The sequence below is a fragment of the Bacillus cereus genome, assembly GCF_025917685.1.
Classification (GTDB): Bacteria; Bacillota; Bacilli; order Bacillales; family Bacillaceae_G; genus Bacillus_A; species Bacillus_A cereus_AT.
In genome coordinates, this window is the sequence record NZ_CP089518.1 from 4607524 (window position 1) to 4665000 (window position 57477).

A 57477-nucleotide genomic window follows, 5' to 3' on the forward strand; every position below is an offset into this window, starting at 1 on the left:
TTACAAAATGTATGGGGACGTATTTATTCTGAATGGTTCCCCTCTTCAAACTACGAACTAGCGGAAGGACCGGAAATATTGTGGAATGAAAGTAAAGAGGTGTCCTCACCGAATTTCAGAAGCGAAATATGGATACCTGTTTTAAAAAGTAATATAAAGGTCTAAACTTTTTGAAAATAAAGAAGCTGCTCTTCCTCTTTAAAGGAAAAGCAGCTTTTTATTTTATCCCGCTATTTGCGGGCAGTAAAACTCCCACCTCAAAATTCAGATGGAGCAAAGAAGTTAGGTGGGAGTCGGGCTGATAATCAGTGGAGGATGAACCCCCCCACTGATTAAAGTTTCACTTTATACTTCTTCTCGACTCGTTCTTATACAAGAAAATAGTAATAATCGCAAGCACTATAATAACTCCCAAAGTAAATACTCTGTAGTTCGAGATAGTAGCAGTACCGATTAAAAAGGCAGGTATAACAGCCGTAATTAAGCCACCAAACATACCGACAAACGATCCTACACTTTGTTTTACTATTTGAGTTTCTGATACCCAATCATAATAACCAAATCGATTATTAATAAAAATCCCCCATACTGCCGAAAAGAATGAATATGTTATTGGTGTTAGTACGATTAAAAGAGAACTCCAAACATCTAGTTTTAACCCTATTATCAGTAATACAGCACTAATAAGTGATGCAGGTATACTTAATGAAAGATTCATAAGAATTTTACTGTCATAAATCATCTTTGGCGCTATAGGCAACGACTTAATAATCCATATATTTTTTCCTTCTAATGACAATGACACACTTGTTGTACACGTCATCGAAATCGCTGCTGCAATAACAAATGGCGCAAACTTTTGCAAAATCTCCTCAATTCCAGGATACGCTATCAATTGACTTGGCCCTACTACAACTATAGCCAGCGAGAAAGCTATCGCCATCACGACTCCCATTCCACTATTTATGACATACACTGTAGAAGAAAAGAAACGCTTCCTCTCTTTTTTATACAATGCAACCAATACACTTTCTTTTCTCATACTATTAATCTCATAATTTGAAAGCATGTGATAAGTGGAGATCCTTGTGTTTATTTGCTTATATTTTAGCGAAAGTATTTTTACAAAAAGATAATACCAAATAACTGATATCCCAACAAACAGGATAAAAGCTACAATATCAGCATGAACAATTGCCTTTTGAAACATGTTAGCTAATGGATACACTTTCGTTAATTGCTCTGAAACAATTGCACCAATCCCGTTCATATCATTAAGGCTATATTGAGCATTTCCGTTTTTTATCATAAAGAAACCGAATGTAATAATTACTATAAAACTTAAAATCGTAGTTATTTTATTCGCATTTTTAAATTTAGAAGCGATTGCTGTAATCGCCGCTCCAAAGATCGCTGCAATTGTTGTTGGAATTAAAGATGCTATAAACATACTGATGAACCACATAAAGTAAAAAAAAACTGATGGATTCCCATGTATGCCATACACAACTCCCATCGGTAGCATGATTATGATTGAAAAGATCGTATTCAGCAAGTATAAATACAAAAATCTACTTGCAATAACAGTACTTACACGAATCGGCAATGACATTAAAAAGTCGTACTCCTTAAAAGCAAAAATTTCTCCATTTGCCTTAAATATAGTGAAAACCAACGTTAATACACTACTAATAACTAGTGCATAAACGGGAATAATTTCACTCATTCCTAGTTTCACCAATCCATATGCCGAGGTTCCGCAATATAACATTAGCATGACACCAACTAGGGCAATAGATGCTGTCAGCAAAATCTTATTCTGCCTCTTTTTCTTATCTTTTTCGTATTTAAAAGTGTTTAAACCGAGCTGCGTTATCAAACGGATTTTCAAAAGCCCTAAACTATTAGTATTCATTAGCAAGCTCCTTCATAAAGAGCTCTTCCAATGAGCCTTCCTTTATTAAAGAATTCACTTCCCCTGAAAGTGCTAATTTCCCTCTATTAATCATCGCTATTTTATTACATAACTTCTCCGCTACATCTAAAACGTGCGTAGAAAAGAAAATCGCACTTCCCTTTTCACAAAGCTCTTTCATAATACCTTTCAATACTACGGCTGCCTTTGGATCAAGACCAACGAAAGGTTCATCTAAAACTAATAATTTCGGTTTATGTAAAACCGCCGATATAATCGCTACTTTTTGTTTCATACCGTGTGAATAAGAAGATATTAAGTCTCCTAAGTAAGGTGTAATCTCAAAGGCATCCCCATACTTCTGTATCTGTTCTTCCCGATCCTTCTCAGACACTTTAAACACATCCGCAACAAAATTCAAATATTGAATTCCTGTTAATTGCTCATATAAATCTGGATTATCAGGAATATACGCCATTACTTTTTTACATGCAATCGGATCCTTTTTTATTGAATGGCCATCAACAAAAATCTCCCCCTCTTCAAAATCTATAACTCCTACTAACGATTTAATTGTTGTACTTTTCCCAGCACCGTTATGTCCAATAAATCCAAAGATATCTCCTGCTTGAACAGTAATATTTAAATGATTTACTGCTTTCTTGCCACCTTTGTATGTCTTGCTGAAATTCACAATTTCTAACATGTGACTTCCCCCAAACCGTCTTTTTAACTGAATTTTCAGACTCAAAAACGAAAAATTTACTCAGGGAGCCTTTGTTATCTCCACTGAGTATTAAAATAATTTCTTAACATATAAAAACTAGAACTATAAAATTTGATTAGTGTAATTCAATCGCTTATTACTCACAATTGCATTTCTTTTTTATACAAAACGTAAGAATATAAATTCGTTATGATAACAGCGACTACTATAATCCCGAGCATCATATAAGGTCTCCAATCAGCTGGAGCAAAAACACTTATAATCATAATAATTCCTAGCGCCACAAATACTTTTCCGCTAAATCGATGTGTTTTCCGCCATACTTCTTCATTGCTTAACGTCCACGGATTACGCATCCCAACGAAAAAGTTAGGCTTACACTGTGGTAAATAATTACCCATCACTAAAAATAAAACACCAACTAATAATTCAGGAACCCGATTAATGAATAAGTTATATCCTAATCCACTTGTAATAATATCCATATTCCCTACAAATAGTAGCAATAGTATCCCATTATTCATCATCATAAAAGCTTTAGAAAATTTCTCATAATTTGCTTTCCTTGGATCAATCTTTGGTATCACATTTAGAAATACATATAACGCAATCATAATTCCAACCATAGAAATCATTCCGTAAAGTTTAGAAGAATAGCCATCTACCTTACCACCACTCCAATGTGTCGCAATTGTATCCGGCAAATGAGGCCAAGCAAATGCCCACGCTACACAAGTTGTAAAAATTAATATAATTGCAAAAAGATGCTTCTTCATCTTTCCTGCACTCCCCTGTTTTTAATTCACTCGTTCTATGCTAGTTCTTTGTTATAAATAACATATGCTTTTATTGCTGATATGAAGGTATATATTAATATCACTCCACCCACCATAAATTTTATATTTTTCTATTAAGCGCCTATCTCTTTCTTATAAGCAACATAAGAATACCCCATCGTTAGTCCTACTGCCCCAATAATAATTCCAATCACCAAGAAAGATTTCCATGCTGCCGGTGCAAAAATACTTAAAATCATAATACTCCCTAATACAACAAACACCTTTCCGCTAAAACGGTGCGTCTTTCTCCACACTTCTTCATTACTTAACGTCCACGGTGTTTTTATACCTACAAAGTAATTTGGTTTACATTGTGGTAAATAGTTGCCGATGACTATAAATAAAAGGCCAACAAGAATATACGGTGTACTATTCATCGGAATGTCATAACCTAATCCTACCCCAATTACGAGCATGTTTATTAAAAATAATACTACTAATACGCTATAATTCATTATCGTATAACTTCTAGAAAATTTATCGTAATTCTTTTTCTTAGGATCAATTTTAGGAGTAACTGTTAATAAAACATAGGTGAAAATCATAATCCCAAGTAGCAACAGCATTGCATTAAACTTGGAAGCAAAACCATTCGCACCTTCAGTCCCCCAATGAATTATCATAGTATCCGGTAAATTCGGCCATGCATATGCCCAAGCTAGACCAGTTATAAAAATTAAAATAATTGCGACAAGATGCTTCCTCATTTCCCCTCTCCTCCTTTATTCGTAAACGTAAACACCCAGGTCAATAAATCTTGAAAGACAGTTGTGTTTAAAGAGTACACAACAAATTGCCCTTTCTTTTCATCTTGAATAAGTTCAGCATTTTTAAGTGCATTTAAGTGATGTGAAATACTTGGCTTTGTCATATTGAAATGTTCAGCAATCTCCCCAGCGGTTAAATCGCCTTCTTTTAATAAATCTAAAATTTTTCGCCTTGTTGGATCTGCTAATGCTTTGAATGCTTGATTCAATGTCTTTCTTCCTTTCGATAATTAGACATTTAGATATTTATCTAAATGTTAAAATGATTTTAGTTAATTGTCAATTATATATGCAGCCCTTTTTACTTTTTCCACTTTTGACCTATACTGTTTACTAGCTTATATTTCAACATAATGAAAAGACTTGAAACACATGATACACTATAGCTACAATTGTTTTTTTAGGAGGAATATACATATGTATAAAATTTTAATCGTTGAAGACGATCCAAATATTTCATCATTACTGCAATCTCACATTCAAAAGTACGGTTACGACGCTGTTGTTACTGAAAACTTTGATGATATTATGGAATCGTTTAACGCAGTGAAACCACATCTTGTTTTACTTGATGTAAACTTACCGAAATTCGATGGTTTCTACTGGTGCCGCCAAATTCGTCATGAATCTACTTGTCCGATTATTTTCATTTCGGCACGTGCTGGTGAAATGGAACAAATTATGGCGATTGAAAGTGGCGCGGATGATTACATTACGAAACCGTTCCACTATGACGTTGTTATGGCGAAAATTAAAGGTCAATTACGCCGTATTTATGGTGATTATGCACCAAATATTTCTGAACGTATCGTTGAAGTAGAAGGGCTAAAATTATTCCCTGAGCGTCCAGAAATTCATTTTGGATCTGAGCAAGTTCTTTTAACAAAGAAAGAGGCAATTTTAGCGGAAATGTTATTATCTAAATTCCCTCGTACCGCAAGTCGTGAAGATTTACTAGCGGCTCTTTGGGACGATGAAAGCTTCGTTGAGGAAAATACATTAAACGTAAACATCACGCGTCTTCGTAAAAAGTTCAATGAGCTTGGTATTGAAAATGCTATTGAAACAGTACGTGGACTTGGGTATCGTTTTAACGCAACTTGGAGTGAATAAGCATGAAGCTATTTTTACGTGATCATTTTGCATTTTTTCTACTGTACATACTAAACTTCGGTATTATTTTCGTTCTCTATGATGCAGTAGATGGATTTCAAAATAATAAATTTTATTTCGTCGTTTTAAGCTTATACTTATTCATTTGTTTCCTCGCTTACCGTTACGTTCGTAACCGTAGAATGTATCATAGATTAAGTGAGCAACCAGAGAAAATGGAAGATGCGTTTATTGAAAGAGCGACCGCTCCGATGCCTCACGGTGTCAATGAACTCGTGCGTACGCAATACCGTCTCTTCCAAAAAGAACTACAATCATATGAAGTAAAACAACAGGAACATCAATTGTTCATTAATCACTGGGTGCATCAAATGAAAACACCCGTTTCTGTTATGCAACTTATGGTGCTGGAAATGGAAGATGAGCATTTAATTCCTAAGTTTAAAAAAGAATTAGAACGACTCAATCAAGGACTTGATATGGCTTTATACATGGCAAGATTAAATAACTTCCATGAAGATTTCCACGTTGAGACGATTTCATTAAAAGATACTGTAACAAAAAATATTAACGGATTAAAAGAACTATTCATTCGTAATGGTGTCTTCCCTGTTTTAGAAGTTCATTCTGATTTAAAAGTTGCTTCTGATGCAAAATGGCTAAAATTCATTATCTATCAGTTAATGACAAATGCTGTTCGTTATTCGGGTGAATGCGGAAAGAAAGTATTTCTATCAGCTTATCGAAACGGAAAAGATATTATTTTAGAAGTTCGTGATGAAGGCGTTGGTATTCCGCAAGAAGATGTTCGAAGAGTATTTGAACCGTTTTACACTGGAAAAAATGGTCGTATATTCGGAGAGTCTACTGGTATGGGACTTTATATTGTAAGTAAAATTTGTGATTATTTAGGTCACTCTGTCAAACTAGATTCTGAAGTTGGAAAAGGAACGACGATTAAAATCATCTTCCATAATGCTGCAAATAATCAAGCAGAAAATACGGAGAAGGTGACCGAAGCATGATCGTAACATATGCTAGCAGAATGTATGAGAACTTACTCTCATACATTTTTTGCAATAAAACTACATATTGGCCTTCTATCGGGAGGTACTTATTATGACATTTTGGCAATTCGCATTCAAAAATGTAACGCGCAACTCAAGGGCTTATTTTGCCTACTTTTTAAGCAGTGCCTTTTCAATTGCTGTTTTCTTTTCGTTTGCCGTTTATTTATTCCATCCGAAATTACAAAATTTCAGTATGATCTCTGAAATTTCAGGATTAATGATTTTTTCAGAAGTTGTCATTGTATTGTTCTCTTTCTTCTTTTTACTATATTCAATCGGATCATTTTTAAAAGTTCGAAAAAAACAATTTGGGATTTTAACCATTTTAGGTATATCGAAAAAGCAATTACATCGTCTCGTTTTTACAGAAAATATGTTAATTGGTATTTTATCTATCTTTTTCGGCATGCAGTTTGGATTTGTTTTTTCGCAATTTTTCTTATTAGTGACAGCGAAAATTTCGCACGTACCAGGGATATATTTATATATCCCTACGAATGCTTTCATTTTAACAACGATTGTGTTTCTTGGTCTCTTTATCGCTGTATCTGCATTCACACCAATGCTTATTCGAACAAAAAAAGCAGTGCACCTTTTAAATACAAACAATGTAAAACAAAAAGAAAGAAAACCATCCATATCCATTTCTCTATTTGGTGCTATCTGTTTATTAGGTGGTTATATTTTAGCTGCAAACCCTAAATATTTCTTCTCAATAAACCCGCAAGTAGGCGTTATATATATGGTTTCAAGTATTTTTGTGATTCCAGCACTTGTTACAATTGGGACATATTTTTTCTTTTCTCAAATTAGTTTCTTACTTATTTATATTTTAAAGAAAAGAAGAAATTTTTATATGAAACGGATTAATATGCTTTGGATTTCGGATTTAGCAAGTCGTATTCGAACGAATATCAATATGCTTTTTATTGTAGCAATGCTATCTACTGTAGCTTTTACAATGATTACGTTTTTATATAGTTTTGGAAAGTTTACAAAGCTAGATGTTACGAGAAGTTCACCTTTTCCATTTTCTTATTTTTCATATGACGCAAATCCTTTTGCTAACAAGCATTTAACTTGGCTTGAACAGCAGTTACAAAAAGAAAATTTCTCTTATAAAAAGATAGAAGCTGATTTATATGAAACACCACTGAAAGAAGATGAAGGTATAACGACTTACAATGACATCTATGCAATAAAACAAAGTGACTATAATAAACTTGCAGCTTCCCTGCGAATGAAACAACTATTCATGAGCGATAACGAAGCATATGTCTTAAGCGATAGCGCTTATTTCACCTTATTCAGCCAATTTGAGCCAAGCTTCAATAGAAAATCCATTACACTTTCTAGCACAAATACGATATTACAAGTAAAGGGCTATGAACAAGCAGGGGCCATTCCATCTAACTTTTCATATCAAACTTTAATTTTACCCGATGTTGTTGTAAACAACTTACCAAGTACAACAAAGCATGTATCAGCGTACAATTATAACGTACAAAACTGGGAAAAGACGTATGAAATTGCTAGTGATTTTATGAAAAAAATACAAAAAGATCGACAGGAATTCCAATACGAAGGCCCTCTTATACGCTCCTATGAATCAGCAGACTCATTATATAGAATAACATCAGGTAGTGCTTCATACTTCCTGATTGGGACATTCTTAGGAATCATTTTCTTTATTGGAGCAGGCAGCGTTCTTTACTTCAGAATGTATACCGATTTAACGAACGAACAAGAAAAATATGTAGCGATTTCAAAAATTGGCGTAACGGATGCTGAAATGAAACGCTCTGCAACAATTCAACTTAGTATTTTATTTTTCGTTCCGTATATTATGGCATCCATTCATACAATATTCGCAACAAAAATGCTTCAAGATGTAATTGCTTTATCGCTTTTCAAAGAAATTTCAGCCGTCCTTATTATTTTTGGCGTAGTTGAAATCATCTTTTTCTTATTCATTCGTTCCTTTTACATGCGAAAGTTATCAGAGTATACGAATGGTTAGACTATAAAAGTTATTACAGGAAAAGGGTATCTCTTGTATCCTTTTCCTCTTCACGCTACTAGGAGGCTTAGAATGACATTTTGGCAGTTTGCATTTAAAAACGTGACGCGGAACGCCAGAGCTTATTTCGCCTATTTTGTAAGCAGCGCGTTTTCTATCGCCATCTTTTTCTCATTTGCAGTTTACTTATTCCATCCTAAATTGCATATGACAAACGTTAATTTTTTTCTAAACATATTAATGACAATTTCAGAAGTTGTCATCGCGTTCTTTTCATTTTTCTTTTTACTATACTCGATTGGGACGTTTTTAAAAGTACGAAAAAAACAGTTTGGAATTTTAACAGTACTTGGCATATCCCAACAACAATTAAAAAGACTCGTCTTTTTAGAAAATATGTTAATCGGTGTTCTTTCCATATTTTTTGGCATTCAACTCGGACTTGTCTTTTCACAGTTCTTTTTATTAGTTACCGCCAAAATTACACATGTACCTGGTTTATATTTATATTGGCCGACAGCCGCTATTATTTTAACAACGGTAATCTTTCTCGGACTCTTTATTCTCGTATCGTCCTTTACGCCGATGCTGATCCGTACGAGAAAAGCTGTACGACTTTTAAAAGAAGGAAAACAGCAAAAAGAAAGAAAAGCATCCGTGCTTATTTCTTTATTTGGTGCGCTATGTTTAATATCCGGATACGTATTAGCAGCAAATCCGCTATATTTTATGTCGCTAGGTGACATCATCGGGCCTTTATATATCATCTCTAGTATACTTGTCATTCCGTCTCTCATTGCAGCCGGAACATACTTCTTCTTCTCACAAATTAGCTTCTTGCTCATTCGTATATTGAAAACACGAAGAAAGTTTTATATGAAACGGATTAATATGCTTTGGATTTCTGATTTAGCAACTCGTATTCGAACGAATATTAACATGCTCTTTATTGTAGCGATGCTATCGACGCTCGCTTTTACAATGATTACATTCTTATATGGATTCGGGAAATTTACAAAGTTTGATGAAATTAGGCAAAATCCTTTCCCGTTTACTTATTTATCACATACTGAAAATACGTTAGCTGATGAGCATTTAAACTGGTTAGAGCAAAAATTTAATAAAGAGCACTTTACTTATAAAAAATATAAAACAGATATATATGAAGTATCTTCAGCTGAAGATAACACGCAGCTCTATTATGCCATTAAACAAAGTGACTATAATATACTGGCTAAGGCGTTAAATTGGGAAACTCTCACAGTGAATAAAGACGAGTCTTATATATTAATTAAAGATTTAGATGCTCAAGTCATTGGAACGCTTCATAATAAGGAAAAGAAAAACACTCTTACACTTACTCAAAACTCTTTACCATTGCAGGTGAAAGACTATACAAGTTATAGCCCGTTCCCAATTGGTTTAGTACCTCAATTAATCGTACTATCTGATGAAAATGTAGAAGCATTATCATCTATTTCGAAACAAATGAGTGTATATAGCTTCAAAGTTCCAGATTGGGAAAAAGCATATAGTATTGGTTCAGCATTTATAACAAAAATCGCTAGCGACAATGCGGCGATTCAAGCAGAACATCCACCGTTCCACGCAAGTGAAGCAAGTCGCTCTTTATACAACAAGAAACTAAATGTTGCTTCCGTTTTCTTAATCGGAACTTTCCTTGGCGTTATTTTCTTTATTGGTGCTGGCAGTGTTCTTTACTTCCGAATGTATACAGATTTAACAAATGAGCAAGAAAAGTATATAACGATTACGAAAATCGGCTTAACAGAAGCCGAGATGAAGCGTTCAGCGACAATTCAGCTCGCTATTTTATTCTTCGTCCCTTACATTATGGCATCCATCCATACGATGTTTGCGACAAAGATGCTACAAGATATATTAAATCTCTCGTTCTTCGCTGAAATTACAGTCGTACTTATGATTTTCGGAACTGTTGAAATTCTATTTTTCCTTTTAATTCGTTCCTTTTATATGCAAAAATTATCACAACATATTAAGTTTTAAAGAATAGAAAGGTGATTATTATGGAAGAAGTATTACACATTAAAAACGTCTCAAAAGTGTATGAGGGAAAAGTCCCTCATACTGCTTTAAAAAATATAAATTTACACGTAGATAAAGGTGAGTTCGTTGCGATTATGGGGCCGTCTGGGAGCGGGAAATCTACGTTTTTAAACGTTATTTCCACAATTGATTCTCCTACTTCTGGTGATGTCGTTATTAGCGGAAAAAAACCGCATACATTTCGTAGAGAGAAGTTAGCTATTTTCCGCCGACAAGAGTTAGGATTTGTTTTCCAAAACTTTAACCTACTAGATACACTAACAATCGGTGAAAATATCGTACTACCTTTAACATTAGATAATGTTCCATTAAAAGAAATGGATGAAAAGCTTGATAACATTTCAAAAAAGCTTGGAATTGATCATATTTTGGATAAACGTATTTTTGAAGTTTCTGGCGGACAAGCACAGCGTACCGCAGTAGCACGTGCCGTTATTCATCACCCGTCTCTTTTACTAGCTGATGAACCGACAGGAAACCTGGACTCAAAAGCAGCTATCGATGTAATGGAACTATTTACGAAGTTAAATAAAGAAGAAGATGCAACGATTTTAATGGTTACGCACGATCCGTTTGCAGCTAGTTATTGTAACCGCGTCATTTTCATTAAAGACGGCGAGCTTTACAATGAACTACACCGCGGATTGTACCGTGAAAAATTCTATCAAGAAATATTAGATGTTTTAGCATTATTAGGAGGAAGACGTGGATGACATTTTGGCAATTTGCATTTAAAAATGTCTCGCGTAATTCGAAAGCATATTTCGCTTACTTTGTAAGTAGTGCATTTTCTATTATGGTTTTCTTTTCATTTACTGTATACGCGTATCATCCGCGGTTACAAATTATGAATACATTGCAGGAACGAGATCCACTCATGAACTTAGCTGGCATGGCACAGTTTGTTATCGTTTTGTTCTCGTTCTTCTTTCTCTTATATTCTATCGGAACATTTTTAAATGTACGGAAACAACAATTTGGCATTTTAACTGTTCTCGGTATATCTCAAAAACAATTAAAGCGGCTTTTGTTTACTGAAAACATGATAATTGGAATGCTCGCTATCTTTGCAGGTATTCAAGGCGGTCTTGTATTTTCTAACTTTTTCTTACTCGTTACTTCTAAATTAACAAGTGCAAAAGGCCTCTATTTATATTGGCCAACAGAAGCAATTATCGTTACAACAGTAACTTTTATTATTTTATTTTTCATCGTTTCTACATTTACACCGATGTTCATTCGTACTCGGAAAACAACTCGATTAATTAAAAATAATAAAAATGAAAAAGACGAAAAAAGGCCGTCTATACTCATTTCATTATTTGCCTTAATTTGTTTAGGGCTATGCTATTATATTGCCGGTTACCCGCAAAGCTATATAACAGAAAAAAATTTACAAAACGGCTCTGTATACCTTATTATATTATCTATTTTACCGCTCGTAATAGTCGGAACATATTTATTCTTTTCACAGACGTTTCTCCTCTTTATCTTTATCTTAAAAAAGTGGAGAAAGTTTTATATGAAACAAATAAACATGTTATGGATTTCAGATTTAGCTAGCCGTACGCGTAGTAATATTAATGTGCTCTTTATCGTTTCTATGTTGTCAGCACTTGCATTCACAATTATTACCGGGTTATTCGCTGCTAATAATAATACGAAAGCATCGATATTAGAACGATATCCTTTCCCCTTCACATATACGTCCAAAGGTGAAAATTCATTTGAACAAAAGCACATTGCTACAATTGAAACAGAGCTTACAAACGCTAATTTTCAATACGATAAGCATAAGTTTACAGTGTTAAAAGACACAGCTTTAAAAGAAGACATTACGCTTATGAAAATGAGTGACTATAACACACTTGCGAAACAGTTAAAACGGCCGGAAATAATCCTTGATTCTACACAAGTTTATATTATTTCTCGGTACTCGCCAGAACTCTTAAATCTTGTATCAAATCCATTTGCAAAACAAAATACAATTACACTCGGATCCAATAAAAAGGAATTTCATATTAAAGGATTTATTAATAAAGGGATTGAACCATCCTTTCTCTTCCCACATTTAATTGTTGTACAAGATTATGTATTTGATAATATGATTCCTCATATTGAAACGACTATAGTTTATAACTACTTCGTTGAGAACTGGGAAGATGCAATTGTTCCGACGAAAAATATGTTAAAACATATTAGGAATGATACGGATAGCTTCTATAAGGCATATAAAGATCCAGAATCGGCTCCTAACGCCCCATTTGATATTTATACAGCTGCTGATGATCTAAACTACAGTAAAGGAAATTCAATTGCTACTTTCTTTATTTGGACATTTCTCGGCTTTATTTTCTTTATCGGGGCAGCCAGTGTTTTATACTTCCGTATGTATAATGACTTAACGACTGAAAAACAAAAGTACATTACAATTACAAAACTCGGCTTAACAGAATCAGAAATGTTTCGTTCTGCAACGATTCAATTAGGGATTTTATTTTTCATTCCTTATATCGTTGCTGGTATTCATACAATATTTGCGATTAAGTTTTTACAAAGCATGTTTTCTTTCTCTTTATTAAAAGAATTAGTGATTATACTTACTTTGTTCGGGATTATCGAGATTATTTTCTTCTTCTTAATCCGTTCTCTTTACACCAATAAATTATCACAGCATATTAAAACATGAATAAAATGGCCTTGTGCAATACGCACAAGGCCATTTTCAATAGTTTTTAATAATTAGCAGCAATATCCACCATAGCCGCCGCCATAACCGCCGTAACCACAAGAACCGCCGTAGCCACCATAACCGCCTCCGCCGAAGCAGCTAGCACCGATGATAATTAATAAAATAAACAATACAATTAGAAGCGCAAAACCGCCTCCGCAACCACGTCTGCGGTCGCAATCATCATGTCTGTGTTCACAATGTTCGCCCATTATTCTATTCCTCCTTTAGTATCATTCATAACAAGTTCTTCTTGTTCTAAATGAGGGGATTCCATTTATATTATGTTTTCAGGGCGAATAGGAAGCTTGGCTTTCCTAAAAACGGGCTTGTTTCGTGAAAAGGGCTGCAAAAAAAGATACCTGTTAAGGTATCTTTTAAAGAAGCATATTTAATAAAAGAGCAAAGCCGAATGCAATAAATGATAATAATGTCTCAAGTACAGTCCACGTTTTAAACGTTTCCTTCACTGTTAATCCTAAATACTCTTTTACAAGCCAAAAGCCTGCATCATTTACATGAGAAAACATTAATGATCCTGCCCCTGTTGCTATAACGAGCAATTCTAAATTCACACCAGACATGTGCTGAATAACCGGTGAAACAATTCCTGCTGCTGTCGTTAATGCTACTGTAGCTGAACCTGTTGCAATTCGGATTAACCCCGCTACCATGAACGCTAAGACGATTGGTGATAATGAAATATGTTCTGCCATTTGAGCGATGGCTGTTCCAACACCACTTTCAATTAATATTTGCTTAAATCCACCACCTGCGCCGATAATTAAAATAATTGAACCGACTGGTAATAAACTTTCATCTGTTAATTTTTTTATCATCTTTTTATTGATTCCTTGTTTTATGCCAAGCAAATAAAATGCTGCGAAACATGAAATTAGTAAAGCGATTACTGGGCTTCCAATAAAGATTAAAAATTCCGTCATTTCTTTCGGTAATGAAATATATGGTGCGACTACCGATAAAATCATTAAAACTACTGGTAATAAAATGATAAAGAATGAAACTTTACGACTTGGCAAATCAGTAGATACTGTTGTAACACGAACAAGTTCTGGTTCATTTTCAGGTATAACTCGCTTATGTACCCACTTTGCAAATACAGGCCCTGCGATAATGGCTGTTGGTAATGCGATAATTAATGAATACAATAGTACCTTTCCTAAGTTCGCATTATAAATACCAATTGCTGTCATTGCACCTGGATGCGGAGGCACTAAGCCATGTACAATCGATAATCCGGCAATAACAGGTAACGCAATTAACAATATATTTTGTTTCGTTGTTTTTCGAATTGAAATAACAAGTGGTAATAAAATGACGATTCCCACTTCAAAAAAAACTGGAATCCCTATAACAAATCCGGCGAATAACATTGCCCAAGGTAATTTTTTCACCCCGAAGAATCGAATGAAGAAATCTGCTACTTGCATGCCAGCTCCTGAATCAGACATCATTTTCCCTAAAATTGTTCCGAGAGCCAAAATACCAACTAAATGCCCTAGTACACTACCAACACCAGTTTCATAGGCAGTAACAATTTTGGTCAAGTTCAACCCAGACATAATAGCTAAAAATAGACTAGCAACTGTTAAACTAATAAACGCATGCCATTTCCACCATGATACCCCTAAAATAACAATTGCGATCGCAATTAACGTGACGATTAATAAGTATATATCCATATCCCATTCCCCTTCGATATGAAATTTTTTTACAAAAAAAGAGGGAATTGGTCCCTCTTCACTTTTTACACATCATAATTTACAACGTAATGCTGCATTTCCGTATTATAGTAGCCTTCGCTATATTCAATTACTTCGCCAACTTCATCGTAAGAATAGCGCATACGTTTTAATAACACTGTCCCTTCTGTTTCATCTAACGCTTCTGCAACGAAATTAGGCGCAAGTCCAACAGCGAATTCATCTCTAAAGTTTTCTAAATGTATACCTCGGTCCTCGACTAAATCGTAAAGCGATTGTAGGTCGAAGTCCGATAAATCTGTACTTGCCATTCGTGCTGAGAAATAGTGCGTATAATGAATGTACGGCGCATCATTTAACGTATATAAGCGCTCAATACGAAAACTCTCCTTACCGAATAATCGAAATGGCACTGTTCCTTCTTCATTATGAACTACCTCTGCCTTTAACAATTTCTTTTGTACTTTATATCCTTCTTCCACTAACACTTCAGTAAATTTCTTACCCTTTGACAGTTTTGTCGCAGAAGTATTACGGATGACTTTCGTTCCTTTACCGCTTTTCTTCTCTAAATACCCTTCTTGAACGAGCTCTTTAATTGCATTTCGCACTGTAATTTTACTCACTTTGAACTCTTCTTCTAACTGCGGTTCAGAAGGGATATTCGTATGAATCGCATATACACCATGCAATATTCGATCACGAATAATATTTTTTATTTGTAAATATAATGGTCCTCTTCTTCTCGTTACGTTCACCGTTACACCCACTACCTTTCTACATCACCTACTGATGCCGTCATTGCCCGAAGTATATCCTTCTCTGATGACATTGGCGTATCACCGACGATTGTATGTGCAAGCATTCCAGCTGCTGACGCAAATGAAACAGCTTTCTCTGGTGCAAACTCTTCTATCTCGCCATGAATAATCCCGCTCGTATAAGCATCTCCAGCACCTATTCTATCATATACAGAAAACGTAAGTGTTTTAGCAAAAGTGAACGCACCATCTTTACATATGAATCCGCGAAGTGAGTGTGTGTTATCACTATTAATAGATCGATGAGTACCAGCAATTGTAGCGATATGATATATTTCAGCCACTTTTGGAATAAGGTCAACAAGTTGTGCCTCTCGCTCTGTCTCTTCTGTTTTCATTCCAAGAACGAACATTGCATCTTTTTCGTTCATCATTACAATATCAGCTAGCTCTAGCATTTCTTCATAATGCGGTTTTGCCTGTTTATATCCATCTTCTCCCCAAAGCGATGGACGATAGTTACAATCGAAAACGACAGTGCCTCCATTTTCTTTAACTGCCTTCGCCAAAGATTTCATATGATGACGCACAGTATCATTCATCGCAAGGGTAATCCCGCAAAAATGAACGATATCAATTTCTTTTGCGATTTCTTCAAATTGGTACATCTCTTCACATGCCGTATTGAAACTACTTTCTAATCGGTTCGAATATGTAACGCGGCTTGCGCGTGCTCCAAATCCATTTTCTAAAAAATACATTCCAACATATTTACCGCCTCTTGAAATAAACGGTGCTTGAATCCCTAGTTTTTGAATGTGCGATACCGCTGCATCTCCAACTGAGTTTTCAGGTAAAGTTGAAATAAGAAAACCTTCATGCCCTAGATGAGAAAGTGCGGCTGCAACGTTCACACCTGTGCCTGAAAATGAGTAATTTAATGTGTTTGCTTGCGACAGCAATTCATACCCTGACACTTGCAGGCGCATCATTACTTCACCAAATGCTGCAATTTTCTTACGCATATTGATCAACTAACTTCTTCACGACTGCTAATAATTCACGAACATCTTCTGTTTTCGTATTACCAGTTTCTTTATGAATAATAGAAGAGTACACATGCGGGATAACTTGCTCTACGTTTGCTTCTAATGCAATGCGTACAATTGTTTCAAAGTTCTCTTTATCAATTCCGCCCGTTGGCTCTAATGCGAATCCTTCTTCCGCACAAGCTTTCGCAACTGCGCGATATTCTTCTTCATGAGCTAAACCTTTCATTGGGAAGTACTTCAATGAATTTCCGCCCATATCACGTACAAGTGCGATTGCTGTTTTAATTGGAACGATTGCTTTTTCCTCTCCAGCCGCACTAATTGGACCAGTAGAAATATTTACGTAACCTACTTTTCCTGTTGGTGATACTAAACTATTAATCCAGCTATCTTTTCCGCCAAGATTTGCGCGCGTTGCTCCAACTGAAGGGAACACTTGGTTAATATGACTACCAGGATAATGCTTCGCAATTTCAGCTACAACTGCTGCTTGACGATTATCTCCTGCTCCTAGTCCAATTGATACAGCGTCTTCAATTTCTTTTCCGTATGCTTTCATCGCTGTAACTGCTTCTTCTACTGTTGGATAATCTTTTGATAACACACCAACTACTACATAACCTTCTGCTGCTTCAAAAATATCTTTCGCATTTCGGGTATTGTTCGCTAATACATTTAATGCTACGCGGCCTTTATAAAAACGTTTTTGAATGTTTGTCATTTTAGTTTCCCCCTACAATTTCTCTCATTTTTTCTTCAATTACATGTATGTCATCACCTTGAAGCGGACGTGGATCGATATCAAAGAATCCTTGTCTTACTCCGTAATCACGTGTGTAAATTGCAATTTCCCCGCCGCGTAATTCAGTCACAACGTCTTTTGCCGATTTATTTAACTCTTTCTCGTTAATATGAATACGTGCTCTAAAGATTGCTCTTCCCGCTTCATCTTGAACGATCGTTACATTTACACCATTTAACTCTTTCAGTGGCATAAGTACTTGTAGCAATTCTTTTTCTTGTTCACTCTTATCTACTTTTACTCCGTACTCATCAAGAGCTTGAAGTAAACCGAAAGTCGTCTCTTTCCCAACTTTCATACTTCGTCCGATGCAATGTAACTGCACTTTCAGCCATTCAATATATTTTCGTTTACCGCCGACAATACCGGAAGTAGGTCCTTCAATTGCCTTTGAACCGCTATAAATGGCCAGGTCTGAATACTTCACATATTTTTGAATATCTTCTTCAGCTGCCGCATCGACGATAAGTGGGATGTTATTTCGCTGCGCTACTTCCCACGCTTCTTCAACAGAAATCATATTTTTTTGCACTGCATGATGGGATTTCACATAAAGAATCGCTGCTGTATTTTCACCGATTGCATCTTCAATATGCTCTGCTTTCCCTTCATTTGCGTAACCGACTTCAACTAACTTACCTCCGCCTAAATACACCATCGTTTCAACAGGAGCACCGTATTGAACGTTATGACCTTTCAGCATAATTACTTCGTTTTTCGCGATTACTTCTTGATGAAGTCTTTCACTTTTACGACGATTTCCTTCTGTCACAATTGCTGCGATAGAAAGTGCGATTCCGCTCGACGCTGAATTTACAACGGCTGCTGCCTCTGAATCTAAAATGCTAGCAATATGGTCTCCTGCTTTATCTACTAAATCTGCAATTTCTACATAATTTTGTCCACCATACTTCATCGCATCCATTACCGTATCTGTAGGAGCAGATACACCTAGAATACTCATTCTACCGCTCGCATTAATAACTCTTTTTAATCCATACTTAGCATTCAATGAATGACCCATTAATTACAACCCCTTTTGTATCAATTCTTCTTTCAGCAATGCCCTGATCCCCTTCTGAATCAATTAACGTAACCTTCTCATCTTTAACCGTAAACAAAGTTAAGTTTGCCATATCTCCTTCTTGAATGCGGCCAAGCTCTGGTTTCTTAAGCCATTTTGCTGCATTTTTCGTAACCGCATCAATTACTTCTTCTAGCGGATAACCTAAGTAAAGGAATTTCGAAAGAACGTTAGCCATACTGTAAACTGGACCATGTATACGATTCTTCCGGTAAATATCTGTACTAATAGTATTAAGCGCAATACCATAACGCTTCGCTGCTTCTGCTACTTTAAAAGAAAAACTAGCATTACCATGCCCAACATCTAAATGAATACCACGTTCCACTGCATCTAACAACACAGGTAGCGGTTTGCCTTCTTCATCAAATAAATTATTTTCTTTCCCGTTTAAGTAATGTGTAATTACATCATCTTTTTCTAAAAGAGGTACAACTTCCTCTATACGTGGAGGCGCTGAACCGATATGTACCATAATCGGCAATGATGTTTCGCGAGATAAAGAGCGCGCCACATGTAGCGGTTCAATTCCGCTGTCACACACGACACTTTTACTCATTCTCGCTTTTAACCCAACGATTACATCTTTATACTTTTCTACTGCTTCTATTACTTTCTCTTTATCGATCCATTCCATATTGGATAATTCATCAATTCGTTTCAAACCGATGCGAGAAATATTTAAAAAGGCAAATAAATTCGTTTTCGCCTGCTCTCTACTTAATACTAAATCTGCAATACGATCAGCTCCGCAGCTACCCGCATCAACAATTGTCGTTACCCCTTGCTTAACGCCAATTTCATCCACCTCATCGCCATACGGATCAAACTCTGGAAAAGCATGAACGTGCAAATCAATCCAACCACTCGATACGTAAGTACCAGAGTAATCAAGAACCTTTCCACCCTCGCCAGCACCAGCTTTCGTCACCTGTGCGATTTTATTATTTTCAATTACAATGTCAATCTCTTCCCCGTTCACACGTCTCACATTACGTAGTACGAATCGTTCTGTCATTGTATTTCCACCCTTTTCTATAAGAAGCCATAAGAATACGCTTACATTAAAGTTTCATTTTATATCTCTTTCACACGTTTAGCGTAACATAAAAAAAGGGAGAAGTAAATATAACGTTATAATGTTTAATTGTAAATAAAAAAGGGCTCCCAAAAATATTGATAGTACGGCAAAGAACGGCAATTCCCTCTTTATATAATAAAAGACTGTCCCAAATGGCACAGCCTTTTTCCCTATTCCTGAACCGTCACAATAACCCCATCCATATTGTTCCCAGAAATTTCATACTGCTTATTTGCTGGGACGTTCACTTTCATATTCCCAGAAACTTTATAATAAGAAACAGTATATTTCTTACCTTCTACTTCAGTCGAAATCTCTTTTTCCTCTTTTAAGAAATCTAAATATTCCTCTAGCGTGAAATTCTTTTTTTGCATAATTGCGCTATGAGGTAGGCCGACATAACGGATGTGCCATGGCTCATATTGAATTCCAGTAATGTTACTTTTATTTTTCGGATAACGTAATACAAAGCCATGCTTCCATACGTTCTCTTCAATCCATTTTCCTTCAGCGGCTTTCTCCATTTTCTTTTGAGTAGACCCAACGTCCAGTGATAAGCCTAAATTATGCTCACTGTATCCTGCTGGAAGCGCATAATCAGATCCCATTTTTTCATATAGCTGTTTTTGCTCTTGGAAATCTCTATAACCACTACTAATCAAAAAATGGTTAACACTTTCTTTTCCAGCCGCATCGACAACGTTCAAAAACTTTTTCACAACATCCTTTGATAAACGAAGATTTCTATCAAATATTACATAGCCTCTCACTAATTCACTATTATGATTTAAATTTATAATATCAGACCTAATACTATCTTTTTTAACTGGGTAATCTTTGTTAACTAATAATAAATCGCCCTTATAAATTTGTTCCTTTGTAATCTCTTTCCTCTCGGTGTTTGCCGCCTTTACTAGCTCATCTTTTCCGACAATTTTAACGTCGATTTCCTTTTGAAATAACGGTGATATATAAAAGCCTACACATACTGTGCATGCTATAAAAAGAGAAATAAATACCCACTTTTTCATTTCTAGTTCCTCCTCAACGTAACTTACGTATAGAATAGAAAAAACTATTAAAATAAAAAGTGGGGTAAAGTTTAAATTTTTATTAAATTGTTACATTCTCGTCTTTTGGCAATCGCACTTCAAATATTGTTCTAACTACATTACTTTCAGCCGAAATCTTCCCATCATGCTGTTCAACAATATTTTTCGCAATAAATAGCCCAAGGCCTGTACCACCTTGCTGCTCTGATCTTGCCTTATCACCTGTATAAAACATATCAAAAAGATACGGTAAATCTTCTTCTGGAATGCTATCTCCGTAATTAATAACTTGTACAACTACCTCTTCACTCTCAATATATCCGTTCACATCAACAAACTTTCCATCATACCCATAGCGAATCGCATTCGTTAAAAGATTTTCAAATACTCGAGCTAATAATTTCCCGTCACCGTTAATAGGTAAATGAGGATCCATATTCAATCTCGCCTCCAAATCCTTTTTTTCTAATAACGGATACAACTCCTCATCTAACTGTATGATCAATTCACTTATATCAATTGGTCTTTTTTCAAGCTGCAACATCCCATAATTCATTCTCGTAATTTCAAATAATTCATCAATCAAACTTTCCAGTCTTTCGGATTTCGTAAAAGCAATTGTGGAAAAATGTTTAATTTGTTCCTTCGTCAAATTCTCATCTTTAAGAATTAAATCTAAATAACCTAAAACGGATGTTAACGGCGTTCTTAAATCGTGAGCTAAGTTAACAATAAGCTGGTCCTTACTACTTTCCGCGAAGTCTCCTCGCTCCATTGCTTCCTTTAATTTCTCACTCGCTACATTCATTTCGCTTGCGATATATCCAAACTCATCATTTGATGAAACGCGCACTTGATTTGTAAAATCGCCGTTCGCCAAATGATGAATTCCATTTGAAATCTCATCAAAATATTTTACATAAGGCCTAGTAAGAAAGAAGAAAAACATAATGGACAGAGGGATGAAAATAATTAAAAAGAAATTAACATCTCCAATTTGTCTTACCATGGAACGAAATTGAGCTAACGGATCCTCATAGCGAACGACTAATTTATAATAAATCCTTAATCCTTCATAAATGAAATACGTTATGCCAGCAGCTAATATCATACTTAACGAAAATAGCATAACCATCTTCGAGCGAAAACTTCTCATCTTTTTAGCCATTGAAAGTATACCCTACTCCCCACACTGTTTTTATTAACTTATCCTTTCTTTTATCTTCCCCAAGTTTTTTCCGCAATGTGCGAATATGTACCATAACTGTATTTCCGCTTTCATAATAATCATCTGCCCATACTTGCTGAAAAATATTTTCCACATTGTACACTTTCTTCGGATGACTCGCTAATAAATATAAAATATCAAACTCTTTCGGTGTTAACTCAATTTGCTCTCCATACACGTTCACTGTTCTTCGCTCAGGATCAATAACGACTCCCCCTACCTCTAAAGCAGATTTATTCTCTGCTACTTTCGGCTGATTTAACGTAAGAAATCGGCGTAATTGTGCATTTACACGTGCGACTAATTCAATCGGTGTAAAAGGTTTCGTCATATAATCATCTGCACCTAATACAAGACCTGTCACCTTATCAAAATCAGATGTTTTCGCGCTTAAAAAAATGATTGGCATATGATGCTTCACGCGAATTTGACGCGTCACTTCATACCCATCCATTTTTGGCATCATAATATCTAAAACCACTAAGTCGATTGGCTGCGTTTCAATAATATGAACGGCCTCTTCCCCATCCGCTGCCTTCACAACGTGGTACCCTTCTTTTTCTAAATGTATCTCAATTAAATCAGCAATTTCTGCCTCATCATCCACTATTAAAATTGAAATGCGCTTCATTTTACTCCCCCTTTTTATACGATCGATTGTAAACTAGTCTATCCAATTTGTACAATACGAAAAGGTTACCCGTTAGAGTAACCTTGGTAAATAAAATTATATCGGCGATTTTCTAAATATATCGACCGCAACTTGAATTATATCGGCGATTTCTCAATTATATCGACCGTAACTCGAATTATATCAGCGATTATTGAAATATATCGACTTACCGACAATCAACGACGAAATTCGCCCGCTATTTTAAAGACTCAGCCTACCGCTCCAAAACAATCCGCTGTTTCGTGATTTCTGCTAGTCTCCCGCGATCCACCTCATACTCAGCATCAACGCTTTGCGGAACCATTACTTTCCCGCCTTCAAGCATCACTTCCGGTGAAATAATATCGTTCTCCCAATGTCTACTAGAGGCAGATATATCGCCAGGAATCGTAAAGTTCGGCAATGAGGCGAGAGCAACATTTTGCGCTCGTGAAATCCCCATCTCTACCATACCGCCGCACCACACGGGTATATTATGCTCCATGCAGTAATCATGAATTTGAATGGATTCTGTTAATCCGCCCACTCGCCCTGGTTTAATGTTAACGATTTGGCAACTGCCAAGTGTAATCGCAACACGCGCGTCTTCTAAACTATGGATGCTTTCGTCTAAACAAATCGGTGTCTCAATTTTCTTTTGTAGTTGTGCATGATCAAGAAAATCGTAATCCGCTAACGGTTGCTCAATCATCATTAATTGAAATTCATCTAATCGTTTCAATTTCTCTGTATCCGCTAATGTATAAGCTGAATTCGCATCAGCCATTAATGGGATGTTCGGAAACTCTTTGCGAATTTCTTTCAGTAATTCGTAATCATGATCTGGCTTTATTTTCACTTTAAAACGCTCGTATCCTTCTTCCGCATACTTCTCGATTTGTTTTAGCATAACCGGAATCGTATTGATCCCGATTACAACGCCGACCTCAATTTCAGACTTCGTTCCACCAAGCAATGTCGCTAATGACTTCTTTTGTCGCTTCGCATATAAATCCCAAACAGCACCTTCAATTCCGGCCTTTGCCATTCGGTTTCTCTTTATATGCTGGAACAAACCAGGTATTTCATTCGGATGAGAAATCTCCACCTTTAATAAATCCGGTATTAAAAAATCCTGTAGCACATGCAGCGCTGTCTTCACTGTTTCTTCCGTATACCATGGCTCAGAGAATGCAACGACTTCGCCAAATCCAATGTGCCCGTCTGTATCTTCTAATTCAATGACGATACTCTCACGCTTTTCGTAAGTCCCGTAGCTCGCAGCAAACGGGATTACGAGTGGCATTTCCGTTATATGAAGTGTCGCTTTTTTTATCTCCACTTACATCTCCTCCACTAATTGTCTTAACTCTCGTCTTAACAATTTTTTCGAAGCATTTCGTGGTAATTCCTCTAAGAAGCACGCTTTCTTCGGTACTTTATATTTCGCTAATTTCTCCTCGCAAAAATGAAGAATTTCTTCTTCTGTTACCTCTCCACTTTTCACAACAAAAGCAGCTGGTACTTGCCCCCAACGTTTGTCCTTCATACCGACAACACCAGCCTCTGCTACCGCCGGATGAGAGAGCAACACTTCTTCAATTTGAGCCGGATATATATTCTCTCCGCCAGAAATAATTAAATCACTGCGGCGATCTAATACGTATAAAAATGCTTCTTCATCTAAATAACCGAGGTCACCAGTATGAAGCCATCCGTTTTGAATTGTTTCGCGCGTCGCATCTTCACGGTTAAAGTAACCGCCTGTTACGTTTGGTCCTTTTACTACGATTTCGCCTTCCCCAAACGGCGGCACTATGACGCCATCTTTTTCAATACGAAGTTGACATTGAAATAGTGGTTTTCCAGCTGATCCTACTTTCGTTAACATGTAATCTGCGGATAACGTACAAATTTGTGATGATGTTTCTGTCATACCGTACGTTTGATACACAGGGATTCCTTTATCTACACACGTTTCTAATAACGGTTTCGGCGCTGGTCCTCCGCCAAGTAACATGCATCGTAAAGAAGATGGATATGTTCCTTCTCCAAGTCTCTCTAATAAATCAGTTAACATTTTTGATACGACTGAAATAATCGTTACGCCTCTCGTTTGAAGTGCTTTATGAATAAAATCGGCATCATATTTCGGAACGAGTAAAATGCGCATTCCGTACATAATATTTTTCATTAAAAGAGATAGCCCGCCAACGTGGAACATCGGCATACAAGCTAACCAACAATCATCATCGCGAAGCCCTAAGTTAAGCGAAGAACCGACTGCACTTGCCCAGTGATTGCCGTACGTTAAAATAACGCCTTTCGGTTTCCCTGTCGTCCCAGACGTATAAATAATTGTCATCGCTTCTTCTAAAGAGAATTCTTCTTGTATAGAGGCTTCTGCCTTTGGCCCATTCATCACTTCAGTGAACGAATAGACAGGAACACCCTTAGCCTCAAAATCTTGATCCGTCACTAAACAAACAACTTCAGCATCATCCATTTGCCAAAGTAGCTCTTCTCTTGAAAGACGCGTATTTAAAAGCACAGCTACTGCACCTACGTAAGATAGGGCGTGAATAACTGAAATCATCTCCATACCATTTTTCATCAGAACAGCCACCTTTTGCCCCTGCTTCACTCCAACGTGTGAAAGCTGTTCACAAACAGATACTACTTTTTCATGCAGCTGCACGAAAGTAACCTTCTCCTCTTCAATTTCAATTGCAGTACGATCAGGTGTTAAAAATGCACGTTGCATTAACCAATTAGGCATCGTCTCCATCATTCATTCTCCTTTCATGAAAGAAAGAGACTTGATATGACATCAAGTCTCTTAGTTGTTTTGTTTCCGGTTTGATCTCATCTAACTGCGCCTCTACGTCAGGAGTTCCAACGCCCTCTTGTTCTAAGCAAGCCGCTTCCGCTTTTGATCAAGGGAAACGAGGGAATTGACCGAAGTCGGGACTGCGTTTTTCTTTGAACGCGTCGCGGCCTTCTTTTGCTTCGTCAGTTGTGTAGTACAATAACGTTGCGTCTCCAGCTAGTTGTTGAATACCAGCTAGACCGTCTGTGTCTGCGTTGAATGCAGCTTTTAGGAAACGAAGTGCCATTGGGCTGTTTGCTAAAATTTCTTGTGCCCATTGTACTGTTTCTGCTTCAAGTTCTTCTAATGGTACTACTGTGTTTACTAAGCCCATGTCAAGCGCTTCCTGTGCATTGTATTGACGGCATAGGTACCAAATTTCGCGAGCTTTCTTGTGACCTACCATACGAGCTAAGTAACCAGCTCCGTATCCACCGTCAAAGCTTCCTACTTTAGGACCTGTTTGTCCGAATACAGCGTTGTCTGCAGCGATTGTTAAGTCACATACGATATGAAGTACGTGTCCACCACCGATTGCATAACCTGCTACCATTGCGATAACTGGTTTAGGAATTGCGCGAATTAGACGTTGTAAGTCTAATACGTTTAAACGAGGGATTTGGTCATCACCTACATATCCACCATGACCGCGAACTTTTTGGTCGCCGCCAGAACAGAATGCACGTCCACCTTCACCTGTTAAAATGATAACGCCAACATTTGCATCATCACGAGCGTGTGCAAAAGCATTGATTAACTCCATTACCGTTTTTGGACGGAATGCGTTATGTACTTCAGGGCGGTTAATCGAAATCTTTGCGATACCATTGTATGTTGAATAAATAATATCTTCGTAATCGCCTTCTGTTACCCATTCAATAGCCATTACTATTACCTCCTTGTATATTTCTGATCTCCTCTATAAGTGCAACTTCCTTCTTAGATGAAAAAAGCATCACTGCATAGTTTTTAGAAATCCCTTTACTATTGTATCAAACTTTTCCGGTTGTTCCACATGAATTGCATGACCAGCGCCATCAATTTTGACAAATTTCGCATGAGGGATGCATTTTTCAATGTTTTTTAATATGCAAAAGAACTTTTTATCATGCTCTCCATTTATTAAAAGAACAGGCATTTTTAAGTTTTGCAGCTCGTTCCACCATGAAGGCTGAGTCCCTGTTCCCATGCCGCGTAAGCTATTTGCAAGCCCTTTTGGCTTATTAGCAAGTCGTTCTTTTCGCACTGCTTCTTGTACGTTTTTTGCTAAACTTTTTTGCGTTTCAAACAGCAGAATATTTTCCCACATTGATACAAAGCTTTTAATGCCTTCTCGCTCAATTTTATGAGCTAGTCGCTCATCTTTTTCACAACGTTCTTCCCGCTCATCTTCACTTTTGAGCCCAGCTGTACAATTTTCTAATAAAAGAGAATGTACATACTCTGGATATAGGCATGCCATCGTAATCGCCAGCCTACCGCCCATTGAATAGCCAAGTATGTGCGCTTTTTCAATATGAAGATGATTCAGTAGTTCCTTCATTTGCAGTGCCACATTTTGAATATCATAATGCGTCACATCTTCAGGACTTTCCGTTTTCCCGTGTCCAACAATGTCTACTAGAATGACTTGAAACTGCTCACTCCAAGAAGGAATAAAAGATCGCCACGTTTCCATGCTTCCCGTAAAACCATGAAGAAGTAGAAGTGGTTCCCCGCTTCCGACTACTTCATATTCATACGATACACCTTGCAGCGTTACGTTCATTTTGATTCACCTTGCAAAGATGTAGTGATAACGTCCTGCGTTTTTGCCCATAATGTACGGTGTAATGTTAAGTTTTCATCACGGTTCGTACAAATTTCTACAACGTGTAAACCTGCCGTCGTTGTTCCCTTTTGTACCTCTTCTCGGAATTGCTCCCAACCATTTACACGGCTAAATGAACCGCCGTACATTTTGACAACATGCTCGTAATCAAGTCCAATTGGCGTTCCAAATAATGATTCGAAATGTTCCTTTTTCTCATATTGTGGTAAGAATGAGAAAATACCGCCACCATCATTGTTTACAACGACAATCGTTATATTTAATTCATGTAATTTTGCAGCTAATAATCCGTTTAAATCGTGATAAAATGATAAATCACCAATAACTAATACGAGCGGATCGCAAATAATACTCGCTCCTAAAGCTGTTGAAATGATTCCATCAATCCCGTTTACACCACGGTTTGCCATCACTTGAATATTTTTATCCGATGTGAAGAAGAATGAATCTGTATCACGAATTGGCATACTATTACTCGCAAATAATGTTGCCCCTTCTGGTAATACGTGGACGATATCCGTAATAACTTTCCCTTCAAATGCAGTTTCATATGTTTCCATTTCACGAAGCGTTTCCTTCGTTTTTTCGTTTATATGTTGCCACATTCCGAACCAATCATTCTTTTTCATAGCTGGTATTTTTTCTATTAGTGCCCTGCAAAATGCAATATCACTTGCCTGTACAACTTCTGTCGCAACGAGAGCTGGGTCTCTCCATTGGCCAGATTCTTCAACAACGATATGAACGGCTTTCGTCTGTTTTTTAATGAACTGTGTTAATGCTTTCGAAACAGGCATACCACCAAAGCGAATCATAACTTCTGGCTTCCACGTTTCTTTTAACAATTCATTTCGTAAAAATGTATCGTAACAGTCGATTACCATCGCTTTATCGTGGTGTCCGCTACGAATATTAGAAAGTGGATCCGCTAATATTGGATATCCCGTTTTTTCAGCTAGTTCTGCCGCAAACGCTGCGATTTCCGAATGACTATCATCTCCACAAATAATAAGCCCCTTTTCCATATGTGAAAGGCGCCCTACAAGAGAATCTACATATTCACTCGGCATCATCACGTTCCCTTGCTGAACTACTCCTGTATATTCCCCGCGTCCTTTATCCCATAAACTTTCTAATGAGAAATCTGGAATAAGCGGCTCACGAACTGGAAAATTAAGATGAACAGGTCCTTGCGGCGCTAGAAGTGCACTTGCTATCGTGCGCTGCGTCGTCATGCGGGCATAATGATACATCGCTTCACTCGCTTCTGGAAGTGCCATCTCTGTAAATTGCTTCACAAATGTACCGTATAAATTGAATTGATTCATCGCTTGTGGTGCACCAACATCTCTTAATTCATGCGGTCTATCTGCCGTTAAGACGATAAGCGGCACTCTTGAATGAAAAGCTTCACATACAGCTGGATAATAGTTCGCCGCTGCCGTTCCTGACGTACATAATAGTGCAACAGGTCGTTTTTTTGCTTTTGCAATACCAAGCGCAAAAAATCCTGCTGATCTTTCGTCTACATGTAAATATGTTTTCATTCCTTCATGTTGTTCCATTAGTAAGGCAATCGGCGTTGACCGTGAGCCAGGACTAATGACAACATCACATACATTTAGACGCGTCAGTTCATCCACGAACGCGCCTAAATAATATGATAATGCTTCTATATGATTGTTCATTTCATTAATTCCTCCAAAGCACCAAGCATCGGTCTAAACTTCAAACTTGTTTCTTCATATTCAAGCTGCGCTACTGAATCAATTACGATACCGCAGCCGGCAAATAAGGATGCTTTCTCGCCATTTAATAATCCGCAGCGAAGTGCAACCGCAAATTCACCATTTCCTTCATCATCTATAAAGCCAATTGGTGCACCATACAATCCTCTATCCAAAAGCTCTACATCACGGATCAATTTCAATGCCTCATGACGAGGTGTACCACCAAGAGCTGGCGTTGGATGCAATTCTTCTACCATCGCTAAAAGACTTGTATCACCTTTCGCTTCTACTGGTGTATATAAATGGATTAAGTTTTTCGTTGTTAATAAGCCTGGGCTTTCCGGAATATTAACAGATTCACAATGCTCACTTAGCACACCTCGAATCATATTAACTACATAACCGTGTTCAGCCAAATTCTTTTCATCATGAAGAAGCGTCTCACCATTTTGTTTACTTTCTTCTATAGAATTACCATGACCAATTGAACCCGCAAGGCACATCGATGTAAACTTCTCGCCTTCTTTTCGAATCAATCGCTCAGGTGTCGCCCCTAAGAAGCATGCTCCTTTATAATCAAAAGAAAATACGTAACAATCCGGTTGCCCAATGCGAAGCGCTTCTAAAACAAGAGCGGAATCAATATGCTGATCCATCGTCAATTTTAGCTCCCTTGCTAATACAACCTTCTGCACGTTCCCTTGCTTCATTTCATCCTGCACTTTTCCAATCGCATTCATCCAGCCCTTCGGATCAACTTCTACTTTCGAAGTAGTTGTTAGTTTGTCTCCTTCTAGTGCACATTTACTCTCTTGTAAAATTCTCTCTTCTAAAGAAATAATTTCGTTAGAAAGAGTTTCTGCACAATCTTCAGCTGAAACGAACTTATTAATGGTTAACCACGCTTTTTCATTTTTTACAGTTAATAAAAATGCTGGTAGTGAAAATGTGGTATCCTCAAATTCTTTCCAAAGATCTGTTTTTTCTTTTTCTTGGTCAAATGAAAATCCACCAAATAAAAGAGGGCCTGTTCCAAATTCGTATCCTTCTCTTTGTACAAATGCTTTCTCTTTTACTTTATCCCACTCGTCACCAGCAGTTTGAAAGCGTTTGTGAGAAGAGTTTGCTATAGTGAAAACAGAGCCAATTCCAGCAAATATTACATGCTGAGCTGGGTCTGCAAAATAACATCTATTTTCGAATGCAATCCTTTTTCCTGCTGCATAAAACAGAAGTGGATCCATCCATTCTATTTGTTTTGCAAAACTAACTAATATTTTTTCATCAGTCGCACGCTTAATGGCTGCAACAAAAACTTCTTGTAAGCCTTTTTGTTTCGTTTGAATCACAATTGTCTCCCCCCTATGGGCGAAAAATAGTCATAATTACGCTTGATTTTAAGATACACCTCAAACGAAAGGCCTGTCAACGTTTAGCATTTCTGAGAAATTCACCTTCTCTTCCTAGAAAATAAACGTTGACACTAAATGATGCTTTTTCTACACTTAATTGTGTACAATATGTGACCTAAGGAGGATTCAACATGGAAATGAACGTCGAAACGAATTCCTCTCCTACGGCGCCAAAGCCAAGTAAACAAACAGGCTGGCGCATTTGGTGGAGTTTATTACGTCCCCATACATTAACAGCAGCTTTCGTTCCTGTTTTCATCGGAACAGCGTATGCGATGCAGGTCGGAGGTATAAATCAAATACATCTCCCTCTTTTCCTTATAATGCTTCTTGCTTGTCTTCTCATTCAAGCAGCAACAAACATGTTTAATGAATACTTTGATTATAAAAGAGGACTCGATCACGAAGGTTCAGTTGGTATCGGCGGCGCTATCGTTCGCGATGGCATTCAGCCTAAAACAGTACTTAACTTAGCATTTGGATTTTTCGGCATCGCAATACTATTAGGCGTTTATATTTGTATGAATTCTAGCTGGTGGCTTGCTGCAATCGGTCTTGTTTGTATGGCCGTTGCTTACCTTTATACAGGTGGCCCACTTCCAATTGCATATACACCATTTGGAGAATTAACAGCCGGATTATTTATGGGTGTCATTATTATTGGGATTTCATTCTTTATTCAAACTGGAACTGTAACATCAGAAGTCATTTTACTATCTATTCCTAGCTCCATTTTAATTGGTGCCATTTTACTAGCTAATAACATTCGTGACTTGGATGGCGATAAAGAAAACGGTCGTAAAACGTTAGCAATTCTCGTTGGACGTGAAAGAGCCGTTGGTGTACTTGCTTCTATGTTCATCGTTTCCTATATTTGGACAATTGCTTTAATTATCGTGGGCATCGTATCACCATGGATGCTTATCGTATTTTTAAGTGCACCGAAAGCATTTAAAGCGACGAAAGGCTTTATCGGCAAAAGCATTCCAATGGAAATGGTACCTGCTATGATTGCAACAGCAAAAACAAATACAATTTTCGGTCTCCTAATGGGAATCGGATTATTACTTGGATATTTCCTTTAGAAAGGAGCTGCTGACGCGGCTCCTTTTTCATATACCAATTTCAGCTCATAATTCCTACTCTCAACGCTCATACTATGTAAAGAAACTGAATTGTAGGAAGGTGGACGACTATGTTAACTCCACAACAAATAAATCAATTTAAATCTATTTTAGAAAAACAACAGCAAGAAGTTGAACAAACAATACAAACTCATGAGAATACAGATCGTGCTTCTGAACGTGATTCAGTGGGAGAATTGTCTAGCTATGACAACCATCCAGGTGATATGGCTACAGAATTGTACGAACGTGAGAAAGATTTCGGGCTCATCGAATTTTGGCATAAACAACTAGAAGATACGAAACATGCCCTACAAAAAATTGAGGCTGGTACGTACGGTATTTGCGAAGTGTCTGGTGAGGAAATTCCGTTCGAAAGATTAGAAGCGATGCCGACTGCTACAACGTGTATACAGCACACTACAAATAAATTGGATATGAACACGCGACCAGTTGAAGAAGAGGTGTTGGCTCCTTCGTTTCATAAGCACGACGAAGATCATTCTGTAGAGTACGATGCTGAAGATGCATGGCAAGACGTCGCAAATTACGGAACGTCTGAAACTCCATCTGATTTAGAAAGACAGGATTCCAAAAACTATAATGGTATGTACGTAAATAGTGAAGAGAATGTAGGCTTCGTTGAGGATTTTGAAAACTTTATTGGTACGGATATGTATGGTAAAAACCCACAAGTTTTCGCTACAGAGGAACATGAAGAATATGAGCAAATGCTTGATGACTTTGAAGAACGTACTTTTAAAGGTGAATTATCTTCAAATGAATCTAGCTCCAAAGAATAAAAAAAGCATTCCGAAATTCGGAATGCTTTTTATCATTAGCTAATTAGTTTTTTGTAACGTTAGCTGCTTGTGGTCCGCGGTTGCCTTCAACGATTTCGAAAGAAACTTCTTGACCTTCTTCTAAAGTTTTGAATCCTTCGCCTTGAATAGCTGAGAAATGTACGAATACGTCTTCTCCGCCTTCAACTTCGATGAAACCGAAACCTTTTTCGCCGTTAAACCATTTAACTTTACCTGTTTGCATGTCATGTACCTCCTAAATAAAAATGAAACTATGAATCCACATGAAAAGGTGGATATAAAGGACATGAATGTATAACAAGCTTACAGCCTTTAATTCAACGTGCTTTATTTCCGTACCACATTATGTAGCTCAATAGTGACTTCACTATATCACGCTCAATCCAAAACGTCAAATGAGAACACTTTCACTCCAGCGTTTTTTATAATCCTAGTATAACCATAAATTCCTATTCTATTTTACTTTTATTTGAAAATTAACAAAACTACAGTTTTCTAATCTCGTTAAATTCTGTACAATAATGATTATCTATTACATTGAGGTGAAGAAAATGAAGGCACATGAAATCGAATATAAATTATATGGCGATGATATGCAGTTCGTTGAAATTGAATTGGACCCAGAAGAAAGTGTTATTGCTGAAGCTGGCGCAATGATGATGATGGAAGATCATATTGAAATGGAAACAATCTTCGGCGATGGTTCAGGACCATCTGGCGGCTTATTTGGAAAATTAATGGGCGCTGGTAAACGTCTCGTTACAGGTGAAAGCATGTTTATGACTGTATTCACAAATACAGGTCATGGCAAACGCCACGTATCATTCGCCGCTCCGTATCCAGGAAAAATTATTCCTGTTGATTTAACAGAGTATCAAGGAAAAGTCGTTTGTCAAAAAGACGCCTTTCTTTGTGCTGCAAAAGGTGTTTCTATCGGAATCGAGTTTACAAAGAAAATTGGAACTGGTTTCTTCGGTGGTGAAGGTTTCATCATGCAGAAACTTGAAGGTGACGGACTTGCTTTCATGCACGCAGGTGGAACAGTATATAAACGTGAATTGAAACCTGGTGAAAAACTTCGCATTGATACAGGTTGTCTCGTTGCAATGACAAAAGACGTTAACTATGATGTTGAATTCGTTGGAAAAGTAAAAACAGCTCTATTTGGCGGTGAAGGTTTATTCTTCGCAACATTAGAAGGTCCTGGAACTGTTTGGATTCAGTCTTTAACACTTAGTCGCTTAGCAGCACGCCTTACAAGCCCAGCAGCTCAAAGTAGCGGTGAAGGCAGCGTTTTAGGCGGACTTGGTCGCCTTTTAGATGGGAAAGAATAAATAGTGTCCTTCTAGGGCCATAGCCATCAACTTAAGAGAATGAATAAAATTAAAGCACCCTTTCATAGTACTGCATGAAAGGGTGTTTTAATTTTCGTCTACAAACAACAACACGTTGGTTGAGAAGTTACGCATACTAGGTGAAGAATTCCGAAATAAATTTTCCGAATCATCAGTCCATGAGATTAGATAATATCTCCAGACATAATACTGTCCTCGTTTTTTCTCCATTTTGGTTCACCCCGCATTATTTAGATGAAATCTGCCTTAAACTAACGGGGCAGGGTAGTTTGATAAGGTAATATTTGGATCAAGATAGATATAAGTAGAAAAATTAATAACACGGGGGATTTTTTTGAAAAAAATATTGGGGATGTAGATTTTTTTAAAAAGTAGTAAAAAGACTTTGCAACAAATAAATTAATAAGGTTTACTTCAGTAAAATAAGGTATATTATATTTGTTGAATAGATTCTCTTTAAAGACAAGAAAAGTAGGTGAACAAAGTGGGAAAATATCAATTGGATTACAAAAGTCAGGTAGCTGTGGCAAAGTTTCATGAAAAACAGACGCCTGCCAAATTTGATAAAAAGCAGCAACTTGAAAAATTGCGTGCGGAGTATTTGAAAAAGAAGCAAAAACAAACAGATAAATAACATGTTACATTTCCCCTAATTTTCTGTATATGATGCAAACAAACACAAGAAAATAGGTAAGTTATTCATTGTTCAAATATATACAGGCTATTTTTTCAAACCTCTTACTTAATGAACTAAAAAAGTCGATTCCTTGAGATAGAAATCGGCTTTTTTATTTAGGTGGACTATACAAACCATTTTTAACCATATAACATTCCATTGCTTCATTAAGCCATAACTCTTCTTCCTCTGTATAAGGAGAGGGCATCATCTTATTATATTGTTCTTCTATATCATCTACTTCTTCACTTAAAGAATACATCGTTTCTTCTCCGACATACTTAAGGGTTGCCTTCATATGCTGATCGACAAGCGTTTGTACTTCTGGATCATCAACATGTTTTCCAAATAGCCTTTTTACTTCTTTTGATAAGCGCACAAACTCTTTATCTAGCGCTACCATCTCTTCTTCAGGCTTATTATATAATCCATCAACCAGTTCCTTCGGTATATATTCTTCCAGCCATAAGCGTTGTTCGTTTTCTTTTTGGATACTGTTAATTAGACTCATTAATATGCTACTATCTACCTGCTCTTCTTCTTCAAGACATATTATCGTTCTTTCAATCGCTTTTATCGAAACTTCAATTTGTTTTTTCTTTTCTTCAAAAGCTTCTCTTTGGTTTTGCAATGTTTCTTTTAAACTTATATTCAAATTTTTCACATTGAGCATGACACGAATTTCTTCTAAACTATATCCTAATACTTTAAGACTCACTATTTTTTGGAATGCTAATATATCTCTATCTTTATATACACGGTGTCCTGAACTCATATTTTTTTCAGGTTTAAGCAATCCAATTTCATCGTAATATTGTAGTGTCCGTATTGATGTGCCTGTTCTCTTTGAAAACTCACCAATTGAATAACCTTTCTTTTTGCTCATCCTACACTCCTCCTAACAATATGTTTACAAAAATCATACTCCCTCACGTAACTGTAGGTTCAAGCCTTTTTTCAAAAAGAATGAATCAAGTCCCTCACTGCATATATTGAACTATACCTTTTCTTAAGGAGGGCTTTCTTGATGCGTACTCCTTTATCCTTTGATAAAGATACTGCCATACTGTTAGCATCTTGCTGCGATCTAACGTATGAACAATATAAACAAAATGGGATTTTTGAAATACCTGATGGATTCCAATATGTACAAGGCTTTCAAGGAAAAGTGATTCAAACAATGGAATGGTTTGGATTCATATTAGAATCTGAAGATACAATTATTGTAGCTTTTAGGGGTACACAAACAGATACAGACTGGATTATCGATTCACTCGTCAACCAAAGACCATACCCATACGCTTTAAATAGTGGAAATGTCCATAACGGCTTCCTTTCCATTTATGAATCTTGCCGAGATTCTATTATGGATATGCTCGTATCATTACCAGCCCATAAAAAACTTCTTGCAACAGGTCATAGCTTAGGAGGGGCACTCGCTACATTACACATACTAGATGCACGTATAAATACTGCCTTCTCACAGTACGGTCTTTATACATTTGCCTCTCCAAAAGTTGGAGATATCACCTTTCGAAATTATTATAAACTGCAAGTAGCTAGTAGCTTTCGTTTCGTCAACTTATTCGATGTCGTTCCACTTCTCCCTCCCCGAAACATAAATTTTAATGATCGTGATTGGGAATATGCACACGTTCATCACAACATGACATTTACGAAAAATACAAAATCCATTATAAATAATCATTCCATTACAACATACAAAACATGTCTGACTTCTCATTTTTAACCAGTAAACAATTGGAAATTAAATATCCTCATACTATAATAATATATGAAATTACTTTTGGATGAGGGGACCTTACATGTTAAAATTTATCTTTGCACTTTTTCTTATTGCACTTTTTACGGTTACAGGTTTCTTTACATTTTCATACTTTGCGACAGGAGAATATGATGGAACGGGTATAATATATACCGCTATCCCATTTCTTTCTTAAGCAAAATAAGTAAAACGAGCTTAATCTCATTAAGCTCGTTTTATTTTTCTAAGCAATCATATTCCTGTTTTAAAAGTGAATAAATAAAGGCCCCTTCAAAAGAGGCTTTTATCTAAAACAGTTTAACAGTATTACCAATTCCCCAAATTTCATTACTGTACTGCAAAATTGTTCGATCACTCGCAAAATGCCCAGATTGTGCAATGTTCAAAATTGACATTTCCAGCCATTTCCGCCTATTTTCATAGGCCCTACCGACAGCTTCTTGTCTTTCAGCATATGGGCTAAAATCTCGAAGAACGAAGTATTCATCGTTTTGAATAACGAGAGAATCATAAATCGCTTCAAATTCAGCTCCCGACTGTGCAAAGAAACCATTCGTTAACTGATCTACTACTTTTTTAATGTGCATATTATGGTGATAATAATCACTTGCACGATATCCACCATTTTGATAATAATGAAGAACCTCATCTGCCGTTAAGCCAAAAATAAAGCAGGCATCATCACCGACCCGGTCTTTTATTTCAATATTAGCTCCATCTAACGTTCCGAGTGTGATTGCACCATTCATCATGAATTTCATGTTACCTGTTCCCGATGCTTCTTTACTCGCAGTTGAAATTTGTTCACTTACATCTGCCGCCGGGAATATATCTTCAGCTAAAGAAACTCGGTAGTTTTCTAGAAAGATAACTTTCATAAACTGACTTACGTACGGATCGTTATTTACTTTTTTTGCAAGCTCATTTATTAATTTAATAATTTTTTTCGCATAATAATAGCCAGGTGATGCTTTCGCTCCAAAAATAAAAGTACGTGGGTAAAATGAAAAACTAGTATCCTCTTTTAAACGGTTATACAAGTATAAAATATGAAGAACATTTAATAATTGTCGTTTATAGGCATGTAGTCTTTTCACTTGCACATCAAAAATAGAATTTGGATCAATCATGATCCCCATTTTATTATGAATGCGCTCCGCTAAAATAATCTTACGCTCTTGTTTTACCCCTGCAAGCTTTTCTTGGAAACTAGCATCGTGTTGAAATGTTTGCAGCGCTTGAAGCTTAATCGGTTCCTTCTTCCACTCTGTTCCAATCGCTTCCGAAATAAGATCCGTCAGTTGCGGATTCGCCTTCATTAGCCAGCGCCTATGAGCAATTCCATTCGTTTTATTATTAAACTTATCTGGATAAAATTCATAGAACAATCGCATTTCACGCTGCTTTAAAATTTCTGTATGGATTTTCGCTACACCATTAACGCTATGGCTACCAACAATCGCTAAATGAGCCATTTTCACAAGGTCATGCGCAATAATGGCCATGTCCTCAATACGCTTCCAATCGTACGGATAACGGTCCCAAAGCTCATGACAGAAACGTTCATTAATTTCTTCAATAATCATATAAATTCTCGGTAATAACGGTTTAAAAATGTGAATTGGCCATTTCTCAAGCGCTTCTGATAACGTCGTATGATTCGTATAGGAAATCGTCTGCGTTGTTATGTGCCAAGCTTCTTCCCATGTCAATTTTTCTTCGTCTAATAAAATACGCATAAGTTCTGGAATTGCTAGAACCGGATGTGTATCGTTTATATGAATCGCGATTTTTTCATGTAACTGACGAAGACTACCGTGTCTCTCCTTATGCATACGAACGATATTTTGCAAACTTGCTGATACGAGGAAATACTGTTGTTTCAAACGAAGTATTTTCCCCTCATCATGCGTATCATCTGGATATAAAAACTCCGATACAGCCTCTGTTTCACGCTTATATTTCAAAATATCTTTACAATTTTGCGGGAAAGGAACTGGCTCCGCATTCCAAAGTCTAAGCGTATTTACAGTACTTGTTTCATACCCTACAACTGGTACGTCGTATGGTACTGCCATAATAACTTCTGCATTTGTATGCCTGAACTCTAAACGTCCATCAATTTCTAGCGGTTCAACGTTTCCAAAATAACTTACTTCTACAGCTTGATCATACCTTCTTACTTCCCAAACATTTTCATGAAGAAGCCACTGTTCTGGAAATTCTACTTGATAGCCATCAACAATTTTTTGATCAAACAGGCCATGCTTATAACGAATACCACAGCCATGTCCTGGTAAGTTTAAAGAAGCAAGCGAGTCGAGAAAACAGGCTGCTAATCGTCCAAGTCCACCATTTCCAAGTCCTGCATCTGCTTCAACCTCTTCTAACTCGTGCAAAGAAATCCCAAGTTCAGAAAGCCCCTTTTCACATACATCCCTGATACCTAAGTTTAATATGTTACTTCCAAGCAAACGCCCAAGTAAAAATTCAATGGATAAGTAATACATTTGCTTTTGGTCTCCAGACCGATAACTTTCATTCGTTGCAATCCATTGACTATTCATATACTCACGTACCATATGACCGAGCGTATTATACTGATCACGAGTTGTAGAATCTTTGAAACTTTTCCCATACATCGTTTCTAATTTTTCTAGAAAAGCGGATTTGAAGCTTTCAACATGAGTAAACATTTATTCACCACCTCAATGTTATTCCATGAGACTTTTATACAATTTCTTGTACGCAAGAGCCGATTTCCCCCAGCTATAATCTTCAGTCATCGCTTGCTTTACAAGCCTATCCCATACCGGTTTATCTTGATAAAACTCAATTGCACGAAGAACCGTATGTAACATGTCATGTGCATTAAAGTTCGTAAAGCTAAAGCCATTTCCAATTCCAGTTTCTTCATCATAAGAATGTACAGTATCATTTAATCCACCTGTTTCTCTTACAATTGGAATCGTGCCATATGCTAGTGCAATAAGTTGTCCAAGGCCACACGGTTCAAACAGCGATGGCATTAAAAACAAATCGCTTCCCGCATATACTTGGTGCGCTAACTCTTCATTAAATCCGATATATACTTTTACCTTTTCTGGATATTCGTATGCCATCCATTCAAAGAACTGCTCGTATTCAGAATCGCCTGACCCTAAAATAATACATTGTACATCTTCTTCCATTATTTCGCGGAATACAGTACGTACTAGATCAAGCCCCTTTTGCTTCGTTAATCGTGTTACCATCGAAATAACTGGCGTATCTTCTTTTTCTGGCAAACCAAAATAACGCTGCAATGCACGTTTATTTTCATTCTTTCCATCTAATGACTCTGCACTATACTGAGCAGTAATATACGAATCTGTTTCTGGATTATATACGCTCGTATCAATTCCATTTACAATGCCACTAAGCTTATCGTTATTCTTTCGTAACAATCCATCTAACTTCTCACCGAAAAACTCATATTGAATCTCTTCTTTATATGTCGGGCTAACCGCTGTAATTTGGTCAGATGCGATAATACCGCCTTTCATAAAGTTCACGTTTCCATAAAACTCAAGCTGTTCACTATGAAAATATTCATGACCAAGCTCCAGTAAGTCGTACATCACTTCAGGAGGAAATACACCTTGGAACTGCAAGTTATGAATCGTATATACCGTTTTAATATGCTCATATAACGGGTTATCTTGATACTTTTCACGAAGCAAGAAATTAACCATAGCTGTATGCCAATCATGGCTATGAAGAACATCTACTTCGAAATCAAGATGCGGAATACACTCTAAAACTGCTTTTGAAAAATAAGAAAAACGCTCCCCATCATCATAATGACCATATAGAGAATCTCTCTTAAAATAATATTCATTATCTATTAAGTAATACGTAATCCCATCCTGCTCACCTTTTAAAATCCCGCAATATTGGTTTCTCCATCCAAGAGGGACGTTAATTACTTTATGTAGCGTACATCCTTCTCTTAGCTCTTTCGGGATAAGACTGTAGTTCGGAAGTATAATGCGAACATTTACTCCTAATTTTTTTAATTCTTTTGGGAGCGCTCCTGCTACATCAGCTAGACCTCCCGATTTCACAAACGGTACACATTCTGATACTGCAAATAAAATATTCACTTGTTGTCCCACTGCACGAAAAGTTTTTATTACTCCTCTTGCAGCTTCCTCCCTTCGAGTTTTCGTTTAAATTAAAACTTTAATCAGTGGAGGGTATCCCTCCACTGATTTTAAGAATAACTATTAATCGTACTGTTTTGTACGCTTCCTTTTTCTACAACATATGGCTCATCAGCACTTCCTTTTAACACTACGCCATCGCCAAGTTTCACATCTTTATCAATAATAACACCGTCTATTATACAATTATCTCCAATTTGGCTCTTTTGCATAATAATACTATTACGAACAATTGAACCCTTTCCAATTTTAACAGAACGGGAGACAACACTATTTTCCACTTCACCTTCAATAATACTGCCGTTTGCAATCATCGTATTTTTCACTACTGCACCCTTCATGTAACGAGTTGGTGGCTCATCTTTTACTTTCGTAAAGATTGGTGCTTCTTTCTTAAATAATTGCTTCCAAATAGAAGGTTGCAAAATTTCTAAGCTATGTTTATAGTAACTTTCAATCGAATCAATAATAGCTACATATCCTGTATGCTCGTACGTAGCGATATGTAGTGATTTTCCGCGCTTTTCTCTCACTACATCAAATAAACTGTATTGCTCCACATCTTTATATGTCTCAAATAAATCTAACAATAATTGTTTCTTTAACACATATGTTTGAAGCGAAATGCCTTCATGACAAACCTCGGTAATATCAGCTGACGTATGTATATGTCGCTCTAACACTGCTTGAAAATTTAATGCCGTTACGAGATGGCTATTCGTAATAACAACGTATTCTTCTCTGCTTCTTAGAAAATAATCAATATGCCTTCTAAAATGTGCAAAAGACCCAAACTCATCTTGGTCACATTGGCAATTTGGTGGGAATAAAAACAGTCCGTCTCGTTTTCTATCTAAATCCCACTGTTTCCCTGAACCTACATGATCCATTAAAGAACGATTTTTATGACTTGTAAAAACCGCTACGCTATGAATATTAGAATTCACCATATTTGAAAGCATGAAATCAATGAGTCGGTAACGGCCCCCAAACGGTAACGCCGCTAATGAACGATGCCCTGTTACTTTCTTTAAGGAAGGAAAACTTCCCGTTGCATTAATAATTCCTAACATTTTTTCTCCCATTCATTTCATCCCCCTTTTCTATTTCCCTTCAGCAATTAATACTACATCGTCAACATTTTTTTCTGGACGAATGATTGTTCCATCTTCAATAACCATTTCCGATCCAACGATCGCTCTTTCAATCACAACATTTTTTCCAATCTTTGCCCCTGGCATAACGACGGAATCAATAACCATACTACCTTCTTCCACCGTTACTCCTTGGAATAACACAGAATGCTTCACGTCCCCTTCAATGATGCATCCTTCATTAATAAGCGATTCTTCTACTTTTGCCTGTTCTGCAATATATTGAGGTGGCTCATTTGGATTCACAGAATAAATGCGCCAATTACGATCGTTCAAGTTCAACGATGTTTCATCACGAAGTAAATCCATATTCGCTTCCCATAAGCTTTTCACCGTTCCAACATCTTTCCAATATCCTTCAAACGGATACGCCATCAACTTTTTCCCTTCATCTAATAAAAGCGGAAGTACATCTTTTCCGAAATCATTACTAGATTCAGGATTTCTTGCATCCATTTCTAAATACTCTTTCAAAATTGCCCAGTTAAAAATATAGATTCCCATTGATGCAAGATTACTTCTTGGAAATTGCGGTTTCTCTTCAAACTCAACAATCTCCATCTCTTCATTTGTATTCATAATGCCAAAGCGACTCGCTTCATCCCAAGGCACTTCAATAACAGAAATTGAAACGTCCGCTTCTTTTTCAACATGGTAATCTAGCATTTTACTGTAATCCATTTTATAAATATGATCTCCTGATAAAATAAGGACATACTCTGGTTCATACTGACTTAAATAGTTTAAGTTTTGATAAATGGCACTTGCCGTACCTGTGTACCACTTCACACCTGAAGACTCCGCATAAGGAGGTAATACTGTGACTCCACCGTTTACTCGGTCTAAATCCCAAGCATTGCCGATTCCGATATAATTATGAAGTTCGAGTGGTTGATATTGTGTTAAAATCCCCACCGTTTCAATACCGGAGTTTGCGCAGTTACTTAACGTAAAATCAATAATGCGATATTTACCACCAAATGGAACAGCTGGCTTAGCTAAATTTTTTGTTAATGCACTTAAACGACTACCTTTTCCCCCTGCTAGTAACATTGCTACGCACTTTTGTTTTTGAGCCATCTTGTTTTTTGCTCCCCTTTCTCGTCTTCACTGGTCGTAATATGGATACGCCAAATGGTGGAATTGTAATTTCTACATGTGCTGCTTGATTATGATATGGCTCTAGAATCGTCTTGAGACGTTTCTTATTCACTTGCCCCGATCCGCCATATTGCTCAGCATCACTGTTTAAAATCTCGTTATAATACTCGAAATCTGGTACACCTACTTTATAGTTTTCATATGTAGCTTTCGTAAAATTACATACGACAACTAACGCATCTTCCTGCTTATCCCCTTGGCGGATAAACGAGAAAATACTTTGCTCTTTATTATTAGCATCAATCCACTGAAATCCTTCAGGCGAGTGATCTAACTGCCAAAGTGGTTTTGAGCGCTTATACAATGCTATGAGCTCTTTAAAGTAATCATGCATATTACGATGCATTTCAAAATCATGTAAATTCCAATCTAAATCTTCAAGATCTTTCCACTCATCAAATTGGCCAAATTCTCCACCCATAAAGAGTAATTTTTTACCTGGATGAGTAAAGAAATATCCATATAATAAACGAAGCTGAGCAAACTTATCCCAGTAATCTCCCGGCATTTTATTTAATAACGACTTTTTCCCATGAACGACTTCATCATGAGAAAGCGGCAATATGAAGTTTTCAGAGTGAGCATATAATAAAGAGAATGTCATTTTCTCATGAATGTATTTCCGGTACTCTGGTGCACATTCCATATATTTCAGCACGTCATTCATCCAACCCATATTCCATTTATAATTGAATCCAAGTCCACCCTCGTATGTTGGAGCTGTTACAAGCGGCCAAGCTGTTGAATCTTCTGCTGTCATAAGAAATTCTTCATCTTCTGCAAACACAGCTTCATTTAACTCTCGTAAGAAAGAAACAGCGTATTCATTGCTTTGCTCTTTTCCTTCTTTATTCCAGTACAGCATATTCGCAACTGCATCTACCCTGAAACCATCAATATGGAAATACCTCATCCAAAATAATGCATTTGAAATTAAGAAATTACGTACTTCTCTCTTCCCTAAATCAAAATTAACAGTTCCCCATACCAGGTTTTCTTGTACATCTATATCTTTATATTCATAAGTCGGTGTCCCATCAAACAAATATAAACCGTGAGCATCTTTACAAAAATGCCCCGGCACCCAATCTAAAATGACACCGATTCCATATTTATGACATTCATCGACAAAATACATCAAATCATGTGGCGTGCCGAATCTACTTGTCGCTGCATAATATCCTGTTCCTTGATATCCCCAAGAACGATCATATGGATGCTCAACAAGCGGCATAATTTCAATATGTGTAAATTGATGTTCCACCACATAAGGAATAAGCTCCTCGGCCATTTCTCTGTAAGAATACAGAGCGCCATCTTCTTTCTTTTTCCAAGAACCGAAATGTAATTCATAAACTGTCATCGCTTCTTTATAAATCGATTTTTTCTTTCTCTTACGAATCCAGTTTTTATCATTCCATTCATATCCCTCTATATCAAAAACTACAGATGCCGTATTTGGTCTTACTTCTGCATATACTGCGTAAGGATCTGCTTTTAAAATAACGGCACCGTCCATCGTTTCAATCGCATACTTGTATATCTCATTCTCTGCAATATGCGGTACAAACAAGGACCAAATCCCATCTTCTGTCACTTGTAGCATCTTATGTTGCTCATAATCCCATTCATTAAAATCTCCAACAACACTCATTGCTTTCGCATGAGGAGCCCATACTGTGAATCGTACACCTCGCATGCCATCTTCCGTCACAATATGTGCCCCAAAGATGTTATAACTGTCATAGTACTTTTCTGTATGAAACTCATCTCGTTTCACTTCTTCACAATTTATTACATCCAATATGTTCACCTCACTAAGATGACAGAAATTTTTTACTCTTTATCATTTCTGCGAAAAACTGAAATATCCTTGTTATTTTTTTAAAAATATACGTATTTTTCTTAAATTTGGCTTAAAATATTCATATTTACCATATAAAATATCGAATTTTGACGAATATTCATTGCAAACGCTTCATTTCCTCTTACTATTTCTCGCCTTTCATTGTTGCTCAATATTTATTTTATTAGTTTCTCCCTGTTTTTCACGCTATTTTCCACATAAATTACAACCAAAATAATCTGTCATAAAATAACGTTTCTCAACATTTTTTGTCACAAAGTTTCTTGAAATGTAAAATTCATAAGCATATACTTGTTCTCAATAAAGAACATCGAACTTTCGTAAATATAATTCATACTAGAATACTGTGTTTACTTTGCGAAAGTTTAATAAAAAATCAAACTAGGGGGCTTTCTTATGTCATTGAAACAAAAAGTAGGAATGGGAGTTGTCACCGCTTCCCTTGGCTTATCACTTACATTTGGTGGTGTATTCGCCTATTTCAGCGACTCCGAAACATCGAGTAATTCATTTCAAGCTGGTACGTTAGACCTTTCTATTAACCCAAGTGTAATTGTTAATGTGAAAGATTTAAAACCAGGCGATTTTATTGAAAGAAATTTCAAGCTTGAAAACAAAGGAACATTGGATATTGCAAAAGTAGCACTTGAAACATCCTATGAAGTTACAGATGCAAAGAAAAATAATGATGGTGAAGATTTAGGTGATCACATTATCGTCAAATTTTTAGTGAATGATGGAAAGCCATCTAATCCAAACGATGATCATGAAATTTTGTGGGAAACAAAACTATCCGAATTAAAAACTATGAAACCTGAAGATGTCGCTACTTCTCTAGAACGTCATAATTTAATAGACGGTATTAAATCTGGTGAAACGGATTACTTACACGTTCTCTTCTCATTTGAAGACAACGACCAAGATCAAAATAAATTCCAGGGTGATTCCTTACAGCTAAACTGGACATTCCATGCAGAGCAAACACCAGGCGTGGAGAAATAATTTTTAAAATACAAATTACCGGAGGCCTATAAATGAAAAAGAAAAATCGTATTGTTACGGGAATTGTAACGGCTGGCGTTCTATTTTCAACTGCCCTTCCGTTCAATGTACTTGCTGAAAATCCTATTAACCAAATTGACTCATCAAACGCTCAGTCTTTACTATCAAAGCTCTCTAAAGAACAGCGTCAAGCATTACAAACGTTAGATGCCAATCCTGCTTTTACGATTTCGCCAGATATTAATACGAGTAGTTCTGAGCCCGTAAATATTATTGTAGAATTTCAAACTGCTCCAGTAAAGATTAATGAATTAAAACAAAAAGAAAAAGGGCTACAAGCTGCCCCTGAAAATATAAAAGCACGTATTGATCAAGAGCATGAGGAATTCCAAAAAGGATTAAAACGTCTTCATCAATTCAGCCCATCAGTAAAATCAGGCAATTTTCAGTCTGTACAAATTAAACGTTCTTATAAGCATGCGATAAATGGCGTTGCTATGACATTACCAGCTAATACAGTTGAAGAATTGTTACGGATTGGTGTTGTAAAACGTATTTGGAAAGATTACGAAGTGAAATTAAATTTACCGAAACAAGCGGAGCAGAAAGCACCTCAAAAACTAACAGATAGCATCCCGCAAATTGGAGTAGATAAGTTACATAGCGAAGGCATTACTGGAAAAGGAATTAAAGTTGGTGTATTAGACACAGGTATTGATTACAATCACCCTGACTTAAAGGACGTGTATAAAGGTTACCGTGCAAAACCCGGCGAAGATTCTAGTAAGATAGATCCAAACTCCGTAAAAGGTTGGGACTTTATTAATAATGATGCAGATCCGATGGAGACTACTTATTCAGAATGGCAACAATCTGGTGCTCCTGAATTTGATGATCGTGGTTCTTCCTTCTACACCGCTCATGGTACTCACGTAGCAGGTATCGTTTCTGCTCAAAAGAAAAGCAAATCAGATTCAGCAGTAAAAGGTGTTGCACCTGACATTGAACTGTATAACTATCGTGTGCTAGGCCCGTACGGAAGTGGAGCTAGTTCAGGTATTATTGCTGCAATTGATAAATCTATTTCTGACGGTATGAACGTTATTAACTTATCGTTAGGTGACGATAGCAATAATCCACTTGATCCAACGTCTATAGCTGTCAATAACGCGATGCTTTCCGGTGTTGTTACAGTCGTTGCTGCTGGGAACTCTGGTCCAAATCCAGCGACACTCGGATCACCAGGTGCTTCTCCCTTTGCTATTACAGTTGGAGCAAGTGACAGCTCTATTTCCTTACCGAAACTATCAGGTCATGCTGGACAATTACAATTCCCTAACCTAATTTTATTCGGAAAAAACTTCACTGATAAAATAGAGGATTTCAAAGGACAATCTTTACCTATTGAATCTGTAGGAATCGGTACTCCTGACGAGTTTAGTAAAAAAGATGTAAAAGGAAAAATCGCTCTCGTTGCACGTGGTACACTCTCATTTGATGAAAAAATTGCTAACGCAAAACAAGCAGGTGCAAAGGCCGTTATTATTTATAACAATGTGGATGGAGAAATTCCTTTCTACGTTGGCGAAAGCACAAAATACATTCCAGCATTCCGCCTAACGAAAGAAGACGGGGAAAAACTAAAAGCTCAAATCGAACAAGGTAACACATCCTTTACTTTTGACGAACTTAGTTACGTTCAAACAGAAGGCGATCATCTTGCAGACTTTAGCTCACGCGGCCCTGTTACATCAAATGATGATATTAAACCTGATATTACAGCGCCTGGTGTTGCTGTACTTTCAACAGTTCCTGAATATATTAACGACCCACAAGAGGGCGAAAACTACGATGTTTCCTATGAACGTATGCAAGGAACATCCATGGCATCTCCTCATATCGCTGGCGTTGCTGCTCTTATTTTACAAGAACACCCAGAATACTCTCCATTCGATGTAAAAGCGTCTCTTATGAACACTGCTGACGATTTAAAAGAAAAATATTCCGTATATGAAGTTGGAGCTGGGCGAGTAGATGCGTACAACGCTGTTCATACGGAAACAAGTTTTAAAGTGTTAGATACAACAAAAACAGTTGTGAATGATGAAGTAATTGAAGTACCAGAAGAAACTGGTTCTATTGCATTCGGTAAATTTTATCAAAAAGACGGCGAAGCTCTTGAACAAAAACGAAATATAAAAGTGGAAAACCATAATAAACAAGAGAAAAAAGAATTTAAAACAGAAATTTCTTATACACCAGCATCTTCTATTAACGACGCTACAGCAAACGGTGTAAAAGTTTCTGTTCCAGAAACAATTACTCTTGATTCTGGTAAATCAGATGAAATTGAAGCAAAAATTAATGTTCCAGCTGGCGTGAAGCAAGGCCGATATGAAGGATATATTCATATTACAAATACGAAAAATAAAGAAGAAACGTATCAAATTCCGTTCTCTATTCGTGTTTCAGAACCTGGTATTGAAAATGCCATATTATCAAGAAAAGCAATTTCAACTGATACATCTAAATTTAATCCATATGGTGAGTCATATGTTCACGGGGCATTCCAATTAAACAGTGAACTTGAAACGTTAGATCTTATCGTTAAAGATTCGAAAACAAGTAAAGCTCTCGGTTTCCTTGGGACATTAAACACGAGTGGACTAAAAACTGATGTGTATTACTACTTAGATTCATTCTTTAACGGAAAAGTGTATCCTTTCACAAATGATCCGGCGAAACCAATTGGTGATGAGAAAATCAACTTACCAGAAGGAGATTACACAATTGAATTTGTTGGCTATGATAAAGCCGGGAAGGCACGTGTGAAAGGTGATTATGTCGTAATTGATAATACACCGCCAGAAGTGAAATTAACTGGATTAAAACCTGGTATTTATGAATTAAATGAAGAAAACTATACAGTAGAAGACGGTAAAAAGGCATTATGGATTAAAGGAAATGTGTATGATTCAAACGTTGACTACTTAAAAGGAAAAGGGTTAAACATTACGCAAGAAGCGAACGGGGTTATGTACTATGACTATTCCCCATACTTGCATAAGTTTTTACCTATTAATGAAAATGGTGACTTTAAAGTTGGCATTACTCCTGAATCCTTTAAAGTGGAAGGCCCAATGAACACAGGCGTATATATTTTCGATTATGCAACTGCAGGCCCCGACTATCCAAGCGGTGTAAATAACTATTGGTTTATCCCGCAAGGAGCTCAATATGCGAAAACTAGTTATGATAAAAAAGAAGTATATAAAGATGATGAATTCACTGTGACGCTAAACGCCAAACATGTGAAACAATTCATCTCTGGAGAATTTAACGTCAAATTCCTAGAGAAGAACTTCAAATTTGCAAATGCGAAATTCAATCCTGCTTTTGAAAAACTCCTTTCCGAAAAAGGTGTAACAGCAAAAGTAAATGAGCCGAAACTAGAATCAGGCTCTGTTACAGTCGGCGGCGCTATCGATGACAAAAACTTCGCTGGATTAGATGGTGATTTCCCGTTCATTGATGTAACTTTTAAAGTCGAAAATGATGAGTTTTATGAAGCAAATGCTCAGTTAGATTCATCAGTGTTTGCTTACTGGAAACAAGGAGAAACAGAGCCAAATAGAATGCGTGTCCTTCAAGATCAAACATTCTCAGTTATGTCACTCAATTCACTCGTGGAAGGAAATATTAAACCTGGCGCATTCGTAAATGAACGTGGATATTTAGATGAAAAGTTCGATTATACGAAACTTGGCGTAAAAGTATATGCAACTGATTCTTACCGTCATAAGTTTGAAGGCTCACTAGATAAATACGGATACTTTAAATTAAATGGACTTCCTGTTAATAAACGTGACTATAACTTATACGTAGAAGTCCCAGGGCATTTAACAAGCCGCCTAACAACGAAATTAGGTACTGAAAAAGATGGTAAGCTGCTTGGCCAATATTATTATGCACGACCTGATGAAAATCTTGCAGGTGATGTAAATGGAGATAAGGTAATTGATATTAAAGATGCTGAAATTATCGCGAGCAACTATGGTAAAAAAGGAGTATCTGTAAAAGACGGCGATCTTAACAAAGATGGTATTGTCGACGAAAAAGATATTCGTTTCGTTGAAAAGAACTTCTTGAAGAAAGGGCCAGATGCAGCTAAATCACAAACGCCTGTTGAAAAATCAAAAAGCGGTACTCTTGCAGATATTTTAAAGAAATTAGGATTAACGCCTAAAAAATAATAAAGTGAAACTTTAATCAGTGGGGGTTTTGTTCATCCCCCCACTGATTATTAGCCTTCACGAATCGGGCTGCCCGGCAAATAGCGGGATAATAAAGAGCACTCTATATAAAATAGAGTGCTCTTTTCTATAAACGACCCTTATCCAGCAATAGGGGTATATTGGGGATATACAAGGGAAACCGGAAAAGGAATTTATATTAAATTATATAAAAACTCAGAGGTAGGAAGCAGTTTCCCGCCTCTGAATTATTTAGCAATTATTATAGTACTGGTGCCATTGTTTCTTTTAATACTTTTACAGAATGAGCGAACTTCACTTTTTCTTCTTCGTTTAATTCAAGTTCTACGATTTCACGTACACCTTCGCGGTTAATAACAGCTGGAACACCTACGTAAGCATCTTTCTCACCATATTGACCTTCAAGGTATGCAGATACAGTTAATACGCTGTTCTCGTTGCTTAAGATTGCTTTAGTTACACGAAGTAGTGACATACCGATTCCGTAGTAAGTTGCGCCTTTACGCTCGATGATATGGTAAGCTGCATCACGTACATTTTCAAAGATTTTATCTAAATCTTCTTGGTTATACTGTTCGTTGTTCGCTAAGATTGTTTCTAGTTTTTGTACACCTACAGTAGCGTGGCTCCATACTGGAAGTTCAGTGTCACCGTGCTCACCAACGATGTAAGCATGAACGTTACGTGGATCTACATCTAAGTAGTCACCTAACATGTAACGGAAACGAGCAGAGTCTAAAGTAGTACCAGAACCAATTACACGCTCTTTTGGTAAGCCAGATTCTTTCCAAGTTACGTAAGTTAAAATATCAACTGGGTTTGTTGCGATTAAGAAGATTCCATCGAATCCGCTATCCATAATACCGCGAACGATTTGTTTAAAGATCTTTGTATTTTTCTCAACTAAGTCTAAACGAGTTTCGCCTGGCTTTTGTGGTAATCCAGCAGTGATAACAACTAGATCTGCATCTTTACAATCTGCATAGCTACCGCTCCAAACTTTTGTTGCTGCTGGAGAGAATGGTACCGCATGACTTAAGTCCATTGCTTCTCCTTCTGCTTTTGCTTCATTAACATCTACTAATACGAATTCTTCAGCTACACCTTGGTTGATCATTGAGTAGGCATAACTACAACCTACAGCTCCTGTTCCTACTAATACTACGCGATTGATACCTTTTTTCATGTTAATTTCCCCTTTCAATTGTTTACATCTATTTTTTATTATTGTTTAAGTAATTAATTAAAATACTAATTTAATGTTGTTTAACTTCTTTACATTCATATTGTAGCATGGATTATTGTGAAAAAGTTCACAAATTATGACCTATTTGTGAACTTTTTCACATAGATTGTAAAGTTATCGTGGCAGGTGTGGAATCAATACCAATTTAGGTATTTCGCTTAGATTGTGAACGGGTTTTTCTTATTTTTTTATCGGCAAGTGAAATTATATCGGCGATTTTCTGAATATATCGACTTACCGACAAAACTCGACAATGATAACACCATAAAAAATCTGCCTCCAATAGATCCCCTATTGAAAGACAGCTTCTTCTATATTATCTATTTTCCGCAGTAGCCCCTAATACAGCAGCTTTTACGTAATTTTGATTTTTTAATTTTTGTAAATCCGCAGCCATTCCTGTCACAACAACACCAATAACTTTTACATCTTCCTCACTTGGTTTTGTTTTCTTCCCTTTCAGGTAGTCATATATACGTTTATATTCCTCATAATACTTTCCCTTTTGATCTAAACCGTTTTGAATTGCTAAAAGAAAATCTTTTTCCTTTCCATTACCAAATTCAATATCACCTGACTTTGCTTTAAAACCGTACACCTCATAAGCACTTTCAGTGACGTCATCTAAATGATATGATTTTTTATCATAATATGTGTCCACCCAATACCAAACAGGATGCACTCCTTCTGGCAACATCTTTTTTATTTCAGACACTTTATATGGTTTATCAAAAGATATAGCCAATTCAGCTACCTTATTTTCACCATTAACTTTCTCTATATCATTTATATAACTATTATATGAAGCAAATGGTAGATAAAACTGCATTTCTCTTTCCATCGTTTGATTGTTATACAATTCACTTGCCCTATTAATACGCCCATTACCCATTACAACATTATCTGATATTGTTAACGGGTTTACATTCGATAATCGACGAAATGTACTCCAAACTTTATACTCATACACTTCATCCTCCCACTTAACAGGTTTCCCTTCAATAACTTTATACGTTTTATACTCTACTGTACTTTTAAATAAACCGTTAGAAGTAATTGCTACACCTCTTTCCGTATTAGGCCTTGTAATTTGTCTAATCATATTTAAATCACGATCCATCGCTAAGTAAGCTCTATTGTTCAATTGTGAAATTCCTATTATACAACCAATGAATAAAACAATAAAAAGTAAAGTAGAAATTAATATTATTTTAAATAATTGTCTTCTCTTCGCCTTTTTCAACATCATTGAGACTTTACTCGATTCTATATCAAAATCAAATTCATCTCTGCCCATCTTCAAACCTCCTATAAAGCTTTTTAAACTCATTGCGAGCCCTATACAATGAAATACGCACTGTCTCTTCTTTCATCTCTAATACGGTTGCTATTTCCTTATATGAGAGTTCATAGTCATACTTTAATAAAAGAATATGTTTATATGCTGGATTCATCTTTCCAAGTATGCTTTGTATTTCTACTTGAAGCTCTTTTCTTAAAATCGGTTCATCTAATCCTTTTGATCCAATTAATTGAACAGATTCAATCGGGATCTCTTCAATACGCTTTTGCCTTCTTGCTAAATCACGGTGCCTATTAATCGCAACTTGAAATAACCATGTTTTTATATAAGTAATTTTTATGTTCGGTATAGATAATAATGCTTTATGTATCGTATCTTGAACGATATCCTCTGCTTCTGCTGGTGTTACTCCAATTTTAAGCAAATACCTATAAATACTTTTTGATGTTTCTATAATGACCTTTTCATACTCCATCGCTCTCTCCTTTCTATTAGTTAGACGATTCAAATAGAAAAAAGTATACAAAAAATCTATAAAAAAAAGCGGACTATCCAAAGTCCACTTTTACACAACAAAAAAGAGATAGCAGATTATGCTATCTCTTTTAGTATGACCCGTACGGGATTCGAACCCGTGTTACCGCCGTGAAAGGGCGGTGTCTTAACCACTTGACCAACGGGCCAGTTCTGGCAGAGAAGAAGGGATTCGAACCCTCGCACCGCGTTCGCGATCTACTCCCTTAGCAGGGGAGCCCCTTGAGCCACTTGGGTACTTCTCTATAATATGGCTCCGCAGGTAGGACTCGAACCTACGACCGATCGGTTAACAGCCGATAGCTCTACCACTGAGCTACTGCGGAATAATTATGGTGGGCCTAAATGGACTCGAACCATCGACCTCACGCTTATCAGGCGTGCGCTCTAACCAGCTGAGCTATAGGCCCATATACTTTACAGGGGCAGTAGGAATCGAACCCACACTGGAGGTTTTGGAGACCTCAGTTCTACCTTTAAACTATGCCCCTAAATGATGCCGGCTAGAGGACTTGAACCCCCAACCTACTGATTACAAGTCAGTTGCTCTACCAATTGAGCTAAGCCGGCTTGCGACTTCAAAATGGTGGCTCGGGACGGAATCGAACCGCCGACACGAGGATTTTCAGTCCTCTGCTCTACCGACTGAGCTACCGAGCCTTAATAAAATGGCGGTCCCGACCGGGGTCGAACCGGCGATCTCCTGCGTGACAGGCAGGCATGTTAACCACTACACCACGGGACCATTTGGTTGCGGGGACAGGATTTGAACCTGCGACCTTCGGGTTATGAGCCCGACGAGCTACCGTGCTGCTCCACCCCGCGATGATATAATATTAAATTTAGAAAAAATGGAGGAGGTAGAGGGATTCGAACCCCCGCGCGACTCTCGCCGCCTGTCGGTTTTCAAGACCGATCCCTTCAGCCGAACTTGGGTATACCTCCGAGATATAAACTTCTAATGGTGGACCTTGTAGGACTCGAACCTACGACCGGACGGTTATGAGCCGTCTGCTCTAACCAGCTGAGCTAAAGGTCCTTTATGGTAGCGGCGGAGGGGATCGAACCCCCGACCTCACGGGTATGAACCGTACGCTCTAGCCAGCTGAGCTACACCGCCATAAATAATATTCAAATAAGTGGAGCCTAGCGGGATCGAACCGCTGACCTCCTGCGTGCAAGGCAGGCGCTCTCCCAGCTGAGCTAAGGCCCCATGTTTTTTGGAATATCGGGAAGACAGGATTTGAACCTGCGACCCCCTGGTCCCAAACCAGGTGCTCTACCAAGCTGAGCCACTTCCCGTTAATAAAAGCGCGCCCGAGAGGAGTCGAACCCCTAACCTCTTGATCCGTAGTCAAACGCTCTATCCAATTGAGCTACGGGCGCTTATTCATGATTTTTTTTCTTCGTTGTCTTTTGGCGACTCAATTATCTTATCATACTACATTTTCAAATGCAAGTACTTTTTTTAAAAAGATTTTTGATGCGGCCGAGAGGACTTGAACCTCCACGGGGTTTCCCCCACTAGGCCCTCAACCTAGCGCGTCTGCCGTTCCGCCACGACCGCGCGGAAAAAACAAAAGTGAGCCATGAAGGATTCGAACCTTCGACCCTCTGATTAAAAGTCAGATGCTCTACCAACTGAGCTAATGGCTCGTAAATGGCTGGGCTAGCTGGATTCGAACCAGCGCATGACGGAGTCAAAGTCCGTTGCCTTACCGCTTGGCTATAGCCCATCGATTTCTTACTTAATTATATGTAAGTATCAATTAGATTATTTGTAATTTTTAAAATAAAAATGGGGCGACTGATGGGAATCGAACCCACGAATGCCGGAGCCACAATCCGGTGCGTTAACCACTTCGCCACAACCGCCATGATTTTCTGGTGCCGACTAGAGGACTTGAACCCCCAACCTACTGATTACAAGTCAGTTGCTCTACCAATTGAGCTAAGTCGGCAAAAATGGTGGAGGATGACGGGATCGAACCGCCGACCCCCTGCTTGTAAGGCAGGTGCTCTCCCAGCTGAGCTAATCCTCCATTTGCCTGGCAACGTCCTACTCTCACAGGGACAAGGTCCCAACTACCATCGGCGCTAGAGAGCTTAACTTCCGTGTTCGGTATGGGAACGGGTGTGACCTCTCTGCCATCATTACCAGACTGTATTCATTTAAGACAAGAATTATTGTAACTCATTCACTTTTAAAAGTCAACAAGTTTTTTATATTCTTTCAAAACTAGATAACATTGCTTCATATTATATGGTTAAGTCCTCGATCTATTAGTATTCGTCAGCTCCACATGTCACCATGCTTCCACCTCGAACCTATCAACCTGATCATCTTTCAGGGATCTTACTAGCTTACGCTATGGGAAATCTCATCTTGAGGGGGGCTTCATGCTTAGATGCTTTCAGCACTTATCCCTTCCGCACATAGCTACCCAGCTATGCCCTTGGCAGAACAACTGGTACACCAGCGGTGCGTCCATCCCGGTCCTCTCGTACTAAGGACAGCTCCTCTCAAATTTCCTACGCCCACGACGGATAGGGACCGAACTGTCTCACGACGTTCTGAACCCAGCTCGCGTACCGCTTTAATGGGCGAACAGCCCAACCCTTGGGACCGACTACAGCCCCAGGATGCGATGAGCCGACATCGAGGTGCCAAACCTCCCCGTCGATGTGGACTCTTGGGGGAGATAAGCCTGTTATCCCCGGGGTAGCTTTTATCCGTTGAGCGATGGCCCTTCCATGCGGAACCACCGGATCACTAAGCCCGACTTTCGTCCCTGCTCGACTTGTAGGTCTCGCAGTCAAGCTCCCTTATGCCTTTGCACTCTACGAATGATTTCCAACCATTCTGAGGGAACCTTTGGGCGCCTCCGTTACACTTTAGGAGGCGACCGCCCCAGTCAAACTGCCCACCTGACACTGTCTCCCGGGTCGATAAGACCCGTAGGTTAGAATTTCAATACAGTCAGGGCGGTATCCCACCAGCGCCTCCACCGAAGCTAGCGCTCCGGTTTCAATGGCTCCCGCCTATCCTGTACAAACTGTACCAAAATTCAATATCAGGCTACAGTAAAGCTCCACGGGGTCTTTCCGTCCTGTCGCGGGTAACCTGCATCTTCACAGGTACTATAATTTCACCGAGTCTCTGGTTGAGACAGTGCCCAAATCGTTACACCTTTCGTGCGGGTCGGAACTTACCCGACAAGGAATTTCGCTACCTTAGGACCGTTATAGTTACGGCCGCCGTTTACTGGGGCTTCAGTTCAGAGCTTCGCTTACGCTAACCCCTCTCCTTAACCTTCCAGCACCGGGCAGGTGTCAGCCCCTATACTTCGCCTTACGGCTTCGCAGAGACCTGTGTTTTTGCTAAACAGTCGCTTGGGCCTATTCACTGCGGCTTTCCGTTAAGAAAGCACCCCTTCTCCCGAAGTTACGGGGTCATTTTGCCGAGTTCCTTAACCAGAGTTCTCTCGCACACCTTAGGATTCTCTCCTCGCCTACCTGTGTCGGTTTGCGGTACAGGCACCTTTTATCTCGCTAGAAGCTTTTCTTGGCAGCGGGGAATCAAAGACTTCGCTCCATAAGGAGCTTCCCCATCACAGCTCAGCCTTCACGATAAGCGGATTTGCCTACTTATCAGCCTAACTGCTTGGACGTGCACAACCAATCGCACGCTTCTTCTATCCTTCTGCGTCCCTCCATTGCTCAAACGATAAAGAGGTGGTACAGGAATATCAACCTGTTGTCCATCGCCTACGCCTGTCGGCCTCGGCTTAGGTCCTGACTAACCCTGAGCGGACGAGCCTTCCTCAGGAAACCTTAGGCATTCGGTGGACGGGATTCTCACCCGTCTTTCGCTACTCATACCGGCATTCTCACTTCTAAGCGCTCCACCAGTCCTTCCGGTCTGACTTCACTGCACTTAGAACGCTCCCCTACCACTGATACCATTGGTATCAATTCGCAGCTTCGGTGGTGTATTTAGCCCCGGTACATTTTCGGCGCAGAGTCACTCGACTAGTGAGCTATTACGCACTCTTTAAATGGTGGCTGCTTCTAAGCCAACATCCTAGTTGTCTAAGCAACTCCACATCCTTTTCCACTTAATACACACTTTGGGACCTTAGCTGGCGATCTGGGCTGTTTCCCTCTTGACTACGGATCTTATCACTCGCAGTCTGACTCCTAAGGATAAGTCATTGGCATTCGGAGTTTGACTGAATTCGGTAATCCGATGAGGACCCCTAGTTCAATCAGTGCTCTACCTCCAAGACTCTTACACTTAAGGCTAGCCCTAAAGCTATTTCGGGGAGAACCAGCTATCTCCAGGTTCGATTGGAATTTCTCCGCTACCCACACCTCATCCCCGCACTTTTCAACGTGCGTGGGTTCGGGCCTCCATT

The 57477-nt window shown here is 37.7% G+C and carries 46 protein-coding genes, 21 tRNA genes and 2 rRNA genes (2 of these 69 cut by a window edge); 15 read left to right on the forward strand and 54 right to left on the reverse strand.

The window, feature by feature from the left end:
• Positions 1-165: the 3' end of an AraC family transcriptional regulator gene (locus tag LUS72_RS24020; protein ID WP_097829542.1), read on the forward strand. It extends 720 nt beyond the left edge of the window; the window shows 165 of its 885 coding nt (coding positions 721-885); its start codon lies beyond the left edge, outside the window; its stop codon occupies positions 163-165.
• A 175-nt stretch (positions 166-340) separates the two neighbouring features.
• Here LUS72_RS24020 and LUS72_RS24025 read toward each other — a convergent pair whose 3' ends face one another.
• The 5 genes from LUS72_RS24025 to LUS72_RS24045 all read right to left on the reverse strand — a co-directional run bounded on the left by LUS72_RS24025 (position 341) and on the right by LUS72_RS24045 (position 4457).
• Entirely contained in the window at positions 341-1915 is a 1575-nt protein-coding gene (locus LUS72_RS24025) for a permease (protein ID WP_264448362.1), read from the reverse strand.
• The gene (locus tag LUS72_RS24030; protein WP_264448363.1) at positions 1905-2621 is read right to left on the reverse strand and encodes an ABC transporter ATP-binding protein; all 717 of its coding nucleotides are present in this window, start codon (positions 2619-2621) and stop codon (positions 1905-1907) included. The genes LUS72_RS24025 and LUS72_RS24030 overlap by 11 nt, the downstream gene beginning before the upstream one ends.
• A 161-nt stretch (positions 2622-2782) precedes the next feature.
• A complete protein-coding gene (locus LUS72_RS24035) occupies positions 2783-3418 on the reverse strand; it encodes an SdpI family protein (protein WP_264448364.1) in 636 nt (211 codons plus the stop codon).
• A 134-nt stretch (positions 3419-3552) separates the two neighbouring features.
• Positions 3553-4188 carry an SdpI family protein gene (locus LUS72_RS24040; protein ID WP_264448365.1) on the reverse strand — a complete coding sequence of 212 codons (636 nt, stop codon included), beginning with the start codon at positions 4186-4188 and terminating at the stop codon, positions 3553-3555.
• Positions 4185-4457, reverse strand: a complete 273-nt coding sequence (locus LUS72_RS24045; protein WP_097829537.1) for an autorepressor SdpR family transcription factor — start codon at positions 4455-4457, stop codon at positions 4185-4187. Before LUS72_RS24045 ends, LUS72_RS24040 begins: the two co-directional genes overlap by 4 nt.
• Before the next feature lie 208 nt (positions 4458-4665).
• Between LUS72_RS24045 and LUS72_RS24050 the strand changes: the two genes are divergently transcribed.
• From LUS72_RS24050 to LUS72_RS24075, 6 genes are all read left to right on the forward strand, one after another.
• On the forward strand, positions 4666-5361 hold the full coding sequence (locus LUS72_RS24050) for a response regulator transcription factor (protein WP_000276732.1): 696 nt from the start codon (positions 4666-4668) through the stop codon (positions 5359-5361).
• Between the two features lie 2 nt (positions 5362-5363).
• A complete protein-coding gene (locus LUS72_RS24055) occupies positions 5364-6386 on the forward strand; it encodes a sensor histidine kinase (protein ID WP_264448366.1) in 1023 nt (340 codons plus the stop codon).
• Between the two features lie 94 nt (positions 6387-6480).
• Positions 6481-8451 (forward strand): FtsX-like permease family protein, encoded by a 1971-nt coding sequence (locus tag LUS72_RS24060; RefSeq protein ID WP_097829535.1) that lies wholly within the window; start codon positions 6481-6483, stop codon positions 8449-8451.
• 72 nt (positions 8452-8523) lie between these two features.
• Positions 8524-10479 (forward strand): FtsX-like permease family protein, encoded by a 1956-nt coding sequence (locus LUS72_RS24065; RefSeq protein ID WP_097829534.1) that lies wholly within the window; start codon positions 8524-8526, stop codon positions 10477-10479.
• Positions 10480-10499: 20 nt separating this feature from the next.
• On the forward strand, positions 10500-11252 hold the full coding sequence (locus tag LUS72_RS24070) for an ABC transporter ATP-binding protein (RefSeq protein WP_097829533.1): 753 nt from the start codon (positions 10500-10502) through the stop codon (positions 11250-11252).
• Entirely contained in the window at positions 11249-13228 is a 1980-nt protein-coding gene (locus tag LUS72_RS24075; RefSeq protein WP_097829532.1) for an FtsX-like permease family protein, read from the forward strand. The genes LUS72_RS24070 and LUS72_RS24075 overlap by 4 nt, the downstream gene beginning before the upstream one ends.
• Positions 13229-13281: 53 nt before the next feature.
• On the opposite strand, the gene LUS72_RS24080 is transcribed toward LUS72_RS24075, so the two are convergent.
• The 16 genes from LUS72_RS24080 to LUS72_RS24155 form a co-directional block, all read right to left on the reverse strand.
• Positions 13282-13482 carry a YjcZ family sporulation protein gene (locus tag LUS72_RS24080; protein WP_097829531.1) on the reverse strand — a complete coding sequence of 67 codons (201 nt, stop codon included), beginning with the start codon at positions 13480-13482 and terminating at the stop codon, positions 13282-13284.
• A gap of 165 nt (positions 13483-13647) precedes the next feature.
• Positions 13648-14973, reverse strand: coding sequence for a gluconate permease GntP (gene gntP / locus LUS72_RS24085; RefSeq protein ID WP_097829530.1), 1326 nt, complete (start codon positions 14971-14973; stop codon positions 13648-13650).
• 65 nt (positions 14974-15038) lie between these two features.
• Positions 15039-15764 carry a GntR family transcriptional regulator gene (locus tag LUS72_RS24090; protein ID WP_264448367.1) on the reverse strand — a complete coding sequence of 242 codons (726 nt, stop codon included), beginning with the start codon at positions 15762-15764 and terminating at the stop codon, positions 15039-15041.
• Entirely contained in the window at positions 15764-16780 is a 1017-nt protein-coding gene (locus LUS72_RS24095) for a sugar kinase (RefSeq protein WP_264448368.1), read from the reverse strand. Before LUS72_RS24095 ends, LUS72_RS24090 begins: the two co-directional genes overlap by 1 nt.
• A complete protein-coding gene (gene dagF / locus LUS72_RS24100) occupies positions 16773-17528 on the reverse strand; it encodes a 2-dehydro-3-deoxy-phosphogluconate aldolase (protein WP_264448369.1) in 756 nt (251 codons plus the stop codon). Before dagF ends, LUS72_RS24095 begins: the two co-directional genes overlap by 8 nt.
• Position 17529: 1 nt before the next feature.
• The gene (locus LUS72_RS24105) at positions 17530-18633 is read right to left on the reverse strand and encodes a DgaE family pyridoxal phosphate-dependent ammonia lyase (RefSeq protein WP_264448370.1); all 1104 of its coding nucleotides are present in this window, start codon (positions 18631-18633) and stop codon (positions 17530-17532) included.
• Positions 18611-19711, reverse strand: a complete 1101-nt coding sequence (locus LUS72_RS24110) for an amidohydrolase/deacetylase family metallohydrolase (RefSeq protein WP_264448371.1) — start codon at positions 19709-19711, stop codon at positions 18611-18613. The genes LUS72_RS24105 and LUS72_RS24110 overlap by 23 nt, the downstream gene beginning before the upstream one ends.
• A 233-nt stretch (positions 19712-19944) precedes the next feature.
• Positions 19945-20805 (reverse strand): M15 family metallopeptidase, encoded by an 861-nt coding sequence (locus tag LUS72_RS24115; protein WP_097829524.1) that lies wholly within the window; start codon positions 20803-20805, stop codon positions 19945-19947.
• Positions 20806-20887: 82 nt separating this feature from the next.
• Positions 20888-21994 carry a sensor histidine kinase gene (locus LUS72_RS24120; protein ID WP_264448372.1) on the reverse strand — a complete coding sequence of 369 codons (1107 nt, stop codon included), beginning with the start codon at positions 21992-21994 and terminating at the stop codon, positions 20888-20890.
• Complete coding sequence (locus tag LUS72_RS24125; RefSeq protein WP_097829522.1) at positions 21987-22685, reverse strand: response regulator transcription factor; 699 nt, start codon at positions 22683-22685, stop codon at positions 21987-21989. The genes LUS72_RS24120 and LUS72_RS24125 overlap by 8 nt, the downstream gene beginning before the upstream one ends.
• A gap of 256 nt (positions 22686-22941) precedes the next feature.
• Positions 22942-24048 (reverse strand): o-succinylbenzoate synthase, encoded by a 1107-nt coding sequence (gene menC, locus LUS72_RS24130; RefSeq protein ID WP_097829521.1) that lies wholly within the window; start codon positions 24046-24048, stop codon positions 22942-22944.
• Positions 24049-25494 carry an o-succinylbenzoate--CoA ligase gene (locus LUS72_RS24135; protein ID WP_264448373.1) on the reverse strand — a complete coding sequence of 482 codons (1446 nt, stop codon included), beginning with the start codon at positions 25492-25494 and terminating at the stop codon, positions 24049-24051.
• Between the two features lie 148 nt (positions 25495-25642).
• Complete coding sequence (menB, locus tag LUS72_RS24140) at positions 25643-26461, reverse strand: 1,4-dihydroxy-2-naphthoyl-CoA synthase (RefSeq protein WP_097829519.1); 819 nt, start codon at positions 26459-26461, stop codon at positions 25643-25645.
• A gap of 69 nt (positions 26462-26530) precedes the next feature.
• Entirely contained in the window at positions 26531-27343 is an 813-nt protein-coding gene (menH, locus tag LUS72_RS24145) for a 2-succinyl-6-hydroxy-2,4-cyclohexadiene-1-carboxylate synthase (RefSeq protein ID WP_264448374.1), read from the reverse strand.
• On the reverse strand, positions 27340-29094 hold the full coding sequence (gene menD, locus LUS72_RS24150; RefSeq protein ID WP_097829517.1) for a 2-succinyl-5-enolpyruvyl-6-hydroxy-3-cyclohexene-1-carboxylic-acid synthase: 1755 nt from the start codon (positions 29092-29094) through the stop codon (positions 27340-27342). Before menD ends, menH begins: the two co-directional genes overlap by 4 nt.
• On the reverse strand, positions 29091-30485 hold the full coding sequence (locus LUS72_RS24155) for an isochorismate synthase (protein WP_097829516.1): 1395 nt from the start codon (positions 30483-30485) through the stop codon (positions 29091-29093). The genes menD and LUS72_RS24155 overlap by 4 nt, the downstream gene beginning before the upstream one ends.
• Before the next feature lie 194 nt (positions 30486-30679).
• Between LUS72_RS24155 and LUS72_RS24160 the strand changes: the two genes are divergently transcribed.
• Both LUS72_RS24160 and LUS72_RS24165 read left to right on the forward strand, forming a co-directional pair.
• Positions 30680-31633 (forward strand): 1,4-dihydroxy-2-naphthoate polyprenyltransferase, encoded by a 954-nt coding sequence (locus tag LUS72_RS24160; RefSeq protein ID WP_000425740.1) that lies wholly within the window; start codon positions 30680-30682, stop codon positions 31631-31633.
• A gap of 110 nt (positions 31634-31743) precedes the next feature.
• Positions 31744-32475, forward strand: coding sequence for a yteA family sporulation protein (locus tag LUS72_RS24165; protein WP_000957359.1), 732 nt, complete (start codon positions 31744-31746; stop codon positions 32473-32475).
• Between the two features lie 43 nt (positions 32476-32518).
• Here LUS72_RS24165 and cspD read toward each other — a convergent pair whose 3' ends face one another.
• Positions 32519-32719 (reverse strand): cold-shock protein CspD, encoded by a 201-nt coding sequence (gene cspD / locus LUS72_RS24170; protein ID WP_001193053.1) that lies wholly within the window; start codon positions 32717-32719, stop codon positions 32519-32521.
• A 328-nt stretch (positions 32720-33047) separates the two neighbouring features.
• Between cspD and LUS72_RS24175 the strand changes: the two genes are divergently transcribed.
• Both LUS72_RS24175 and LUS72_RS24180 read left to right on the forward strand, forming a co-directional pair.
• Positions 33048-33830, forward strand: a complete 783-nt coding sequence (locus LUS72_RS24175; RefSeq protein ID WP_071770416.1) for a TIGR00266 family protein — start codon at positions 33048-33050, stop codon at positions 33828-33830.
• A gap of 505 nt (positions 33831-34335) precedes the next feature.
• Complete coding sequence (locus tag LUS72_RS24180; protein ID WP_000521653.1) at positions 34336-34485, forward strand: hypothetical protein; 150 nt, start codon at positions 34336-34338, stop codon at positions 34483-34485.
• A 154-nt stretch (positions 34486-34639) separates the two neighbouring features.
• Here the strand turns inward: LUS72_RS24180 and LUS72_RS24185 are convergent, their stop codons facing one another.
• Complete coding sequence (locus tag LUS72_RS24185) at positions 34640-35413, reverse strand: MerR family transcriptional regulator (RefSeq protein ID WP_098361807.1); 774 nt, start codon at positions 35411-35413, stop codon at positions 34640-34642.
• 141 nt (positions 35414-35554) lie between these two features.
• Between LUS72_RS24185 and LUS72_RS24190 the strand changes: the two genes are divergently transcribed.
• Together LUS72_RS24190 and LUS72_RS24195 are read left to right on the forward strand one after the other, a co-directional pair.
• Complete coding sequence (locus LUS72_RS24190; protein ID WP_097829514.1) at positions 35555-36277, forward strand: lipase family protein; 723 nt, start codon at positions 35555-35557, stop codon at positions 36275-36277.
• A 76-nt stretch (positions 36278-36353) separates the two neighbouring features.
• A complete protein-coding gene (locus tag LUS72_RS24195; protein ID WP_097829513.1) occupies positions 36354-36488 on the forward strand; it encodes a hypothetical protein in 135 nt (44 codons plus the stop codon).
• Positions 36489-36600: 112 nt separating this feature from the next.
• On the opposite strand, the gene glgP is transcribed toward LUS72_RS24195, so the two are convergent.
• The 5 genes from glgP to glgB form a co-directional block, all read right to left on the reverse strand.
• A complete protein-coding gene (glgP, locus tag LUS72_RS24200; RefSeq protein ID WP_264448375.1) occupies positions 36601-39009 on the reverse strand; it encodes a glycogen phosphorylase in 2409 nt (802 codons plus the stop codon).
• An 18-nt stretch (positions 39010-39027) separates the two neighbouring features.
• Positions 39028-40458, reverse strand: coding sequence for a glycogen synthase GlgA (gene glgA / locus LUS72_RS24205; RefSeq protein WP_097829626.1), 1431 nt, complete (start codon positions 40456-40458; stop codon positions 39028-39030).
• A 110-nt stretch (positions 40459-40568) separates the two neighbouring features.
• Positions 40569-41603: a glucose-1-phosphate adenylyltransferase subunit GlgD gene (glgD, locus tag LUS72_RS24210; RefSeq protein WP_097829511.1), complete on the reverse strand. Its 1035-nt coding sequence runs from the start codon at positions 41601-41603 to the stop codon at positions 40569-40571.
• An 18-nt stretch (positions 41604-41621) separates the two neighbouring features.
• Positions 41622-42752 carry a glucose-1-phosphate adenylyltransferase gene (gene glgC / locus LUS72_RS24215; protein WP_050000918.1) on the reverse strand — a complete coding sequence of 377 codons (1131 nt, stop codon included), beginning with the start codon at positions 42750-42752 and terminating at the stop codon, positions 41622-41624.
• A complete protein-coding gene (gene glgB, locus LUS72_RS24220; protein ID WP_264448376.1) occupies positions 42700-44637 on the reverse strand; it encodes a 1,4-alpha-glucan branching protein GlgB in 1938 nt (645 codons plus the stop codon). Before glgB ends, glgC begins: the two co-directional genes overlap by 53 nt.
• 459 nt (positions 44638-45096) lie before the next feature.
• Here glgB and LUS72_RS24225 point away from each other — a divergent pair, with 459 nt between their 5' ends.
• Together LUS72_RS24225 and LUS72_RS24230 are read left to right on the forward strand one after the other, a co-directional pair.
• A complete protein-coding gene (locus LUS72_RS24225) occupies positions 45097-45702 on the forward strand; it encodes a CalY family protein (RefSeq protein ID WP_097829509.1) in 606 nt (201 codons plus the stop codon).
• A 32-nt stretch (positions 45703-45734) separates the two neighbouring features.
• Entirely contained in the window at positions 45735-49955 is a 4221-nt protein-coding gene (locus LUS72_RS24230) for a S8 family serine peptidase (protein WP_264448377.1), read from the forward strand.
• A gap of 262 nt (positions 49956-50217) precedes the next feature.
• On the opposite strand, the gene LUS72_RS24235 is transcribed toward LUS72_RS24230, so the two are convergent.
• The 26 genes from LUS72_RS24235 to LUS72_RS24360 all read right to left on the reverse strand — a co-directional run.
• Positions 50218-51162 carry an L-lactate dehydrogenase gene (locus tag LUS72_RS24235; RefSeq protein WP_000715333.1) on the reverse strand — a complete coding sequence of 315 codons (945 nt, stop codon included), beginning with the start codon at positions 51160-51162 and terminating at the stop codon, positions 50218-50220.
• A gap of 376 nt (positions 51163-51538) precedes the next feature.
• On the reverse strand, positions 51539-52519 hold the full coding sequence (locus LUS72_RS24240) for an anti-sigma factor (RefSeq protein ID WP_264448378.1): 981 nt from the start codon (positions 52517-52519) through the stop codon (positions 51539-51541).
• Positions 52506-53000, reverse strand: a complete 495-nt coding sequence (locus LUS72_RS24245) for an RNA polymerase sigma factor (protein WP_264448379.1) — start codon at positions 52998-53000, stop codon at positions 52506-52508. Before LUS72_RS24245 ends, LUS72_RS24240 begins: the two co-directional genes overlap by 14 nt.
• A gap of 136 nt (positions 53001-53136) precedes the next feature.
• Positions 53137-53208 (reverse strand) — tRNA-Glu (locus LUS72_RS24250).
• A 5-nt stretch (positions 53209-53213) separates the two neighbouring features.
• Positions 53214-53304 (reverse strand) — tRNA-Ser (locus LUS72_RS24255).
• 6 nt (positions 53305-53310) lie between these two features.
• A tRNA-Asn gene (locus LUS72_RS24260) sits at positions 53311-53385 on the reverse strand.
• Positions 53386-53392: 7 nt separating this feature from the next.
• Positions 53393-53469: transfer RNA gene (locus LUS72_RS24265), tRNA-Ile, on the reverse strand.
• Positions 53470-53479: 10 nt separating this feature from the next.
• Positions 53480-53550: transfer RNA gene (locus LUS72_RS24270), tRNA-Trp, on the reverse strand.
• Positions 53551-53556: 6 nt separating this feature from the next.
• Positions 53557-53629: transfer RNA gene (locus tag LUS72_RS24275), tRNA-Thr, on the reverse strand.
• Between the two features lie 14 nt (positions 53630-53643).
• Positions 53644-53719: transfer RNA gene (locus tag LUS72_RS24280), tRNA-Phe, on the reverse strand.
• Positions 53720-53728: 9 nt separating this feature from the next.
• Positions 53729-53804: transfer RNA gene (locus tag LUS72_RS24285), tRNA-Asp, on the reverse strand.
• 3 nt (positions 53805-53807) lie between these two features.
• Positions 53808-53884: transfer RNA gene (locus LUS72_RS24290), tRNA-Met, on the reverse strand.
• Positions 53885-53911: 27 nt separating this feature from the next.
• Positions 53912-54004 (reverse strand) — tRNA-Ser (locus LUS72_RS24295).
• 17 nt (positions 54005-54021) lie between these two features.
• A tRNA-Ile gene (locus LUS72_RS24300) sits at positions 54022-54098 on the reverse strand.
• Between the two features lie 4 nt (positions 54099-54102).
• Positions 54103-54179: transfer RNA gene (locus LUS72_RS24305), tRNA-Met, on the reverse strand.
• Positions 54180-54199: 20 nt separating this feature from the next.
• A tRNA-Ala gene (locus LUS72_RS24310) sits at positions 54200-54272 on the reverse strand.
• Positions 54273-54287: 15 nt separating this feature from the next.
• Positions 54288-54361, reverse strand: a tRNA-Pro gene (locus tag LUS72_RS24315).
• A 10-nt stretch (positions 54362-54371) separates the two neighbouring features.
• Positions 54372-54445 (reverse strand) — tRNA-Arg (locus tag LUS72_RS24320).
• Between the two features lie 98 nt (positions 54446-54543).
• A tRNA-Leu gene (locus tag LUS72_RS24325) sits at positions 54544-54626 on the reverse strand.
• 16 nt (positions 54627-54642) lie between these two features.
• Positions 54643-54715 (reverse strand) — tRNA-Lys (locus LUS72_RS24330).
• Between the two features lie 5 nt (positions 54716-54720).
• A tRNA-Gln gene (locus LUS72_RS24335) sits at positions 54721-54795 on the reverse strand.
• 63 nt (positions 54796-54858) lie between these two features.
• Positions 54859-54934 (reverse strand) — tRNA-His (locus LUS72_RS24340).
• Between the two features lie 10 nt (positions 54935-54944).
• Positions 54945-55020 (reverse strand) — tRNA-Thr (locus tag LUS72_RS24345).
• A 5-nt stretch (positions 55021-55025) separates the two neighbouring features.
• A tRNA-Val gene (locus LUS72_RS24350) sits at positions 55026-55101 on the reverse strand.
• Positions 55102-55105: 4 nt separating this feature from the next.
• Positions 55106-55221 (reverse strand): 5S ribosomal RNA (rrf, locus tag LUS72_RS24355).
• 101 nt (positions 55222-55322) lie between these two features.
• Positions 55323-57477, reverse strand: a 23S ribosomal RNA gene (locus LUS72_RS24360); it runs 767 nt beyond the window's last position.

Bases quoted from the DNA above. Each gene is read 5' to 3' on its own strand.
- LUS72_RS24025 (WP_264448362.1), bottom strand. From the start codon at position 1,915: ATGAATACTAATAGTTTAGGGCTTTTGAAAATCCGTTTGATAACGCAG.
- LUS72_RS24030 (WP_264448363.1), bottom strand. From the start codon at position 2,621: ATGTTAGAAATTGTGAATTTCAGCAAGACATACAAAGGTGGCAAGAAA.
- LUS72_RS24035 (WP_264448364.1), bottom strand. From the start codon at position 3,418: ATGAAGAAGCATCTTTTTGCAATTATATTAATTTTTACAACTTGTGTA.
- LUS72_RS24040 (WP_264448365.1), bottom strand. From the start codon at position 4,188: ATGAGGAAGCATCTTGTCGCAATTATTTTAATTTTTATAACTGGTCTA.
- LUS72_RS24050 (WP_000276732.1), top strand. From the start codon at position 4,666: ATGTATAAAATTTTAATCGTTGAAGACGATCCAAATATTTCATCATTA.
- LUS72_RS24055 (WP_264448366.1), top strand. From the start codon at position 5,364: ATGAAGCTATTTTTACGTGATCATTTTGCATTTTTTCTACTGTACATA.
- LUS72_RS24060 (WP_097829535.1), top strand. From the start codon at position 6,481: ATGACATTTTGGCAATTCGCATTCAAAAATGTAACGCGCAACTCAAGG.
- LUS72_RS24065 (WP_097829534.1), top strand. From the start codon at position 8,524: ATGACATTTTGGCAGTTTGCATTTAAAAACGTGACGCGGAACGCCAGA.
- LUS72_RS24070 (WP_097829533.1), top strand. From the start codon at position 10,500: ATGGAAGAAGTATTACACATTAAAAACGTCTCAAAAGTGTATGAGGGA.
- LUS72_RS24075 (WP_097829532.1), top strand. From the start codon at position 11,249: ATGACATTTTGGCAATTTGCATTTAAAAATGTCTCGCGTAATTCGAAA.
- LUS72_RS24080 (WP_097829531.1), bottom strand. From the start codon at position 13,482: ATGGGCGAACATTGTGAACACAGACATGATGATTGCGACCGCAGACGT.
- gntP (WP_097829530.1), bottom strand. From the start codon at position 14,973: ATGGATATATACTTATTAATCGTCACGTTAATTGCGATCGCAATTGTT.
- LUS72_RS24095 (WP_264448368.1), bottom strand. From the start codon at position 16,780: ATGCGTAAGAAAATTGCAGCATTTGGTGAAGTAATGATGCGCCTGCAA.
- dagF (WP_264448369.1), bottom strand. From the start codon at position 17,528: ATGACAAACATTCAAAAACGTTTTTATAAAGGCCGCGTAGCATTAAAT.
- LUS72_RS24105 (WP_264448370.1), bottom strand. From the start codon at position 18,633: ATGGGTCATTCATTGAATGCTAAGTATGGATTAAAAAGAGTTATTAAT.
- LUS72_RS24110 (WP_264448371.1), bottom strand. From the start codon at position 19,711: ATGACAGAACGATTCGTACTACGTAATGTGAGACGTGTGAACGGGGAA.
- LUS72_RS24115 (WP_097829524.1), bottom strand. From the start codon at position 20,805: ATGAAAAAGTGGGTATTTATTTCTCTTTTTATAGCATGCACAGTATGT.
- LUS72_RS24120 (WP_264448372.1), bottom strand. From the start codon at position 21,994: ATGGCTAAAAAGATGAGAAGTTTTCGCTCGAAGATGGTTATGCTATTT.
- LUS72_RS24125 (WP_097829522.1), bottom strand. From the start codon at position 22,685: ATGAAGCGCATTTCAATTTTAATAGTGGATGATGAGGCAGAAATTGCT.
- LUS72_RS24135 (WP_264448373.1), bottom strand. From the start codon at position 25,494: ATGGAGACGATGCCTAATTGGTTAATGCAACGTGCATTTTTAACACCT.
- menB (WP_097829519.1), bottom strand. From the start codon at position 26,461: ATGGCTATTGAATGGGTAACAGAAGGCGATTACGAAGATATTATTTAT.
- menH (WP_264448374.1), bottom strand. From the start codon at position 27,343: ATGAACGTAACGCTGCAAGGTGTATCGTATGAATATGAAGTAGTCGGA.
- menD (WP_097829517.1), bottom strand. From the start codon at position 29,094: ATGAACAATCATATAGAAGCATTATCATATTATTTAGGCGCGTTCGTG.
- LUS72_RS24160 (WP_000425740.1), top strand. From the start codon at position 30,680: ATGGAAATGAACGTCGAAACGAATTCCTCTCCTACGGCGCCAAAGCCA.
- LUS72_RS24165 (WP_000957359.1), top strand. From the start codon at position 31,744: ATGTTAACTCCACAACAAATAAATCAATTTAAATCTATTTTAGAAAAA.
- cspD (WP_001193053.1), bottom strand. From the start codon at position 32,719: ATGCAAACAGGTAAAGTTAAATGGTTTAACGGCGAAAAAGGTTTCGGT.
- LUS72_RS24175 (WP_071770416.1), top strand. From the start codon at position 33,048: ATGAAGGCACATGAAATCGAATATAAATTATATGGCGATGATATGCAG.
- LUS72_RS24185 (WP_098361807.1), bottom strand. From the start codon at position 35,413: ATGAGCAAAAAGAAAGGTTATTCAATTGGTGAGTTTTCAAAGAGAACA.
- LUS72_RS24190 (WP_097829514.1), top strand. From the start codon at position 35,555: ATGCGTACTCCTTTATCCTTTGATAAAGATACTGCCATACTGTTAGCA.
- LUS72_RS24195 (WP_097829513.1), top strand. From the start codon at position 36,354: ATGTTAAAATTTATCTTTGCACTTTTTCTTATTGCACTTTTTACGGTT.
- glgP (WP_264448375.1), bottom strand. From the start codon at position 39,009: ATGTTTACTCATGTTGAAAGCTTCAAATCCGCTTTTCTAGAAAAATTA.
- glgD (WP_097829511.1), bottom strand. From the start codon at position 41,603: ATGGGAGAAAAAATGTTAGGAATTATTAATGCAACGGGAAGTTTTCCT.
- glgC (WP_050000918.1), bottom strand. From the start codon at position 42,752: ATGGCTCAAAAACAAAAGTGCGTAGCAATGTTACTAGCAGGGGGAAAA.
- LUS72_RS24225 (WP_097829509.1), top strand. From the start codon at position 45,097: ATGTCATTGAAACAAAAAGTAGGAATGGGAGTTGTCACCGCTTCCCTT.
- LUS72_RS24230 (WP_264448377.1), top strand. From the start codon at position 45,735: ATGAAAAAGAAAAATCGTATTGTTACGGGAATTGTAACGGCTGGCGTT.
- LUS72_RS24235 (WP_000715333.1), bottom strand. From the start codon at position 51,162: ATGAAAAAAGGTATCAATCGCGTAGTATTAGTAGGAACAGGAGCTGTA.
- LUS72_RS24240 (WP_264448378.1), bottom strand. From the start codon at position 52,519: ATGGGCAGAGATGAATTTGATTTTGATATAGAATCGAGTAAAGTCTCA.
- LUS72_RS24245 (WP_264448379.1), bottom strand. From the start codon at position 53,000: ATGGAGTATGAAAAGGTCATTATAGAAACATCAAAAAGTATTTATAGG.